The sequence below is a fragment of the Streptomyces sp. NPDC016309 genome, from assembly GCF_043077235.1.
In the GTDB taxonomy this organism is placed as follows: domain Bacteria; phylum Actinomycetota; class Actinomycetes; order Streptomycetales; family Streptomycetaceae; genus Streptomyces.
On record NZ_JBIBSG010000001.1, the window covers coordinates 900,358 to 957,209 of the forward strand.

General features: G+C 72.4%; 53 protein-coding genes (1 of these 53 running past the window's edge). 16 read left to right on the forward strand and 37 right to left on the reverse strand.

The window, feature by feature from the left end:
- The 5 genes from ACF068_RS04180 to rarD all read left to right on the forward strand — a co-directional run.
- Positions 1-7: the end of a sensor histidine kinase gene (locus ACF068_RS04180; RefSeq protein WP_392272565.1), read on the forward strand. It extends 1,307 nt beyond the left edge of the window; the window shows 7 of its 1,314 coding nt (coding positions 1,308-1,314); its start codon lies beyond the left edge, outside the window; it ends in the stop codon at positions 5-7.
- Between the two features lie 281 nt (positions 8-288).
- Positions 289-960, forward strand: a complete 672-nt coding sequence (locus ACF068_RS04185; protein ID WP_392272694.1) for a LuxR C-terminal-related transcriptional regulator — start codon at positions 289-291, stop codon at positions 958-960.
- Positions 961-1,247: 287 nt separating this feature from the next.
- Positions 1,248-3,221 carry a 2-oxoacid:acceptor oxidoreductase subunit alpha gene (locus ACF068_RS04190; protein WP_392272566.1) on the forward strand — a complete coding sequence of 658 codons (1,974 nt, stop codon included), beginning with the start codon at positions 1,248-1,250 and terminating at the stop codon, positions 3,219-3,221.
- Positions 3,214-4,263 (forward strand): 2-oxoacid:ferredoxin oxidoreductase subunit beta, encoded by a 1,050-nt coding sequence (locus ACF068_RS04195; RefSeq protein WP_392272567.1) that lies wholly within the window; start codon positions 3,214-3,216, stop codon positions 4,261-4,263. The genes ACF068_RS04190 and ACF068_RS04195 overlap by 8 nt, the downstream gene beginning before the upstream one ends.
- 319 nt (positions 4,264-4,582) lie before the next feature.
- On the forward strand, positions 4,583-5,638 hold the full coding sequence (gene rarD, locus ACF068_RS04200; RefSeq protein ID WP_392272695.1) for an EamA family transporter RarD: 1,056 nt from the start codon (positions 4,583-4,585) through the stop codon (positions 5,636-5,638).
- A gap of 79 nt (positions 5,639-5,717) precedes the next feature.
- Here rarD and ACF068_RS04205 read toward each other — a convergent pair whose 3' ends face one another.
- Positions 5,718-6,335, reverse strand: coding sequence for a CGNR zinc finger domain-containing protein (locus ACF068_RS04205; RefSeq protein WP_392272568.1), 618 nt, complete (start codon positions 6,333-6,335; stop codon positions 5,718-5,720).
- Between the two features lie 21 nt (positions 6,336-6,356).
- Here ACF068_RS04205 and ACF068_RS04210 point away from each other — a divergent pair, with 21 nt between their 5' ends.
- Together ACF068_RS04210 and ACF068_RS04215 are read left to right on the forward strand one after the other, a co-directional pair.
- Entirely contained in the window at positions 6,357-6,809 is a 453-nt protein-coding gene (locus tag ACF068_RS04210; RefSeq protein ID WP_392272569.1) for a VOC family protein, read from the forward strand.
- Between the two features lie 247 nt (positions 6,810-7,056).
- On the forward strand, positions 7,057-8,436 hold the full coding sequence (locus tag ACF068_RS04215) for a M28 family peptidase (RefSeq protein WP_392272570.1): 1,380 nt from the start codon (positions 7,057-7,059) through the stop codon (positions 8,434-8,436).
- 75 nt (positions 8,437-8,511) lie between these two features.
- Here the strand turns inward: ACF068_RS04215 and ACF068_RS04220 are convergent, their stop codons facing one another.
- Entirely contained in the window at positions 8,512-9,717 is a 1,206-nt protein-coding gene (locus ACF068_RS04220; RefSeq protein ID WP_392272571.1) for an outer membrane lipoprotein carrier protein LolA, read from the reverse strand.
- Between the two features lie 130 nt (positions 9,718-9,847).
- Positions 9,848-10,858: a polyprenyl synthetase family protein gene (locus ACF068_RS04225; RefSeq protein ID WP_392272572.1), complete on the reverse strand. Its 1,011-nt coding sequence runs from the start codon at positions 10,856-10,858 to the stop codon at positions 9,848-9,850.
- 249 nt (positions 10,859-11,107) lie between these two features.
- Here ACF068_RS04225 and ACF068_RS04230 point away from each other — a divergent pair, with 249 nt between their 5' ends.
- Both ACF068_RS04230 and fahA read left to right on the forward strand, forming a co-directional pair.
- A complete protein-coding gene (locus ACF068_RS04230) occupies positions 11,108-13,117 on the forward strand; it encodes a CocE/NonD family hydrolase (protein ID WP_392272573.1) in 2,010 nt (669 codons plus the stop codon).
- Positions 13,118-13,160: 43 nt separating this feature from the next.
- Positions 13,161-14,387, forward strand: coding sequence for a fumarylacetoacetase (fahA, locus tag ACF068_RS04235; RefSeq protein ID WP_392272574.1), 1,227 nt, complete (start codon positions 13,161-13,163; stop codon positions 14,385-14,387).
- Positions 14,388-14,562: 175 nt separating this feature from the next.
- Here the strand turns inward: fahA and ACF068_RS04240 are convergent, their stop codons facing one another.
- The 16 genes from ACF068_RS04240 to ACF068_RS04315 all read right to left on the reverse strand — a co-directional run bounded on the left by ACF068_RS04240 (position 14,563) and on the right by ACF068_RS04315 (position 32,503).
- Complete coding sequence (locus ACF068_RS04240) at positions 14,563-15,378, reverse strand: carbohydrate-binding protein (protein ID WP_392272575.1); 816 nt, start codon at positions 15,376-15,378, stop codon at positions 14,563-14,565.
- Positions 15,379-15,421: 43 nt separating this feature from the next.
- A complete protein-coding gene (locus ACF068_RS04245; protein WP_392272576.1) occupies positions 15,422-16,366 on the reverse strand; it encodes an AraC family transcriptional regulator in 945 nt (314 codons plus the stop codon).
- 119 nt (positions 16,367-16,485) lie between these two features.
- Positions 16,486-18,150 carry an NADH-quinone oxidoreductase subunit NuoN gene (gene nuoN, locus ACF068_RS04250; protein ID WP_392272577.1) on the reverse strand — a complete coding sequence of 555 codons (1,665 nt, stop codon included), beginning with the start codon at positions 18,148-18,150 and terminating at the stop codon, positions 16,486-16,488.
- A complete protein-coding gene (locus tag ACF068_RS04255) occupies positions 18,147-19,775 on the reverse strand; it encodes an NADH-quinone oxidoreductase subunit M (protein WP_392272578.1) in 1,629 nt (542 codons plus the stop codon). Before ACF068_RS04255 ends, nuoN begins: the two co-directional genes overlap by 4 nt.
- A gap of 4 nt (positions 19,776-19,779) precedes the next feature.
- A complete protein-coding gene (gene nuoL / locus ACF068_RS04260; RefSeq protein WP_392272579.1) occupies positions 19,780-21,720 on the reverse strand; it encodes an NADH-quinone oxidoreductase subunit L in 1,941 nt (646 codons plus the stop codon).
- A gap of 11 nt (positions 21,721-21,731) precedes the next feature.
- Positions 21,732-22,031, reverse strand: coding sequence for an NADH-quinone oxidoreductase subunit NuoK (gene nuoK / locus ACF068_RS04265; RefSeq protein ID WP_069927518.1), 300 nt, complete (start codon positions 22,029-22,031; stop codon positions 21,732-21,734).
- Positions 22,028-22,873, reverse strand: coding sequence for an NADH-quinone oxidoreductase subunit J (locus tag ACF068_RS04270; RefSeq protein WP_392272580.1), 846 nt, complete (start codon positions 22,871-22,873; stop codon positions 22,028-22,030). The genes nuoK and ACF068_RS04270 overlap by 4 nt, the downstream gene beginning before the upstream one ends.
- Entirely contained in the window at positions 22,870-23,505 is a 636-nt protein-coding gene (gene nuoI, locus ACF068_RS04275) for an NADH-quinone oxidoreductase subunit NuoI (RefSeq protein WP_392272581.1), read from the reverse strand. Before nuoI ends, ACF068_RS04270 begins: the two co-directional genes overlap by 4 nt.
- On the reverse strand, positions 23,498-24,856 hold the full coding sequence (gene nuoH / locus ACF068_RS04280; protein WP_392272582.1) for an NADH-quinone oxidoreductase subunit NuoH: 1,359 nt from the start codon (positions 24,854-24,856) through the stop codon (positions 23,498-23,500). The genes nuoI and nuoH overlap by 8 nt, the downstream gene beginning before the upstream one ends.
- Positions 24,853-27,351, reverse strand: coding sequence for an NADH-quinone oxidoreductase subunit G (locus ACF068_RS04285; RefSeq protein ID WP_392272583.1), 2,499 nt, complete (start codon positions 27,349-27,351; stop codon positions 24,853-24,855). The genes nuoH and ACF068_RS04285 overlap by 4 nt, the downstream gene beginning before the upstream one ends.
- Positions 27,348-28,691: an NADH-quinone oxidoreductase subunit NuoF gene (nuoF, locus tag ACF068_RS04290; protein WP_392272584.1), complete on the reverse strand. Its 1,344-nt coding sequence runs from the start codon at positions 28,689-28,691 to the stop codon at positions 27,348-27,350. The genes ACF068_RS04285 and nuoF overlap by 4 nt, the downstream gene beginning before the upstream one ends.
- On the reverse strand, positions 28,691-29,506 hold the full coding sequence (nuoE, locus tag ACF068_RS04295) for an NADH-quinone oxidoreductase subunit NuoE (RefSeq protein WP_392272696.1): 816 nt from the start codon (positions 29,504-29,506) through the stop codon (positions 28,691-28,693). The genes nuoF and nuoE overlap by 1 nt, the downstream gene beginning before the upstream one ends.
- Before the next feature lie 20 nt (positions 29,507-29,526).
- Complete coding sequence (locus tag ACF068_RS04300) at positions 29,527-30,849, reverse strand: NADH-quinone oxidoreductase subunit D (RefSeq protein WP_392272585.1); 1,323 nt, start codon at positions 30,847-30,849, stop codon at positions 29,527-29,529.
- Positions 30,846-31,574 (reverse strand): NADH-quinone oxidoreductase subunit C, encoded by a 729-nt coding sequence (locus ACF068_RS04305; protein WP_392272586.1) that lies wholly within the window; start codon positions 31,572-31,574, stop codon positions 30,846-30,848. Before ACF068_RS04305 ends, ACF068_RS04300 begins: the two co-directional genes overlap by 4 nt.
- Positions 31,571-32,125 (reverse strand): NADH-quinone oxidoreductase subunit B family protein, encoded by a 555-nt coding sequence (locus tag ACF068_RS04310; RefSeq protein WP_126885586.1) that lies wholly within the window; start codon positions 32,123-32,125, stop codon positions 31,571-31,573. The genes ACF068_RS04305 and ACF068_RS04310 overlap by 4 nt, the downstream gene beginning before the upstream one ends.
- An 18-nt stretch (positions 32,126-32,143) precedes the next feature.
- On the reverse strand, positions 32,144-32,503 hold the full coding sequence (locus ACF068_RS04315) for an NADH-quinone oxidoreductase subunit A (RefSeq protein WP_392272587.1): 360 nt from the start codon (positions 32,501-32,503) through the stop codon (positions 32,144-32,146).
- A gap of 692 nt (positions 32,504-33,195) precedes the next feature.
- Here ACF068_RS04315 and ACF068_RS04320 point away from each other — a divergent pair.
- Positions 33,196-34,032 (forward strand): C40 family peptidase, encoded by an 837-nt coding sequence (locus ACF068_RS04320; protein ID WP_392272588.1) that lies wholly within the window; start codon positions 33,196-33,198, stop codon positions 34,030-34,032.
- On the opposite strand, the gene ACF068_RS04325 is transcribed toward ACF068_RS04320, so the two are convergent.
- Both ACF068_RS04325 and ACF068_RS04330 read right to left on the reverse strand, forming a co-directional pair.
- Positions 33,996-35,282, reverse strand: a complete 1,287-nt coding sequence (locus tag ACF068_RS04325; RefSeq protein ID WP_392272589.1) for a benzoate/H(+) symporter BenE family transporter — start codon at positions 35,280-35,282, stop codon at positions 33,996-33,998. The genes ACF068_RS04320 and ACF068_RS04325 overlap by 37 nt on opposite strands.
- 22 nt (positions 35,283-35,304) lie before the next feature.
- Complete coding sequence (locus ACF068_RS04330) at positions 35,305-36,195, reverse strand: NAD(P)-dependent oxidoreductase (protein WP_392272590.1); 891 nt, start codon at positions 36,193-36,195, stop codon at positions 35,305-35,307.
- Between the two features lie 105 nt (positions 36,196-36,300).
- Here ACF068_RS04330 and ACF068_RS04335 point away from each other — a divergent pair, with 105 nt between their 5' ends.
- Entirely contained in the window at positions 36,301-37,302 is a 1,002-nt protein-coding gene (locus ACF068_RS04335) for a GlxA family transcriptional regulator (RefSeq protein ID WP_392272591.1), read from the forward strand.
- Here ACF068_RS04335 and ACF068_RS04340 read toward each other — a convergent pair.
- Positions 37,268-38,560, reverse strand: a complete 1,293-nt coding sequence (locus ACF068_RS04340) for a geranylgeranyl reductase family protein (RefSeq protein WP_392272592.1) — start codon at positions 38,558-38,560, stop codon at positions 37,268-37,270. The two genes, ACF068_RS04335 and ACF068_RS04340, sit on opposite strands and share 35 nt — an antisense overlap.
- A gap of 98 nt (positions 38,561-38,658) precedes the next feature.
- On the opposite strand from ACF068_RS04340, the gene ACF068_RS04345 reads away from it, so the two are divergent.
- The gene (locus ACF068_RS04345) at positions 38,659-39,213 is read left to right on the forward strand and encodes a GNAT family N-acetyltransferase (RefSeq protein WP_392272593.1); all 555 of its coding nucleotides are present in this window, start codon (positions 38,659-38,661) and stop codon (positions 39,211-39,213) included.
- A gap of 34 nt (positions 39,214-39,247) precedes the next feature.
- On the opposite strand, the gene ACF068_RS04350 is transcribed toward ACF068_RS04345, so the two are convergent.
- From ACF068_RS04350 to ACF068_RS04375, 6 genes are all read right to left on the reverse strand, one after another.
- The gene (locus ACF068_RS04350; RefSeq protein WP_392272594.1) at positions 39,248-40,222 is read right to left on the reverse strand and encodes a hypothetical protein; all 975 of its coding nucleotides are present in this window, start codon (positions 40,220-40,222) and stop codon (positions 39,248-39,250) included.
- Positions 40,223-40,297: 75 nt separating this feature from the next.
- Positions 40,298-40,993 (reverse strand): demethylmenaquinone methyltransferase, encoded by a 696-nt coding sequence (locus ACF068_RS04355; RefSeq protein ID WP_392272595.1) that lies wholly within the window; start codon positions 40,991-40,993, stop codon positions 40,298-40,300.
- Positions 40,994-41,024: 31 nt separating this feature from the next.
- Positions 41,025-41,624, reverse strand: a complete 600-nt coding sequence (locus ACF068_RS04360; protein ID WP_392272596.1) for a hypothetical protein — start codon at positions 41,622-41,624, stop codon at positions 41,025-41,027.
- Between the two features lie 7 nt (positions 41,625-41,631).
- Positions 41,632-42,843, reverse strand: coding sequence for a cyclic dehypoxanthinyl futalosine synthase (gene mqnC, locus ACF068_RS04365; protein WP_392272597.1), 1,212 nt, complete (start codon positions 42,841-42,843; stop codon positions 41,632-41,634).
- A 101-nt stretch (positions 42,844-42,944) separates the two neighbouring features.
- Positions 42,945-44,657, reverse strand: coding sequence for a serine/threonine-protein kinase (locus tag ACF068_RS04370; protein WP_392272598.1), 1,713 nt, complete (start codon positions 44,655-44,657; stop codon positions 42,945-42,947).
- Positions 44,658-44,772: 115 nt separating this feature from the next.
- A complete protein-coding gene (locus ACF068_RS04375; RefSeq protein ID WP_392272599.1) occupies positions 44,773-45,639 on the reverse strand; it encodes a menaquinone biosynthetic enzyme MqnA/MqnD family protein in 867 nt (288 codons plus the stop codon).
- A 261-nt stretch (positions 45,640-45,900) separates the two neighbouring features.
- On the opposite strand from ACF068_RS04375, the gene ACF068_RS04380 reads away from it, so the two are divergent.
- Both ACF068_RS04380 and ACF068_RS04385 read left to right on the forward strand, forming a co-directional pair.
- Positions 45,901-46,104, forward strand: coding sequence for a cold-shock protein (locus ACF068_RS04380; RefSeq protein WP_003967102.1), 204 nt, complete (start codon positions 45,901-45,903; stop codon positions 46,102-46,104).
- 145 nt (positions 46,105-46,249) lie between these two features.
- A complete protein-coding gene (locus ACF068_RS04385) occupies positions 46,250-46,663 on the forward strand; it encodes a DUF1992 domain-containing protein (RefSeq protein WP_392272600.1) in 414 nt (137 codons plus the stop codon).
- Positions 46,664-46,735: 72 nt separating this feature from the next.
- On the opposite strand, the gene ACF068_RS04390 is transcribed toward ACF068_RS04385, so the two are convergent.
- The gene (locus ACF068_RS04390) at positions 46,736-47,917 is read right to left on the reverse strand and encodes an MFS transporter (protein WP_392272601.1); all 1,182 of its coding nucleotides are present in this window, start codon (positions 47,915-47,917) and stop codon (positions 46,736-46,738) included.
- Positions 47,918-48,058: 141 nt separating this feature from the next.
- On the opposite strand from ACF068_RS04390, the gene ACF068_RS04395 reads away from it, so the two are divergent.
- On the forward strand, positions 48,059-48,865 hold the full coding sequence (locus tag ACF068_RS04395; protein WP_392272602.1) for a maleylpyruvate isomerase family mycothiol-dependent enzyme: 807 nt from the start codon (positions 48,059-48,061) through the stop codon (positions 48,863-48,865).
- Positions 48,866-48,970: 105 nt separating this feature from the next.
- Here ACF068_RS04395 and ACF068_RS04400 read toward each other — a convergent pair whose 3' ends face one another.
- Both ACF068_RS04400 and ACF068_RS04405 read right to left on the reverse strand, forming a co-directional pair.
- The gene (locus tag ACF068_RS04400) at positions 48,971-49,585 is read right to left on the reverse strand and encodes an antibiotic biosynthesis monooxygenase (RefSeq protein WP_392272603.1); all 615 of its coding nucleotides are present in this window, start codon (positions 49,583-49,585) and stop codon (positions 48,971-48,973) included.
- Positions 49,586-49,682: 97 nt separating this feature from the next.
- Positions 49,683-50,315 (reverse strand): TetR/AcrR family transcriptional regulator, encoded by a 633-nt coding sequence (locus ACF068_RS04405; protein ID WP_392272697.1) that lies wholly within the window; start codon positions 50,313-50,315, stop codon positions 49,683-49,685.
- Between the two features lie 233 nt (positions 50,316-50,548).
- Here ACF068_RS04405 and ACF068_RS04410 point away from each other — a divergent pair, with 233 nt between their 5' ends.
- Complete coding sequence (locus ACF068_RS04410; protein ID WP_392272604.1) at positions 50,549-51,766, forward strand: S8 family peptidase; 1,218 nt, start codon at positions 50,549-50,551, stop codon at positions 51,764-51,766.
- 62 nt (positions 51,767-51,828) lie between these two features.
- Here ACF068_RS04410 and ACF068_RS04415 read toward each other — a convergent pair whose 3' ends face one another.
- The 6 genes from ACF068_RS04415 to ACF068_RS04440 all read right to left on the reverse strand — a co-directional run bounded on the left by ACF068_RS04415 (position 51,829) and on the right by ACF068_RS04440 (position 56,849).
- Positions 51,829-53,184, reverse strand: a complete 1,356-nt coding sequence (locus ACF068_RS04415; protein ID WP_392272605.1) for a dicarboxylate/amino acid:cation symporter — start codon at positions 53,182-53,184, stop codon at positions 51,829-51,831.
- Between the two features lie 329 nt (positions 53,185-53,513).
- On the reverse strand, positions 53,514-53,810 hold the full coding sequence (locus tag ACF068_RS04420) for a DUF4229 domain-containing protein (protein WP_392272606.1): 297 nt from the start codon (positions 53,808-53,810) through the stop codon (positions 53,514-53,516).
- A 72-nt stretch (positions 53,811-53,882) separates the two neighbouring features.
- Positions 53,883-54,416 carry a GNAT family N-acetyltransferase gene (locus ACF068_RS04425; RefSeq protein WP_392272607.1) on the reverse strand — a complete coding sequence of 178 codons (534 nt, stop codon included), beginning with the start codon at positions 54,414-54,416 and terminating at the stop codon, positions 53,883-53,885.
- 19 nt (positions 54,417-54,435) lie between these two features.
- Positions 54,436-55,107, reverse strand: coding sequence for a UdgX family uracil-DNA binding protein (locus ACF068_RS04430; protein ID WP_392272608.1), 672 nt, complete (start codon positions 55,105-55,107; stop codon positions 54,436-54,438).
- Positions 55,108-55,159: 52 nt separating this feature from the next.
- Entirely contained in the window at positions 55,160-56,323 is a 1,164-nt protein-coding gene (gene mqnE / locus ACF068_RS04435) for an aminofutalosine synthase MqnE (RefSeq protein ID WP_392272609.1), read from the reverse strand.
- 70 nt (positions 56,324-56,393) lie between these two features.
- Positions 56,394-56,849 (reverse strand): Lrp/AsnC family transcriptional regulator, encoded by a 456-nt coding sequence (locus tag ACF068_RS04440; protein WP_030495192.1) that lies wholly within the window; start codon positions 56,847-56,849, stop codon positions 56,394-56,396.
- Between the last annotated feature and the right edge of the window lie 3 nt (positions 56,850-56,852).

A 56,852-nucleotide genomic window follows, 5' to 3' on the forward strand; every position in this document is an offset into this window, starting at 1 on the left:
GGGCTGACACCCCCGGCCGCTGCGCCGGTCCGGCTGCCGTGCCCCCGCCCTCCCGGGCGGGGGCGGCGACCGCGGCGTCCCCGCGGTGTCCGCCTCCCGGCGCGTCCCCTCCCCCGCCCCGGTGACCGCTTCCCGGCGCGTCCCCTCCCCCGTCCCGGTGGCCGCTTCCCCGCCGTCGGCCGGCCAGTTGTCCACAGGCCGGCCCGTCGGCGACCGGCGGCTGGGATGCTGGGTCCCAGACGCGGGAACCGCGTCGTGGACATCGATTCATGGGGGATGCGGCTCGTGGTGGAGGACAGGGTTCGGGTGGTCATCGCGGAGGATTCCGTACTGCTCCGGGAGGGACTGACCCGGCTGCTGACCGACCGGGGGCACGATGTCGTCGCCGGTGTCGGGGACGGCGAGGCGCTGGTCAAGACGGTGGACGCGCTGGCGGTCGAGGACGCGCTGCCGGACGTGGTGGTCGCCGACGTGCGGATGCCGCCGACCCACACCGACGAGGGGGTGCGGGCGGCGGTGCGGCTCCGGAAGGAGCACCCGGGCATCGGCGTGCTGGTGCTGTCGCAGTACGTGGAGGAGCGGTACGCCACGGAGCTGCTGGCCGGGAGCAGCCGGGGCGTGGGCTATCTGCTGAAGGACCGGGTCGCCGACGTCCGGGAGTTCGTGGACGCGGTGGTGCGGGTGGCCCGGGGCGGCACCGCGCTGGATCCGGAGGTGGTGGCCCAGTTGCTGGGCCGCAGCCGCAAGCAGGACGTGCTGGCGGCGCTGACGCCGCGCGAGCGGGAGGTCCTCGGTCTGATGGCGGAGGGCAGGACGAACTCCGCGATCGCCCGTGAGATGCGGGTGAGCGAGGGCGCGGTGGAGAAGCACGTGAGCAGCATCTTCCTGAAGCTCGGGCTGTCGCCGAGCGACGGTGACCACCGGCGGGTGCTCGCGGTGCTGACCTATCTGAACGGCTGACGTGCGGCGCCCGCGCAGCCGGCTCCACCGGCCACTGAGCCTGCCGCAGGGCCCGGTACCGAAGGATGAGTCGGGAGCGTCGTTACCGAACGGCGCGGGGGGAGACGAAGCATGATGATCCAGGGCGTAAGGATGTCTCAGAGAGACGTCCATCATGTGAGCGGTCCAGGGAAGGCGACCCTTACGGACGTAGGGTGGGCCTTGGGACGGCCGGTGGGCCGGCTGTCTCCCGAGCGTTCCCCCGCCGACGGCGGGGTGGCCCCTTGTCTCGAGGGAGGTCCAGTTCAGTGACCAGCCAGGTCAGTAGCCCAGCCGAGCAGGCCGACGGGTCCGGCGGAGCCGGCGAGGCGGCCGGCGAGGCCGTCGTCGGGGAACAGCGTGGCGGCCCCGGCCGCAACGGTGCGGAGAAGGAAGTACGCCGTCTGGACCGGGTGATCATCCGCTTCGCGGGTGACTCGGGCGACGGTATGCAGCTCACGGGTGACCGGTTCACGTCGGAGACGGCGTCGTTCGGCAACGACCTGTCGACCCTGCCGAACTTCCCGGCCGAGATCCGCGCCCCCGCCGGCACCCTGCCGGGCGTCTCGTCCTTCCAGCTGCACTTCGCCGACCACGACATCCTCACCCCGGGTGACGCGCCGAACGTCCTGGTCGCGATGAACCCCGCCGCGCTGAAGGCGAACATCGGCGACGTGCCGCGCGGCGGCGAGATCATCGTCAACACCGACGAGTTCGCCAAGCGCGCCATGGCGAAGGTCGGTTACGAGACCTCGCCCCTGGAGGACGGGTCCCTGGACGGGTACCGGGTCCACCCGGTACCGCTGACGACCCTGACGATCGAGGCGCTCAAGGAGTTCGGCCTGTCCCGCAAGGAGGCCGAGCGTTCCAAGAACATGTTCGCGCTCGGGCTGCTCAGCTGGATGTACCACCGGCCGACCGAGGGCACCGAGAAGTTCCTGCGGCAGAAGTTCGCCAGGAAGCCGGAGATCGCCGAGGCCAATGTGGCCGCGTTCCGGGCGGGCTGGAACTTCGGCGAGACGACCGAGGACTTCGCCGTCTCCTACGAGGTGGGCCCGGCCACCAAGGCGTTCCCCACCGGCACCTACCGCAACATCTCCGGGAACCTGGCGCTGTCCTACGGCCTGATCGCCGCGTCCCGGCAGGCCGACCTGCCGCTGTACCTGGGGTCGTACCCGATCACCCCGGCCTCGGACATCCTGCACGAGCTGTCCAAGCACAAGAACTTCGGCGTCCGCACCTTCCAGGCGGAGGACGAGATCGCCGGCATCGGTGCCGCCCTGGGCGCGGCCTTCGGCGGGTCGCTGGCGGTCACCACCACGTCGGGCCCCGGTGTGGCGCTGAAGTCGGAGACCATCGGGCTCGCGGTCTCGCTGGAGCTGCCGCTGCTGATCGTGGACATCCAGCGCGGCGGCCCGTCCACCGGTCTGCCGACCAAGACCGAGCAGGCCGACCTGCTCCAGGCGATGTACGGGCGCAACGGCGAGGCCCCGGTACCGGTCGTGGCACCGAGGACCCCGGCGGACTGCTTCGACGCGGCCCTGGAGGCGGCGCGTATCGCGCTGACCTACCGGACCCCGGTGTTCCTGCTCTCCGACGGTTACCTGGCCAACGGCTCGGAGCCGTGGCGCATCCCGGACCTGGAGGAGCTGCCCGACCTGGGCGTCCGGTTCGCCACCGGGCCCAACCACACCCTGCCCGACGGCACCGAGGTCTTCTGGCCGTACAAGCGCGACCCCGAGACGCTGGCCCGCCCGTGGGCGCTGCCCGGCACGCCCGGGCTGGAGCACCGCATCGGCGGCATCGAGAAGCAGGACGGCACGGGCAACATCTCCTACGACCCGGCCAACCACGACTTCATGGTCCGCACCCGGCAGGCCAAGATCGACGGCATCGACGTGCCGGAGCTGGAGGTCGACGACCCGGGTTCCGCCGCCCGCACCCTGGTGCTGGGCTGGGGCTCGACGTACGGGCCGATCACGGCGGCGGTGCGGCGGCTGCGGTCGGCCGGCGAGTCCATCGCCCAGGCCCACCTGCGCCACCTCAACCCCTTCCCGAAGAACCTCGGGGTCGTGCTCCGGCGGTACGACAAGGTCGTCGTGCCGGAGATGAACCTGGGCCAGCTCGCCACTCTCATCAGGGCGAAATATCTGGTCGACGCACACAGCTACAACCAGGTGAACGGCATGCCGTTCAAGGCCGAGCAGCTCGCCACGGCTCTCAAGGAGGCCATCCATGACTGAGGCGCTGAAGCTGGTGCCCAAGGCCGAGGCCAAGCAGTCCATGAAGGACTTCAAGTCCGACCAGGAAGTGCGCTGGTGCCCCGGTTGCGGTGACTACGCGATCCTCGCCGCCGTGCAGGGCTTCATGCCCGAGCTCGGCCTGGCGAAGGAGAACATCGTCTTCGTCTCCGGGATCGGCTGCTCCTCCCGTTTCCCGTACTACATGAACACCTACGGGATGCACTCGATCCACGGCCGTGCGCCCGCGATCGCGACCGGTCTGGCCTCCTCCCGCACCGATCTGTCCGTATGGGTCGTCACGGGCGACGGCGACGCGCTGTCCATCGGCGGCAACCACCTGATCCACGCCCTGCGGCGCAACGTCAACCTCAAGATCCTGCTGTTCAACAACCGGATCTACGGGCTCACCAAGGGGCAGTACTCCCCGACGTCCGAGGTCGGCAAGGTCACCAAGTCGACGCCGATGGGCTCGCTCGACGCGCCGTTCAACCCGGTGTCGCTGGCGATCGGCGCGGAGGCGTCGTTCGTGGCGCGGACCGTCGACTCGGACCGCAAGCACCTCACCGAGGTGCTGCGGCAGGCCGCCGACCACCCCGGCACGGCGCTGGTGGAGATCTACCAGAACTGCAACATCTTCAACGACGGCGCCTTCGAGGCACTGAAGGACAAGGAGCAGGCGGAGGAGGCGGTGATCCGCCTGGAGCACGGGCAGCCGATCCGCTTCGGCCCGGACGGCGCCAAGGGTGTCGTGCGGGACCCGGCCACCGGTGATCTGAAGGTCGTCGTGGTGACTCCGGAGAACGAGGACCGGATCCTGATCCACGACGCCCACAGCGCGAGCCCCACCACGGCGTTCGCGCTGTCCCGGCTCGCGGACCCGGACACTCTGCACCACACGCCCGTCGGGGTGTTCCGGTCCGTCGAACGTCCCGTGTACGACACGCAGATGGCCGACCAGCTCGACGCGGCCGTCGAGCTGAACGGCAAGGGCGACCTCGCCGCGCTGCTCGCGGGCAAGGACACCTGGACGGTCGTCGGCTGACGTTCCGCGGCGGGCGTCGCCGCCACCGCTCGAAGGCCCGGGTCCTCCTCAGGAGGCCCGGGCCTCGTCGTCGGCACCGTACGCCCGCCGGACGCCGCCGGGTGCCGGCCGGCGGTCCCCTCCGCCGGCCGTGACGCGCACTGTGACGGAGCTGTCATGACCGTATGCCGGTACGGGCATGACAGCCGCCCTCGCCCGGCGCTACCGTCGACGGCAGGGCGTAGCGCGGGGCACGGCGGGAAGGACGGGGCGGCCAGTGGTGGCGAAGAACGGCGGCGAGCAGCGGGCAGGACTCCTCTACGGCATCAGCGCCTACGGCATGTGGGGGCTCGTGCCGCTCTTCTGGCCGCTGCTGAAGCCTGCCGGGGCCATCGAGATCCTGGCCCACCGCATGGTCTGGTCCCTGGCCGTCGTCGGCGTGGCCCTCCTTGCCCTGCGCCGCTGGGGCTGGGTGCGCGAGCTGCTGCGCCGGCCCCGCAAGCTCGGACTCATCGCGATAGCCGCCTCGGTGATCACCGTCAACTGGGGCCTGTACATCTGGGCCGTGAACGCCGGGCAGGTCGTCGAGGCCTCGCTCGGCTACTTCATCAACCCGCTGGTCACCATCGCGATGGGCGTCCTGCTGCTCAAGGAGCGGCTCCGACCGGCGCAGTGGGCGGCGGTCGGCACGGGCTTCGCGGCGGTGGTGGTGCTGGCGGTGGGTTACGGGCGGCCGCCGTGGATCTCCCTCATCCTGGCGTTCTCCTTCGCCATCTACGGGCTGGTGAAGAAGAAGGTCAACATCGGGGGCCTGGAGTCACTGGCGGCGGAGACCGCGATCCAGTTCCTGCCCGCGCTGGCCTTCCTGCTGTGGCTGGGCTCCCGGGGCTCGGCGCACTTCGGCACCGAGGGCGCCGGCCACGCGGCCCTGCTCGCCGCGACCGGCGTGGTCACCGCCGTGCCGCTGGTCTGTTTCGGCGCGGCGGCGATCCGGGTGCCGCTGTCCACGCTGGGGCTCCTGCAGTACCTGGCGCCGGTGTTCCAGTTCCTGCTCGGCGTCGTGTACTTCCACGAGGAGATGCCGCCGGAGCGGTGGGCGGGCTTCTCGCTGGTCTGGCTGGCCCTGACGATCCTGACCTGGGACGCGCTGCGGACCTCGCGGCGTACGAGGGCGGAGGCGGCGGCCCTGCGGCGCGCGGCAGCGGCGGCGGCCGGGGCCGAGGCGGACGGGGAGGCGGCCCGTCCGGCGGACCGGCCGGTGACCGTTCCCGCCGCCCGCCCGGACGACAGCGAGCCGGGCCGCCGGGCGGACCGGCTCGCCGAGGACGCCCCGGCGACCCGGGGCCGCGCCGGCGCCTCCCGGCCGGGGGCCGCGTCCGCGGAGCGCACGCCCTAAGGAGCACGGCCTTGCCTGGCCCGGCCCGCGGAGAACACGCCGATCTCCCAGCCCGCGTCGCGGGTCGGTCCGGTGGGCATCACGCTTCTCCTTCCGGATGGCCGCGGGCCCGGTGGGCCCGCACCTTCTGGCGGTTGCCGCACCGCTCCATCGCGCACCAGCGGCGGCGGCCGGGCCGGGAGGTGTCGACGAAGAGCAGCGAGCAGTCGTGGGCGCCGCACTCGCGGATCCGGCCCGCCGCCGCCCAGGCTCCGGTGAACAGGTCGATCGCGTCCCGGGCGACCATCGACAGCAGCCCGGCCACGCCCGCGCCGGGCACCCACTCCCGCCGGCCGTCCGCCGTCATCCGCACGGCCGGCGGCGGGGCGGCGGCCGCGCCGTTCACCACCGCCAGCGCGGCGGCGTCGAGCGGGCGGCCGTGCGCCCGGGCGGCGGTGAGCACGTGCAGCGCGTCGCGCAGCTCCCGGACCGCCGCCAGGTCCGGTTCCCCGACGGGCGGCAGGGGCAGGCCCGGCGGGTCGAGGCGGCTCGCCGCCACCCACTCCGCCAGCCCGGCCGGCGTGTCGAGGACCTCGTACCGGGCGAGGGGCCCGGGGCCGCCCGTGGGCAGCAGCTCCAGGCACAGGGCACCCGGGTCGAAGCGGAAGGGGCGGCCCTCCGGCGTGTACAGGGTCAGACCCGTTGCGGACTCACTCACGTAACCACTATAAGTAGTTACATGACACCGCTCCACTGGAAGCTCGTGATCGATGCCACCGACCCGCACGCGCAGACCGCCTTCTGGGCCGGGGCCCTCGGGTACCTGGCCGAGGACAACAGCGCCCACATCGACCGGCTGATGGGGCTGGGGTACGTGACGGAGACGGACACCGTCCTCGTCGGCGACCGCCGGGCGTTCCGGGATCTGGCCGCCGTCCGGCATCCGGACGATCCGTACGACGAGACGACCGGCACCGGACTGGGCAGGCGGCTGCTCTTCCAGCGCGTACCGGAACCGAAGACCGGGAAGAACCGCCTGCACCTCGATGTGCACGCCGCTCCTGGCCGGCGGGACGCGGAGGTGTCCCGGCTGGAGGCGCTGGGCGCGTCCGTGCTGCGCCACGTCAAGGAGCCGGGCGGCGAGTGGACCGTGATGGCGGACCCGGAGGGCAACGAGTTCTGCGTCCAGTAGCCGCCGGCGCGGGGGGCCTGTGGTGGTGTGCGTTCCGCGACCGTTCGGGAGCAAGAACGGTCCGATATGCGAACGCCCGTGACCGGATTACGCCCTTGACGGTAGGTCAAACTCTCGCTGAACATTCAGCACGCACATCGCACCAGTAGCTCCATCAGCTTCACCAGCTCCAACGCCCCGCGCCGATCCCGGCCCGGGGCGTCTCGCACGTTCCGTCCCATCCCCGTACGGAATCCGGAGCCCCCACATGAGCCTCTCCGCCCACCACCACATACCCAGACGCACCGCCGCCATCGCCGCGCTCGCGGTCGCCGGCCTCCTGTCCACCGCCGCACCGGCGGCCACGGCGGCCACCTCGGCACGCACCACCGCGCCCTCGGCCCCGGCGGCCACCACGGCCGCCGCCACCGCCACCGCCGCGGTGGCCGCGCCCGACATCCCCGTCGCCAACGTCAAGGCGCACCTCGCCCAGCTCCAGTCCATAGCCGGCGCCAACGGCGGCAACCGCGCCCACGGCCGCACCGGCTACAAGGCCTCGATCGACTACGTGAAGGGCAAGCTGGACGCCGCCGGATTCACCACCACCGTCCAGCAGTTCACGTACAACGGCACCACCGGCTACAACCTCATCGCCGACTGGCCCGGCGGCGACGCCAACCAGGTCGTCATGGCCGGCGCCCACCTCGACTCGGTCTCCTCCGGAGCCGGCATCAACGACAACGGCTCCGGTTCCGCCGCCGTGCTGGAGACCGCGCTCGCCGTCTCCCGCGCCCAGCTCCAGCCCGCCAAGCACCTCCGCTTCGGCTGGTGGGGCGCCGAGGAGCTCGGCCTGGTCGGCTCGAAGCACTACGTCAACAACCTGCCCGCCACCGAGCGCGCCAAGGTCTCCGGCTACCTCAACTTCGACATGATCGGGTCGCCCAACCCCGGCTACTTCGTCTACGACGACGACCCCACCATCGAGAAGACCTTCAAGGACTACTTCGCCGGCCTCGGCGTCCCGACCGAGATCGAGACCGAGGGCGACGGCCGCTCCGACCACGCCTCGTTCAAGAACGTGGGCATCCCGGTCGGCGGCCTGTTCACCGGCGCGAGCCGTACGAAGACCAGCGCCCAGGCGCAGAAGTGGGGCGGCACGGCCGGGCAGGCCTTCGACCGCTGCTACCACTCCTCGTGCGACAGCACGTCCAACATCAACGACACCGCGCTCGACCGGAACAGCGACGCGGTCGCCCACGCCATCTGGACCCTGTCGGCCGGGACGACCGAACCGCCGACGGGCGACACCTACGAGAACACCGCCGACGTCGCCATCCCGGACAACGGCACGGCCGTGACCTCGACGGTCACCGTCTCGGGCCGGACCGGCAACGCCCCGGCGGCGCTCAAGGCGGGCGTCGACATCGTCCACACGTGGCGCGGCGACCTGGTCGTCGACCTGCTGGCGCCCGACGGGACGGCGTACCGCCTGAAGAACTCCAGCAGCAGCGACTCGGCCGACAACGTCCAGACCACCTACACGGTCGACGCGTCGGGCGAGGCGGCCAACGGGGCGTGGAAGCTGCGCGTCCAGGACGTGGCCGCGCAGGACACCGGCTACATCAACGCCTTCCGCCTCACGTTCTGAACCCAGCCGTTCCGGACCTGAAGCGGCAGTGCCCCGCCCGGGAGTCCACCCGGGCGGGGCACCACCACGACACCGCTACTTCGTGGCGTCGCCGTTCGCCGCGGCGACCAGCGTCCCGGGGCTCACCGCGCCCACGTAGACCCTGCCGTCGTCGGTCATCAGGGCGTTGACCAGACGGGTCTTGAAGACCGTGCCGGAGCCGAACTTGCCGGTCACCTTGTCCCCCAGCGCGTCCAGGAACCCCTGCGCCTCCGCCGGCACGTCCGACGGGGCGTCCGACGGGGCACCGGCGGGAAGGCCGCCGCCCGGGCCGGCGAGCCGGGCGACCGACGTCCAGCCCCGGCCGATGACGTCGAAGCCCTCCCCGCCCGCGAACTCCTCCGGGACGGCCGGCAGCCCCTTGCCGTCCCCGGGCTCCTTGCCGCCCTCGGGGCCCTTGCCGGGGGCCGGCGCGGGGCCCTCGGGCTCCTCCGTCACCTTCGTGCCCTTCGGAGGCGTGAAGGTGAACGCCGAGGCGTCCGGGCGGGCGAAGTCCACCGTGGTGAAGCCCGCGTCGATCGCGGCCTTGCCGCCCCCGCTCGGGGTGAGCGTGAACTTCAGCGGTACGCCGTTGGCCGCGTCGACCGCGACCTTGATCGACCCGATCGTCGAGCCGCTCTGCTTGGGCTTGATCACCAGCTGGTACGCGTCCCGCCCGGCGATCCGCGCCGTGCCGTCCACCGTCACCGACGTCGTGGCGTCGACGGCCTTCAGCGCCTCGTTCACCAAGTCCTTGGGGGTGGCCGGGAGCCGCGGCTCACGGTCCTCCGCGCCGCCCGCCGGACCGGCGTCGGACGAGTGCACGGCCTCCTTCGACGCGCCGTCGTAGATCCAGGCGTCCTTCCCGTCGTGCACCAGGCTGTACTGGGCGGACGCTCCGTCCACGAAGTCCAGCCGCTGCTTGTCGGGGCCGTCCGCCGCCACCCGCAGGGTGTGCGTGCCGGACGCCAGCTCCATCAGCTTGCCCGTCTCGGCGCCGCCCGGGCCTCCCGCGCCGCCCAGCCCGGCCAGCGACGGGAGCCCCAGGTCGGTCGTCACCTTCACCGTGCCGGACAACTGCTGCACGTCCGACGCGGCGATTTTCTCCACCAGTTGCTGTGCCGTGATCCCCGGCAGATCGGGGTCGCCGGACGCCGCGAGCGCCGGGACCAGCCCGATCGTCGCCGCCGCCACCCCCGCCACCGCGACCGGGACCGCGTACCGTGCCGTCCTCCGGCGTCCGGCGCTGTCGTTCGGTGCCATGTGTGCCTACCTCCACAGGTCAGCGATCCATCCTGGATCCATCTGACCAAGCGGGCACCCCCCGGGGCGTCAGACCCCGGGCTGGACTTCCGTACTGCTCAGGGATGACAACGACCCCGAGGAAACCGGGTTAGCCCGCGCGGTGCACCACCAGGTCGCACAGCTCCTCCAGCGCGGACTTCGCGTAGCAGTCCGGCAGCGGGGCCAGCGTCGCCCGCGCCTCCTGGGCGTACCGGACGGTGTCCCGCCGCGCCTGCTCCAGCGCCGGGTGGACGCGCAGCCGGCGCAGCGCCTCCGCGTGCCGGGCGTCGTCCGTGAGGTCGCCGTCCAGCAGCGCGACCAGCTCCCGGTCCTCCGCCGCGCCACCCGCGGCCGCACGGGCGCGCAGGAGCAGCACGGGCAGGGTGGGGATGCCCTCCCGCAGGTCGGTGCCCGGGGTCTTGCCCGACTCGTGGGAGTCGGAGGCGATGTCCAGGACGTCGTCGGCGAGCTGGAAGGCGACGCCGAGCCGCTCGCCGTACTGCGTGAGGATGTCCACGACCCGCTCGTCCGCGCCCGACATCATCGCGCCGAAACGGCCCGAGACGGCGATCAGCGAGCCGGTCTTGCCGGCGATCACGTCGAGGTAGTGGTCGACCGGGTCGCGTCCGTCGCGCGGACCGGCCGTCTCCAGGATCTGCCCGGTGACCAGGCGTTCGAACGCCTCGGCCTGGACGCGTACCGCCTCCGGGCCGAGGTCCGCCAGGATGTGCGAGGCGCGCGCGAAGAGAAAGTCACCCGTCAGGACGGCCACCGAGTTGCCCCAGCGGGCGTTGGCGCTGTCCACCCCACGGCGTACGTCGGCCTCGTCCATGACGTCGTCGTGGTACAGGGTCGCCAGGTGGGTGAGCTCGACGACGACGGCGGAGGGCACGACGCCCGGCGCGTGCGGATCGCCGAACTGGGCGGAGAGCATCACCAGCAGCGGACGGAAGCGCTTGCCGCCCGCCCGTACCAGGTGCTGTGCCGCCTCCGTGATGAACGGCACCTCGCTCTTGGTGGCATCGAGGAGCCCTGCCTCGACGGCCGCCAATCCGGTCTGGACATCGGCCTCAAGAGCCTGGTCCCGCACGCTCAGCCCGAACGGCCCGACTGCGGTCACGAGGGGGTCTCCTGTCTGCTGACGATCACACGGATTGTCGATGTGTCGCTGGATTCACTCAAGTCAGCGTATCCGGTCCCCTTCTGATCACCGTGGGCGCCTTCCACCCTCCCCCGGTATGTTCAAGAACAGCTCATATGATCAAAAGAGACCGCTTTGTCCCGTACCGCCGAGGCCACCGGGAGGAGGCCGCCGAGGCACCGGCGGGGCAGCCGCCAGGAACACCGACGAGACGGGTCCCGAGGCCCCATGAAGATCCGCACCACCTTCCCGTACGAAACGTTCCACGAGGACGTCCGCGTGCCGCTCGCGGACGGCACCCTGCTGTACGCCCGGGTCTGGCGCCCGCTCACCGACGAGCCCGTCCCGGCCCTCCTCGAGTACCAGCCGGACCGGCTGACCGACTGGACCGCGCCCCGCGACGCGCAGCGCCATCCCTGGTACGCGGGCCACGGCTACGCCTCGGTACGGGTCGACGCGCGCGGGCACGGCAACAGCGAGGGCCTGCCGCACGACCCGTGGTCCGGGGCCGCGCTCGCCGACGGCGCGGAGGTGGTCGCCTGGCTGGCCGCCCGGCCGTGGTGCGCGGGCCGGGTGGGGATGTTCGGCATCGGCCGGGGCGGCTCCCTCGCGCTGCGGCTGGCCGCCGGGGCCCCGGGGCCGCTCCGGGCGGTCGTCGCGGTTTGCTGCCCCGACGGGCGGGAGGAGGGCTCCGGGGACCGCCACCTGGGCGGCGCGGCCGTCGCCGACGGGTCACCCGCACGGGCGGCCACGCTGCTCGCCTACGCCGCCCGTCCGCCTGACCCGCGGTACGTGGGGGACGCCTGGCGCGACATGTGGCTGACGCGCCTGGAAGCGCTGGAGCCACCCGTCCCCGCCCGGCCGGCGGAGCCGGAGGCCCCGGACGAGCCCGCCCCGGCCCCCGCCGAACCCGGCCCCGGGGGCGTGGATGCCGGCCCCGCCCCGGCCCCCGCCGAACCCGGCCCCGGGGGCGTGGCCGTCCTGGCCGTGGGCGGGTGGAGCGACCCGTACCGCGACACCGTCCTCCGGCTCGTCGAGCGGCTGCCGGCCGGGCGGGTGCGGGGGATCATCGGGCCCTGGGGGCACCGGTACCCGGACCGGGAGGGGGAGCCCGGGCCGGCGATCGGCTTCCTCCAGGAGACGCTCCGCTGGTGGGACCACCACCTGAAGGACCGGCCCACCGGCGTCATGGCCGAGCCCCTCCTCCGCTCCTGGATCTCCGGGGCCGGGCGGCCCGGCCGCTGGGTGGCCGACGGCGCCTGGCCCTCGCCGGACGTCACGCCGGTCACGTACGCCCTCCTGGGACCGCCCGTGCTGGTGCGCTCCCCGCAGCAGACGGGCCTGGACGCCGGCCGCCCCGTCCCGTCCGGCGACGACTCCGGCCCACCGCCCGACCAGCGGGCCGAGGACGCCCACTCGGCGTGCTTCGACTTCCCCGTCCCGCCGGGCGGGGCGCCCGTCGAGATCCTCGGCCGCCCCCGCGTCACCCTGGCGCTGCGCACCGACGCCCCCACCGGGCAGGTCACCGTGCGCCTCTGCGACGTCGCGCCCGACGGCTCGTCCACCCTCGTCACCCGGGGCTCCCTGGGCTTCTCCGGCCGGCCCGCCGGCCCGGTGGAGGTGGTCGTCGACCTGGACGGCACGGGGTACGCCTTCGCGCCCGGCCACCGTGTCCGGCTCGCGGTCTCCTCCGCGTACTGGCCCTGCCTCTGGCCCGGCCCGCACACCGCCGGTTTCACCGTCGACCCCGGCGCCGGCGCCCTCCGGCTGCCGGTCCGCGCCCCCGGCGCCGACGGCCCGGCAGCCGCCCCCGCCTTCGGCGGACCCGAACAGGCCCCGCCCCTCGGCGTCACCGTCCCGGCCACCCTCGACGAGACGCGGACCCGGCCGCCCGCGCGCCGGATCGTCCGGGACGTCGACGAGGGCCTGTGGCGTCTGGAGGACGCGCCCCGCCCCGGCGGAACCCGCGCCTACCCCGACGGGCTGGAGATCACCGAGAGCGCCCTGGAGACGTGGACGATCACCGAGCGGGACCCCCTGTCCGCGCGGACCCGCTCGGAGTGGAAGATCCGTCTGCATCGCCCCGACCTGCCCTGGAACGTCACCGTCGACACCCGCTCCGAGGTGCGCTGCGACGCCACCCATTTCCTCACCTCCGACGAGGTGATCTGCACGGAAGGCTCCGAGGTGGTGTTCCACCACACCTGGGAGAAGCGCGTTGCCCGTACGCCCGGCTGATCTAACGTGTCCCCCACACACGTGGAAAGCGAGGCAAGCACCGATGCCCGAGCAGAGCCCGCTCGACCTGACCGAAGGCGACCCCTTCGGCCCGCACAACCTTCCGTACGGCGTCTTCACCACCGCCGACGAGCCCGGCCGCCGCCGGCTCGGCGTCCGCATCGGCGACCACGTCCTGGACGCGGGGGCGGCCGCGCACGCGCTGGGCTCGCCGTACGCGGCCCTGCTGGCCCAGCCGAGTCTCAACCCGCTGCTCGCCGCCGGCCGTACGGCCTGGCGCGACGTCCGCCGCGCGCTCACCGCCTGGCTGACGGTCCCGGCGCACCGCCCCGACATAGAGCCGCTGCTGCACCCCCTCGCCGGCGTGACGCTCCACCTGCCGTACGAGGTCGCCGACTACGTCGACTTCTACGCCTCCGAGCACCACGCCACCAACGTCGGCAGGATCTTCCGCCCGGACGGGGAGCCCCTCACCCCGAACTGGAAGCACCTGCCGATCGGCTACCACGGCCGGTCCGGCACGGTCGTCGTCTCCGGTACGGACATCGTCCGCCCTGCCGGGCAGCGCAAGGCGCCCGCGGACCCGGCGCCGGTCTTCGGCCCGTCCGTCAAGCTGGACATCGAGGCGGAGGTCGGCTTCCTGGTCGGCACCCCCTCCGAGCTCGGCCGGCCCGTGCCCCTCGCGTCCTTCCGGGACCACGTCTTCGGCCTGACGCTCCTCAACGACTGGTCGGCCCGCGACATCCAGGCGTGGGAGTACGTCCCCCTCGGCCCCTTCCTGGGCAAGTCCTTCGCGACCTCCGTGTCCGCCTGGGTGACCCCCCTGGAGGCGCTGGACGCCGCCCGGGTGGCGCCGCCCGCCCGGGACTTCCCGCTGCTCCCCTACCTGGACGACGCCACCGACGACGAGCCGGGCGGCTTCGACCTGCACATCACCGTGCGTATCAACGGCGAGACGGTCTCCGAGCCGCCCTTCTCGACCATGTACTGGACGGCCGCGCAGCAGCTCGCGCACATGACGGTCAACGGCGCCTCGCTCCGTACCGGCGACCTGTTCGGCTCCGGCACGGTCAGCGGCCCGGAGGTGCACCAGCGCGGCTCGCTCCTGGAGCTGACCTGGAACGGCCAGGAGCCGGTCGAACTGTCCACCGGCAAGCGGACGTTCCTGGAGGACGGCGACGAGGTCGTGCTGACCGCCTGGGCCCCGGGCCCGGACGGCACGAAGGTGGGTCTCGGCGAGGTCGCCGGCCGGATCACCGCCGCGCGCTGACCCGCACCGGCCACCCGCCGCCGGGCGCCGGCCGGACGGCCCGCCCGGCGGCGCCGCCGGAGGACGGCGGTGCGGGCCGGCGGGCGGGCCGTGGGGGGAGCCCGCCGCGGCCCGCACCACCGGAGCGGCGGCACGGGTCCCCCGCCCGTTCCCCCGCCCGCTCGTGGCCGGCCGGTCAGCCGGCCCGCCACAGGGCCGGCGCCTTCGGCGGCTCCCAGCCCGGCTGCGCGGTGTGGCCCTGGAGGCACCCGTAGGCCAGGCCCCCGTACGTGACGCGGTCACCCGGCCGGTACGTGGTGCCCGCCGCCCAGGTGGAGCCACCGGGCGGCGGGGTCGGGCCCGGGCCGGGCCCGGGGGTCTGCGGCACCTCCAGGACGAAGTCGAACGCCGCTTCCCGGCCGCCCCCCGCGTCCCGCACGGTCATCAGCAGCCGGGGGTCGAACAGCGCGTCGGTGTTGTTGCGGGGCTCCCCGGGGAAGTAAAGCTGGGTCGTCAGCACCGGGCGGCCGGGCGCCTGGAGCTTGACGTGCAGGTGCCTGGTCCGGCCCGGGTACAGCCCCGGCACGATGGTGGTCAGGGTGAACGCCCCGCCCTCGCCGGTGAACTGGTGGCCACGGAAGCGGAAGCCCGTGTTGTCGTACGCCCCGTTGGCGTCGGCCTGCCAGAAGTCCAGCAGCACCCCGCTCAGCGGGCGGCAGGCGAGTCCGAAGACGTAGCCGCTGACGGTGAGGCGGGTGCCCGGTGCGCCGGGCTCCAGCAGGGAGGTCCGCCGGGGCGAGTGGGGCTTGAAGTAGGGGCCTTCCATCTGCGGCGGGGTGGGGTCGTCGCCGTCGTCGCAGGCCGGGGTGGGCGCGGGCGCGGTGCCGGTCGCGGTGGTGCCGGCCAGGGCCGTACGGGCCAGCGCCGGTACGCCCATCAGCGCGGCGGGCGCGGTGACTCCGGCGGCGAGCGCGGCGCGCAGCACGGTCTTGCGGCTGGGGTGTCCGTCCATGCCAGCTCCTCGTGAAGGGGGGCGTCGGGGATCGGCACCGAACCTACGCAGCCGGTCCCGGGCGGGCGATGGACTCGATCCGGTGGTCGTGGTGAATATCGCCGCCGCGCCGGAACGCGCCGGGGCTCAGGCCGGTCTCGCGCCGGAAGAAGCGGCAGAAGTACGCCGGATCGGCGAAGCCGACGCGGGCCGCGACCTGCCGCACCGTCAGCCCGGTGTGCGCCAGCAGTCGTTTGGCCTCGTGGGTGCGGGCCTCCCGGACCAGTTGCCCGGGGGTCCGGCCGGTGGCGGCCTTGACCGTCTCGGTGAGGTAGCCGGTCGTGACGCCGATGCGGTCGGCGCAGGCGCGTACCGACCACAGCCCGGGATCGGTGCGGGCGAGGAGCCGGGCGAAGGCGTCGGCGACCGCCCCGGGGCGGGTGGTGCCGGGGGCGGTGCCGACGGCGGGGCCGGGCAGCCGGGCGGCCCGGACGACCAGGACGTGCAGCAGGGCCCGCAGGACGCTGGGGAACCCCTCGGCCCCGCGCCGGTACTCGTCGTGGAGGTCGGCCGTCAGACGGGCGATCCGGTCGTGCTCGTGGTCGTCGAGCGTCAGCCAGGGGCGTTCGGCGAAGCCCCGCAGCACGTCCCGGTCGCCGGGGTGATCGAGCAGGAAGTCCTCGGTGAAGAGCACCACGGTTCCGTCGAGCCCCCTCGCGTCCTCCCAGTGGTGGACCTGCCCCGGTGCGATCACGCACAGGTGGGGCGGGTCCAGTTCGAACCGGGCGAGGTCCAGCACGTGCGCGCCGGTTCCGGCGGTGATGTGGACGATCTCGTAGAAGGTGTGCCGGTGCGGGAAGTCGGCCCTCGACATCGGCCCGATGGTGTCGAAGGTGCCGATCGCGAACGGCAGGGCGTTGGGCATGGGCACTTCGAGGCGGTGCATGGGCAGGACGCCCTCCTCGGGTGCGGTGCAGGGCGTGCCGGGTAACACGGTGGTGCCGCGCATCGTTCGCTCCCCTTCACATGGTCCAGACCAATCCGGTGGTGTCACGATGGCACGCGTACGCAGGGCCCGGCACCCCCACTCGGGTACCGGGCCCTGCGCGACGGCCTGCCGGCCGGACCTCAGCGGACGAAGACGCCCGCCTGGCCGGCCAGATCGAGGAAGTACTGCGGTGCGACGCCCAGCACCAGCGTGACGGCGACGCCGACGGCGATGGTCGTCATGGTCAGCGGCGACGGCACGGCGACCGTCGGCCCCTCCGGCTTGGGCTCACTGAAGAACATCAGCACGATGACCCTGATGTAGAAGAACGCGGCGATCGCCGACGAGATGACGCCGACCACCACCAGCGTCCCCGCGCCGCCCTCGGCCGCCGCCTTGAAGACGGCGAACTTGCCGGAGAACCCGGAGGTGAGCGGGATGCCGGCGAAGGCGAGCAGGAACACCGCGAACACGGCCGCGACGAGTGGCGAACGCCGCCCGAGCCCGGCCCACTTGGACAGGTGTGTGGCCTCGCCGCCCGCGTCCCGCACCAGGGTGACGACGGCGAAGGCGCCGACCGTCACGAAGGAGTAGGCGCCCAGGTAGAACAGCACGGACGACACCCCGTCGGGCGTGGCCGCGATGACACCGGCGAGGATGAACCCGGCGTGGGCGATGGACGAGTAGGCGAGCAGCCGCTTGATGTCGGTCTGGGTGATGGCGACGACCGCGCCGCCCAGCATGGTGACGATGGCGACGCCCCACATGACGGGCCGCCAGTCCCAGCGGAGCCCGGGGAGGACCACGTACAGCAGGCGCAGCATCGCGCCGAACGCGGCGACCTTCGTCGCGGCCGCCATGAAGCCGGTGACCGGTGTGGGGGCGCCCTGGTAGACGTCCGGGGTCCACATGTGGAACGGCACCGCGCCGACCTTGAACAGCAGCCCCATCAGCACCATGGCGAAGCCGATGAGCAGCAGGACGTCATTGCCCATGGTCTGGGCGAGCGCCGGGGTGATGTCGCCGACCGAGCCGTCCACCACATCGGCGATGCGGGCGTACGACACGGAGCCCGCGTAGCCGTACAGCAGGGCGATGCCGAACAGCAGGAAGGCCGAGGAGAAGGCGCCCAGCAGGAAGTACTTGACCGCGGCCTCCTGCGACATCAGCCGCTTGCGGCGGGCGACGGCGCACAGCAGGTACAGCGGCAGGGAGAAGACCTCCAGCGCGATGAACAGCGTCAGCAGGTCGTTGGCCGCCGGGAAGACGAGCATCCCGCCCACGGCGAACAGCACCAGCGGGAAGACCTCGCTGGTGGTGAACCCGGCCTTGACGGCGGCCTTCTCGTGGTCGCTGCCGGGCACGGCGGCCGCCTCGGCGGCGAACGAGTCGACCCGGTGCCCGTGGTGGGCGGGGTCGAGCCGCCGCTCGGCGAAGGTGAAGACGGCGACCAGCGAGGCCAGCAGGATGGTGCCCTGGAGGAACAGCGCGGGCCCGTCGACCGCGATGGCGCCCATCGCGACGATGCCGGCCTTGGTGGTGGCGTGCCCGCCGGCCGCCAGGGCGACGACCGCCGCGAAGGAGGCGGCGAGCGCCACGACGGTGAGGAACACCTGGGCGTGGTAGCGGACCCGGCGCGGCACGAAGGCCTCCAGCAGCACGCCCACCACGGCGGCGCCCACCACGATCAGCGTGGGTGCGAGCTGGGCGTACTCGATGGCCGGTGCGCCGATCTTGTCGGCGGCGGCCGGTTCGGCCGCCGCTGTCCACAGGCTGTGGACAGCGGCTGCGGCTGTTGCGCTCACTTGGCCGCCTCCACATCTTCAGCAGGTACGGTCGGTTCCGGGTCCTTCTGGTGCACGTCGGACATGGTGTGCCGGACGGCCGGGTCGACGATCTCGGTCAGCGGCTTCGGGTACACGCCCAGGAGCAGCAGCAGGGCGATCAGCGGGGCGACCACCACCAGTTCCCGCACCTTGAGGTCGGGCATCGCCCGCACCTCCTCCTTCACCGGGCCCGTCATCGTGCGCTGGTAGAGCACCAGCGTGTAGAGCGCGGCGAGCACGATGCCGGTGGTGGCGATGACGCCCGCCACCGGGTACCGGGCGAACGTGCCGACCAGCACCAGGAATTCGGAGACAAAGGGGGCGAGGCCGGGGAGCGAGAGCGTGGCCAGGCCGCCGATGAGGAACGTCCCGGCCAGGACCGGCGCCACCTTCTGCACCCCGCCGTAGTCCGCGATGAGCCGCGACCCGCGCCGGGTGATCAGGAAGCCGGCCACCAGCATCAGCGCGGCCGTCGAGATCCCGTGGTTGACCATGTACAGCGTCGCCCCGGACTGGCCCTGGCTGGTCATCGCGAAGATGCCCATGATGATGAAGCCGAAGTGGGAGATCGACGCGTAGGCGACCAGCCGCTTGATGTCCCGCTGGCCGACCGCGAGCAGCGCCCCGTAGACGATGCTGATCAGCGCCAGCACGATGATCGCCGGGGTGGCCCACTTCGACGCCTCGGGGAAGAGCTGGAGGCAGAAGCGGAGCATCGCGAAGGTGCCGACCTTGTCGACGACGGCGGTGATGAGCACCGCCACCGGCGCGGTCGCCTCGCCCATCGCGTTGGGCAGCCAGGTGTGCAGCGGCCACAGCGGGGCCTTCACCGCGAAGGCGAAGAAGAACCCGAGGAAGAGCAGCCGCTCGGTGGTGGTGGCCATCTCCAGCGACCCGCTCGCCCGGGCCTCGGCGATCTCCGTGAGGGAGAAGCTCCCGGCGACCACGTACAGCCCGATGACGGCGGCCAGCATGATCAGTCCGCCGACCAGGTTGTAGAGCAGGAACTTGACGGCGGCGTAGGACCGCTGGGCCGCCGCGTTCTCGTCCGTGCCCGTGTGGGCGCGGTCCCCGAAGCCGCCGATGAGGAAGTACATCGGGATGAGCATGGCTTCGAAGAGGATGTAGAAGAGGAAGACGTCGGTGGCCTCGAAGGAGAGGATCACCATCGCCTCGACCATGAGGATCAGGGCGAAGAAGCCCTGGGTCGGACGCCAGTGAAGAGGGGACCGGGTCTCCTCGGGGCCTCCCCCGCTCGAGCGGAGCCGAGAGCTCGGGGAAGGGTCGGCGTCGTGCCAGCCCGCCAGGATGATGAACGGGATCAGCAGCGCGGTGAGCGCGATCAGCGCCACCCCGATGCCGTCCACACCCAGTTCGTACCGGACGCCGAAGTCCGCGATCCAGGAGTGGGACTCGGTGAGCTGGTAGCGCGCGCCGCCCGGTTCGAACCGGACGGCCACGGCCGCGGCCAGGCCCAGCGTGGCCAGCGAGACCAGCAGGGCCAGCCACTTGGCGGCCGTGCGGCGCTCGGCCGGGACGGCGGCGGTGAGGATCGCGCCGGCGGCCGGGACGGCCGCCGTCAGCGTCAGGAGCGGGAACGACATGGCGTCACACCCCCCTCATCAGCAGGGTCGCGGCGATCAGCACCGCCGTACCTCCGAACATCGAGACCGCGTAGGAGCGGGCGAAGCCGTTCTGCATCCTGCGCAGCCGGCCGGACAGTCCGCCGACCGACGCGGCGGTGCCGTTGACCACCCCGTCGACCACGGTGTGGTCCAGGTAGACCAGCGAGCGGGTGAGGTGCTCGCCGCCGCGCACCAGGACGATGTGGTTGAAGTCGTCCTGGAGCAGGTCGCGCCGGGCGGCGCGGGTGAGCAGCGAGCCGCGCGGGGCGACGACCGGGACGGGCCGGCGGCCGTACTGCGCGTACGCGATGCCGACGCCGATCAGCAGGACGACGACCGTGGAGGCGGTCACCGCGCCCGCGCCGATCGGCGGGTGTCCGTGCTCGAACTCGGTCACCGGCTTCAGCCAGTCGACGAAGGCGCTGTTGAGGGAGAAGAGACCGCCCGCGAAGACCGAACCGAAGGCCAGCACGATCATCGGGACGGTCATGGACTTCGGGGACTCGTGCGGGTGCGGCATCCGGCCGGCGTGGCCCTCGGCGGCCGGTTCGGCGCTGGGCACCGCGTCGGCGTCGGGGGCGGGCTGCCAGCGCTTCTCGCCGAAGAAGGTCATGAGCATCACCCGGGTCATGTAGTACGCGGTGATGCCGGCGCCCAGCAGGGTGACCGCGCCGAGGATCCAGCCCTCGGTGCCCCCCTTGGCGAAGGCCGCCTCGATGATCTTGTCCTTGGACCAGAAGCCGGACAGCCCCGGGAAGCCGATGATCGCCAGGTAGCCGAGTCCGAAAGTGACGAAGGTGACCGGCATGTACTTCCTGAGGCCGCCGTACTTCCGCATGTCGACCTCGTCGTTCATGCCGTGCATGACCGAACCGGCGCCGAGGAACAGCCCGGCCTTGAAGAAGCCGTGCGTCACCAGGTGCATGATCGCGAAGGCGTACCCGATCGGGCCGAGTCCGGCCGCCAGGATCATGTAGCCGATCTGCGACATCGTCGAACCGGCGAGCGCCTTCTTGATGTCGTCCTTGGCACAACCGACGATCGCACCGAAGAGAAGCGTGACCGCGCCGACCACCACGACCGCCGCTTGCGCGTCCGGGGCGGCGTTGAAGATGGCGCCCGACCTGGTGATCAGGTAGACGCCGGCGGTCACCATCGTGGCCGCGTGGATGAGGGCCGAGACGGGGGTCGGGCCCTCCATCGCGTCCCCGAGCCAGGACTGGAGCGGCACCTGCGCGGACTTGCCGCACGCGGCGAGCAGCAGCATCAGCCCGATGGCCGTCAGCACGCCCTCGCCCGCCCCGTCCGCCGCCGACAGCACCGGGCCGAAGGCGAACGTCCCGAAGGTGGTGAACATCAGCATGATGGCGATGGACAGCCCGATGTCGCCGACCCGGTTGACCAGGAAGGCCTTCTTCGCGGCGGTGGCCGCGCTGGGCTTGTGCTGCCAGAAGCCGATCAGGAGGTACGAGGCGAGGCCGACGCCCTCCCAGCCGAAGTACAGCAGCAGGTAGTTGTCGGCGAGGACCAGCAGCAGCATCGCCGCCAGGAACAGGTTCAGGTAGCCGAAGAAGCGGCGCCGGCGCTCGTCATGGGCCATGTACCCGATCGAGTACACATGGATGAGCGTGCCGACGCCGGTGATGAGCAGGACGAACGTCATCGACAACTGGTCGAGCTGGAAGGCGATGTCCGCGCGGAAGCTCTCCACCGGCACCCAGCTGAACAGGTACTGGTGCAGTGCCCGGTCCTCGGCGCCCCTGCCCAGCATGTCGAAGAAGAGCACCGCCCCGATGACGAAGGAGGCGGCGGCGAGCAGGGTGCCGAGCCAGTGCCCGGCCCGGTCGAGCCGGCGGCCGCCGCACAACAGGACGGCCGCTCCCAGCAGGGGCGCCGCGACGAGCAGCGCGATCAGATTCTCCACGATTCAGCCCCTCACAGCTTCATCAGGCTGGCGTCGTCGACCGAGGCCGAGTGGCGGGAACGGAACAGCGACACGATGATCGCGAGGCCGACCACGACCTCCGCGGCGGCGACGACCATCGTGAAGAAGGCGATGATCTGGCCGTCGAGATTGCCGTGCATACGGGAGAAGGCGACGAACGCCAGGTTGCAGGCGTTGAGCATCAGCTCCACGCACATGAACACGACGATCGCGTTCCGCCGGATCAGCACCCCGGCCGCGCCGATGGTGAACAACAGGGCGGCCAGGTACAGGTAGTTGACCGGATTCACTGCGCGTTCTCCTCCTTACGGTCCTGCGGCCTCGACGCCTGGGGCTCCGACGGGCCGCGGCCCAGGCGCTCCTCCGCGCGCTGCTCCAGCGCCTTGAGGTCCTCCAGCGCCTGCCGGGAGACGTCGCGGATCTGGCCGCGATCCCGCAGCGTCCTGCTGACGGTGAGGTCGGACGGGGTGCCGTCGGGGAGCAGGCCGGCGATGTCCACGGCGTTGTGCCGGGCGTAGACCCCGGGCGCCGGGAGCGGCGGCAGGTGCTTGCCCTCCCGCACCCGCTGCTCGGAGAGCTCCCGCTGGGTGCGGGCCGGCTCCGTGCGCTCCCGGTGCGTCAGCAGCATCGCGCCGACGGTGGCGGTGATCAGGAGCGCGCCGGTGATCTCGAAGGCGAAGACGTACGTGGTGAAGATCAGGGCGGCGAGGCCCTCGACGTTGCCGCCGGCGTTCGCCGTGCCGAGGCCCTCGAAGGTGTCCAGCGAGGCCCGGCCGATGCCGGTGACCAGCAGGATGCCGAAGCCGAGTCCGCAGCCGGCGGCCAGCCAGCGCTGGCCCTTGAGGGTCTCCTTCAGCGAGTCGGCGGCGGTGACGCCGACGAGCATGACGACGAAGAGGAACAGCATCATGATCGCGCCGGTGTAGACGATGATCTGCACGACGCCCAGGAAGTACGCCCCGTTGGCGAGGTAGAAGACCGCCAGGATGATCATGGTGGCGGCCAGGCTCAGCGCGCTGTGGACGGCCTTCTTCATCAGGATCGTGCCCAGCGCGCCGACGACGGCGACGGTGCCGAGCACCCAGAACTGCACGGCCTCACCGGTGGAGGCCGCGGCGGCGAGCGCGCTCATGCGCCGATCACCTTCTTCGACGCGGGCTCGTCGTCACCGAAGTCCGACGCGCCCTCCTGCGGCTTCCCGTCCCCGCCCTCGCCCTTGCTCACGGCCGCCTGCGGAACCGTGCCGGGGGCGGCCTCGGTGACCAGGCCCCGGTAGTAGTCCTGTTCGGTCATGCCGGGGAAGATCGCGTGCGGCGCGTCGACCATGCCCTCCTCCAGACCCGCGAGGAGCTGCTCCTTGGTGTAGATCAGGTTCTCGCGGGAGCTGTCGGCCAGTTCGAACTCGTTCGTCATCGTCAGCGCCCGGGTGGGGCAGGCCTCGATGCACAGTCCGCACAGGATGCAGCGGGCGTAGTTGATCTGGTAGACGCGGCCGTACCGCTCGCCCGGCGAGTACCGCTCCTCGTCGGTGTTGTCCGCGCCCTCCACGTAGATGGCGTCGGCCGGGCAGGCCCACGCGCACAGTTCGCAGCCGACGCACTTCTCCAGGCCGTCCGGGTGCCGGTTGAGCTGGTGCCGGCCGTGGAAGCGGGGTGCCGTGGTCTTCGGCTGCTCCGGGTACTGCTCGGTCAGCCGCTTCTTGAACATGGCCTTGAAGGTCACGCCGAAGCCGGCGACCGGATTCTGGAAGTTGCCCTCAGACACCGTCGGCCTCCTTTCCGTCACGTTCGGTTTCGGCGCCGCCACTGACGATCAGCTCGCGCTGGGAACGCGGCCGCCTGCGGGGCACCGGCGGCAGGGTCTGGCCGGGCAGCGGGGGCACGGGGAACCCGCCGGCCATCGGGTCGAACTCGGCGGGCGGCGCGCCCGTCCCCGTCTCGTCACCGGCCTTCCTGCCGCGGAAGACGTCGGCCACGAAGGAGAGCAGCAGGACCGCGATGACCCCGCCCGCCACGTACAGCACGATCTCCTGGAAGTCGTAGTTCTCGTTGCGCAGCGCCCGCACCGTCGCCACGAGCATCAGCCAGACGACCGAGACGGGGATGAGGACCTTCCAGCCGAGCTTCATGAGCTGGTCGTAGCGGACGCGGGGCAGGGTGCCGCGCAGCCAGATGAAGAAGAACAGCAGTAGCTGCACCTTGATGACGAACCAGAGCATCGGCCACCAGCCGTGGTTCGCGCCCTCCCAGAAGGTGGAGACCGGGTACGGGGCCCGCCAGCCGCCCAGGAAGAGCGTCACCGACACCGCCGATACGGTCACCATGTTCACGTACTCGGCGAGCATGAACATCGCGAACTTGATGGAGCTGTACTCGGTGTTGAAGCCGCCGACCAGGTCGCCCTCGGACTCGGGCATGTCGAACGGGGCGCGGTTGGTCTCGCCGACCATCGTGACGATGTAGATGATGAAGGAGACCGGCAGCAGGATGATGTACCAGCGGTCCGCCTGCGCCTCGACGATCGCCGACGTCGACATCGACCCGGAGTAGAGGAAGACGGAGGCGAACGCGGCACCCATCGCGATCTCGTAGGAGATCATCTGCGCGCACGAGCGCAGACCGCCCAGCAGCGGGTACGTGGAGCCGGAGGACCAGCCGGCCAGCACGATGCCGTAGATGCCGACCGAGGCGACCGCGAGGACGTAGAGCATCGCGATCGGCAGGTCGGTGAGCTGCATCGTGGTGCGCTGGCCGAAGATCGAGACCTCGTTGCCGGCCGGGCCGAAGGGGATCACCGCGATCGCCATGAAGGCGGGGATGGCGGCGATCACCGGGGCGAGGACGTAGACGACCTTGTCGGCCCGCTTGACGATCACGTCCTCCTTCAGCATCAGCTTGACGCCGTCCGCGAGGGACTGGAGGAGGCCCCAGGGGCCGTGCCGGTTGGGGCCGATGCGCAACTGCATCCAGGCGACGACCTTGCGCTCCCACACGATGGAGAAGAGCACGGTGATCATCAGGAAGGCGAAGCAGAAGACCGCCTTGACCGCCACGAGCCACCAGGGGTCGCGGCCGAACAGGGACAGGTCCTCCGCCGCCAGGGTGTAGGGGATCATGCCTCCACCTCCGTGCGGGCCGCGGAGCGCGGGGTCGTCGGGGCGAGGCGGACCAGCCGGCCGGGCACGGTACCCAGGGCGGACAGGGCGCCGCCGGGGGTCGAGTGCAGCGGCAGCCAGACCACCCGGTCGGGCATCACGGTCACTTCCAGGGGCAGTTCGACGGACCCGGCCGGGCCCGTCACCGTCAGCGGGTCGCCGTCCTTGACGCCCGTCTCCGCCGCCGTGGCCGCCGACAGCCGGGCCACCGAGGCGTGCCGGGTGCCGGCCAGGGCCTCGTCGCCCTCCTGGAGGAGGCCCAGGTCCAGCAGCATCCGGTGGCCGGCCAGCACCGCCTCGCCCTCGCCCGCGCGGGGCAGCGGCGCGGCGGACTCCACGGGGTCGCCCGCCCGGGTGCCGTCCCAGGCGCCGAGCCGGTCCAGCTCGCGCCGCACGGCGTTGACGTCCGGCAGGGCGAAGTGCGTGTCCATGGTGTCGGCCAGCATGTGCAGCACCCGCGCGTCCGTCGGGGCGAGCGTCCGGGTCATGTGCTCCGGCTTCAGCGCGGCCTCGAACATCCGGGCCCTGCCCTCCCAATCGAGGAAGGTGCCGGACTTCTCGGCGACAGCGGCCACCGGGAGGACCACGTCAGCCCGCTCGGTGACCTCGCCCGGCCGTAGCTCCAGCGACACCACGAACGCCGCGTCCAGCGCTTCCCGCGCCCGCGCCGCGTCCGGCAGGTCGGCGACCTCGACACCGGCGACCAGCAGGGCGCCCAGCTCGCCGGTGGCCGCGGCCTCCAGGATCTGGCCGGTGTCCCGCCCGTACCGGTGCGGCAGCTCGCGCACGCCCCACGCGGCGGCGACCTCGTCCCGCGCGCGCGGATCGGTCGCGGGCCGTCCGCCCGGCAGCAGCGACGGGATCGCGCCCGCCCACACCGCGCCCCGCTCACCGGCCCGGCGCGGGATCCACACCAGCTCCGCCCCGGTCGCCGCCGCGGCGCGCACGGCCGCGGTCAGCGCGCCCGGCACTCCCGCCAGCCGCTCACCGGCCAGGATGACCGCGCCGGGCTCCCGCAGCGCCCGGGAGGCGGCGGAGCCGTCCGCGTCCAGGCCCGTCCCGGAGGTCAGCGCGTCCAGCCACTCGGGCTCCGTGCCGGGCGCGGCCGGCAGCAGGGTGCCGCCCGCCTTCTCCAGGCCCCGGGTCGCGTACGGCGCCAGCGCGTAGGTCCGCTGCCCCTTCTTGCGCCACGCCTTGCGCAGCCGCAGGAAGACGCCCGGCGCCTCCTCCTCCGCCTCCAGGCCGACCAGCAGCACGGCCGGCGCCTGCTCCAGGGAGGTGTACGTGACCCCCTGTCCGTCCAGGTCCTTGCCGCGGCCGGCGACCCGGGCGGCCAGGAAGTCGGCCTCCTCCCCGCTGTGCACGCGCGCCCGGAAGTCGATGTCGTTGGTGTCGAGGGCGACCCGGGCGAACTTGGCGTACGCGTAGGCGTCCTCCACCGTCAGCCGCCCGCCGGTGAGGACACCGGTGCGGCCCCGCACCAGGCCGCGGGCCGCCGCCTCCAGGGCCTCCGGCCAGGACGCGGGCTCCAGCTCACCGGTCGCGGCGTTCCGCACCAGCGGCGTGGTGAGCCGGTCGCGCGCTTGCGCGTACCGGAACGCGAAGCGTCCCTTGTCGCACAGCCACTCCTCGTTGACCTCCGGGTCGTTGGCGGCGAGCCGGCGCATGACCTTGCCGCGCCGGTGGTCGGTGCGGGTGGCGCAGCCGCCCGCGCAGTGCTCGCAGACCGACGGGCTGGAGACCAGGTCGAAGGGGCGGGAGCGAAACCGGTACGCCGCCGAGGTCAGCGCGCCGACCGGGCAGATCTGGATGGTGTTGCCGGAGAAGTACGACGCGAACGGGTCGCCCTCGCCGGTGCCGACCTGCTGGAGGGCGCCGCGCTCGATCAGCTCGATCATCGGGTCGCCCGCGACCTGGTTGGAGAAGCGGGTGCAGCGGGCGCACAGCACGCACCGCTCGCGGTCCAGGAGCACCTGGGTGGAGATCGGCACGGGCTTCTCGTAGGTCCGCTTGCGCCCGTCGAAGCGGGACTCGGCCTGCCCGTGGGACACGGCCTGGTTCTGGAGCGGGCACTCCCCGCCCTTGTCGCAGACCGGGCAGTCCAGCGGGTGGTTGATGAGCAGCAGCTCCATCACCCCCACCTGGGCCTTCTCGGCGACGGGCGAGGTGAGCTGCGACTTGACGACCATGCCGTCGGTGCAGGTGATGGTGCAGGACGCCATCGGCTTGCGCTGGCCCTCGACCTCGACGATGCACTGCCGGCAGGCGCCGGCCGGGTCGAGGAGGGGGTGGTCGCAGAACCGGGGGATCTCGATGCCGAGCTGTTCGGCGGCGCGGATCACCAGCGTCCCCTTGGGGACGGAGATCTCGATCCCGTCGATGGTCAGGGTGACCAGGTCTTCGGGTGGGACGGCCGCGCCGCCGCCCTGGGCGGGGCCGGATGCCATGACGGTCACGCCGTCACCTCCACGTGGTTGTCCGCCCAGGCGGTCGACCTGGCCGGGTCGAAGGGGCAGCCCTTGCCCGTGATGTGCTGCTCGTACTCGCCGCGGAAGTACTTCAGCGACGAGAAGATCGGCGAGGCGGCGCCGTCGCCGAGGGCGCAGAACGACTTGCCGTTGATGTTGTCGGCGATGTCGTTCAGCTTGTCGAGGTCGCCGAGGGTGCCGGACCCGCTCTCGATGTCGCGCAGTAGCTGGACGAGCCAGTAGGTGCCCTCCCGGCAGGGCGTGCACTTGCCGCAGGACTCGTGGGCGTAGAACTCGGTCCACCGGGTGACCGCCCGCACCACGCACGTCGTCTCGTCGAAGCACTGGAGGGCCTTGGTGCCGAGCATCGAGCCGGCCGCGCCGACGCCCTCGTAGTCGAGGGGGACGTCGAGGTGCTCGTCGGTGAACATCGGGGTGGACGAGCCGCCGGGGGTCCAGAACTTCAGCCGGTGGCCGGGCCGCATCCCGCCGCTCATGTCGAGGAGCTGGCGCAGCGTGATGCCGAGCGGCGCCTCGTACTGGCCGGGGGAGGCGACGTGGCCGCTGAGCGAGTAGAGCGTGAAGCCGGGGGACTTCTCGCTGCCCATCGACCGGAACCAGTCCTTGCCCCGGTGCAGGATCGCGGGAACCGAGGCGATCGACTCGACGTTGTTCACCACGGTGGGGCACGCGTACAGACCGGCGACCGCGGGGAAGGGGGGACGCAGCCGGGGCTGGCCGCGGCGGCCTTCGAGGGAGTCGAGCAGCGCGGTCTCCTCACCGCAGATGTACGCGCCGGCGCCGGCGTGCACGGTGAGTTCGAGGTCGAGTCCGCTGCCGAGGATGTCCTTGCCGAGGTAGCCCGCCGCGTAGGCCTCGCGGACGGCCTCGTGGAGCCTGCGCAGCACGGGCACGACCTCGCCGCGCAGGTAGATGAAGGCGTGGCTGGACCGGATCGCGTAGCAGGCGATCACGATCCCCTCGATGAGGGAGTGCGGGTTGGCGAACAGGAGCGGGATGTCCTTGCAGGTGCCGGGTTCCGATTCGTCGGCGTTGACGACGAGGTAGTGCGGCTTGCCGTCGCCCTGGGGGATGAACTGCCACTTCATCCCGGTGGGGAAGCCGGCGCCGCCGCGGCCGCGCAGGCCGGAGTCCTTGACGTAGGCGATGAGGTCGTCGGGCGTCATGGCGAGGGCCTTCTTGAGCCCCTCGTACCCGTCGTGCCGCTTGTAGGTGTCCAGCGTCCAGGAGTCCGGCTGGTCCCAGAACGCGGACAGGACCGGCGAGAGCAGCTTCTCGGGGCTGGTGGTCTCGGGTGCCAACGTCATCACTCCCCCTCCTCGGCAACCGGGCCGGACGGGTGGTCGGGGTCCGAGGCCGACGTCGGCTGCGGGGCGTCGTGCGAGCTGAGGTGCCCGGAGCCGGGCGTGGGCTCGTCCCGCTTCGCCTCGCCGCGCGGGTGGACCACGCGGGCGCCGGGCGCGGCCTCGCCCTTGGCGAGCTTCAGGCCGATCAGGGAGGCGGGTCCGGCGCCGCCGGTCGCCTCGACCGCGCCGGGGCGCTCGTCGGGAAAGCCGGCCAGGATGCGGGCGGTCTCCTTGTACGTGCACAGGGGCGCGCCGCGGGTGGGTGCGACGGGGCGCCCGGCGCGGAGGTCGTCGACGAGCCGCTTGGCGGAGTCGGGCGTCTGGTTGTCGAAGAACTCCCAGTTGACCATCACCACGGGGGCGAAGTCGCAGGCGGCGTTGCACTCGATGTGTTCGAGGGTGACCTTGCCGTCGGGCGTGGTCCCGTTGTTGCCGACGCCGAGGTGCTCCTGGAGCTCCTCGAAAATCGCGTCGCCGCCCATCACCGCGCACAGGGTGTTGGTGCACACCCCGACCTGGTAGTCGCCGGACGGCTCGCGCCGGTACATGGTGTAGAAGGTCGCGACGGCGGTGACCTCGGCGGTGGTCAGGCCGAGCATCTCGGCGCAGAACCGCATGCCGGTGCGGGTCACGTACCCCTCCTCCGACTGCACCAGGTGCAGCAGCGGGAGCAGCGCGGACCGGCTGTCCGGGTAGCGGGCGACGACCTGTCGGGCGTCCGCTTCGAGCCGGGCGCGTACATCGGCCGGATAGTCGGGGGCGGGGAGCTGCGGCATCCCCAAGCTGACGTCTGTCATTACCGGTCGACGCCTCCCATCACGGGGTCGATGGACGCGACGGCGACGATGACGTCGGCGACCTGGCCGCCCTCGCACATCGCCGCCATGGCCTGAAGGTTGGTGAACGAGGGGTCGCGGAAGTGGACCCGGTAGGGGCGGGTGCCGCCGTCGCTGACGACGTGGACGCCCAGTTCGCCCTTGGGCGACTCGACCGCCGTGTAGGTCTGGCCGGGCGGGACCCGGAAGCCCTCGGTGACCAGCTTGAAGTGGTGGATCAGGGCCTCCATGGAGGTGCCCATGATCTTCTTGATGTGGTCCAGGGAGTTGCCGAGCCCGTCCGGGCCGAGGGCGAGCTGCGCGGGCCAGGCGATCTTCTTGTCGGCGACCATGACCGGGCCGGGTTCCAGCCGCTCCAGGCACTGCTCGATGATCCGCAGCGACTGGCGCATCTCCTCCAGGCGGATGAGGAAGCGGCCGTAGGCGTCGCAGGTGTCGGCGGTGGGGACGTCGAAGTCGTACGTCTCGTAGCCGCAGTACGGGTCGGTCTTGCGCAGGTCGTGCGGCAGGCCGGCGGAGCGGAGGATCGGGCCGGTGGCGCCGAGGGCCATGCAGCCGGACAGGTCCAGGTAGCCGATGTCCTGCATGCGGGCCTTGAAGATGGGGTTGCCGGTGGCTAGCTTGTCGTACTCCGGCATGTTCTTCTTCATCGTCTTCACGAACTCGCGGAGCTGGTCGACGGCGCCGGGCGGCAGGTCCTGGGCGAGGCCGCCGGGGCGGATGAACGCGTGGTTCATCCGGAGTCCGGTGATCAGTTCGTACAGGTCCAGGATCATCTCGCGGTCCCGGAACCCGTAGATCATGATCGTGGTGGCGCCCAGCTCCATCCCGCCGGTGGCGATGCACACCAGGTGGGAGGAGAGCCGGTTGAGCTCCATGAGCAGGACACGGATGATCGTCGCCCGGTCGGGGATCTGTTCCTCGATGCCGAGGAGCTTCTCCACCCCCAGGCAGTACGCCGCCTCGTTGAAGAACGGCGTCAGGTAGTCCATGCGCGTGACGAAGGTGGTGCCCTGCGTCCAGGTGCGGTACTCGAGGTTCTTCTCGATGCCGGTGTGGAGGTAGCCGATGCCGCAGCGGGCCTCGGTGACCGTCTCGCCGTCGATCTCCAGGATGAGCCGGAGCACTCCATGGGTGGACGGGTGCTGCGGCCCCATGTTGACGACGATCCGCTCGTCGTCGGCCTTGGCCGCGGACCGGGCGACCTCGTCCCAGTCGCCGCCGGTGACCGTGTAGACGGTGCCCTCGGTGGTCTCGCGGGGGCTGGCAGGTGGAGTGGTCACGAGTACGACCTCCGCTGGTCCGGAGCCGGGATCTGGGCGCCCTTGTACTCGACGGGGATGCCGCCGAGGGGGTAGTCCTTGCGCTGCGGGAAGCCCTGCCAGTCGTCCGGCATCATGATCCGGGTGAGGGCGGGGTGGCCGTCGAAGACCAGGCCGAAGAAGTCGTACGTCTCGCGCTCGTGCCAGTCGTTGGTGGGGTAGACCGCGACGAGCGAGGGGACGTGCGGATCGGTGTCCGGGGCGGAGACCTCCAGCCGGATCAGCCGGCCGTGGGTGAGCGAGCGCAGGTGGTACACGGCGTGCAGCTCGCGGCCCTTGTCCCCGAGGTAGTGGACGCCGCTGACCCCCGTGCAGAGCTCGAAGCGCAGGGCGGGGTCGTCGCGCAGGGTGCGGGCGACGCGCACCAGGTGCTCGCGGGCGATGTGGAAGGTCAGCTCGCCGCGGTCCACGACCGTCTTCTCGATGGCGCTCGAAGGCAGGAGGCCCTGCTCCTCCAGGGCGCCCTCCAGCTCGTCCGCCACCTCGTCGAACCATCCGCCGTAGGGGCGGGTGGCCGGGCCGGGGAGGCGTACGGAGCGGACGAGGCCGCCGTAGCCGGAGGTGTCGCCGCCGTTGTTCGCGCCGAACATGCCGCGCTGGACGCGGACCTCCTCGCCGCTGTCCCCGCGCTGCCCGGGCAGGTTCTGCGCGCCGGGGTCCTGGTCGGGGTTCGGCCGGTCGGTCATCGCAGCAGCCCCTTCATCTCGATCGTGGGCAGCGCCTTGAGCGCGGCCTCCTCCGCCTCGCGGGCCGCTTCCCGGGCGTTGACGCCGAGCTTGGAGCTCTGGATCTTCTGGTGGAGCTTGAGGATCGCGTCCATGAGCATCTCCGGACGCGGCGGGCAGCCCGGCAGGTAGATGTCGACGGGGACGATGTGGTCCACGCCCTGGACGATCGCGTAATTGTTGAACATTCCGCCCGACGAGGCACAAACCCCCATGGAGATGACCCACTTGGGGTTCGGCATCTGGTCGTAGACCTGGCGCAGGACGGGTGCCATCTTCTGGCTCACCCGGCCGGCCACGATCATCAGGTCGGCCTGGCGCGGCGAGCCGCGGAAGACCTCCATGCCGAAGCGGGCCAGGTCGTACCGCCCGGCCCCGGTCGTCATCATCTCGATGGCGCAGCAGGCGAGGCCGAAGGTCGCGGGGAAGACGGACGCCTTGCGCACCCAGCCCGCGGCCTGTTCGACGGTCGTCAGCAGAAAACCGCTCGGCAGCTTCTCTTCGAGTCCCATGTGGTGCCCCTCAGCCCCTCAGTCCCATTCCAGGCCGCCGCGCCGCCACACGTACGCGTAGGCGACGAAGACGGTGAGCACGAAGAGCAACATCTCCACGAGCCCGAAAAGCCCCAGGGCGTCGAAGGTGACGGCCCAGGGGTAGAGGAAGACGATCTCGATGTCGAAGACGATGAAGAGCATCGCCGTCAGGTAGTACTTGATGGGGAAGCGGCCCCCTCCGGCCGGAGTGGGGGTCGGCTCGATGCCGCACTCGTATGCCTGAAGCTTCGCCCGGTTGTACCTCTTTGGGCCGATAAGCGTGGCCATGACCACGGAAAAGATCGCAAACCCTGCCCCGAGGGCGCCGAGCACGAGGATGGGCGCGTAGGCATTCACGCTCCTCGCTCCTTCCAGTCGTCCTTGACCGATGGACCGCACCGGGCACCGCCTCGCCGCCTCGCGAAGATCGTGCATATGTGAGGCAGTTCACAAGCCCGACTGCTTCGCATCCTATGCCCGTCGATCTGTGATCTGCGACACGGGGTACAGCAACGCCTTTGTGATCTCCACCACCCGACGAAGGATCATGAATCACCGGCAGAGGTGATCTTCATACCGCCCGTGTCCAGACACTCACAAGACGTGACATTTCCTGCGGTCGGAGCTGGTCAAGAGGGGTGCGCCCTATCAAGCGACGGCCGCTGCGGGCAAATTCGCCCTGGACTCGCACGAGTGATAAAGGACCTCGCTTCACTCACGCGAGGGGCCCGGAGGTACGGAAGTGGACACGTGCGCGCTTTCACGATCTTCCGGGCATCCCCGTCGGCGACCTCTTCGTGACGTGCGTCACTCCGGGAGGGGACCGGGAAAAGCGGGCTTGGCCACCGGCGTGAAGGAGTGGTAAGCGCACGGCAATTCGGACGTTTCACGGAAAACCCATGATCACGGCCGTGATCACCCGAGTCCGCATTGTCCGTTACGGCGTCAATAAGGAGCACACGGAAGCGGATTCAACCGATCCGCGCGCAACTGTGGCGCAACACACGTTTCTTGAAGGGAACCGTGTGGCCCTGATAGCGGTTGTACTCATGTCCCACACCGCTCACATACCCAGCCACCGGAAGCCCCGCCGGAGCGCCTCGAAGCTCGCGCTGCGGGCCGGAGTTGCCGGTGGCGTCCTCAGCACCATCGCGGTGGCCGGTGCTGCCGGGCCGGCGAACGCCGAGCCGGTGACCGAGACCATCGAGATGCCCACCCTCAACGCGGACCTCTCCGCGGACCTGTCGAGCGCCGTCGCGGCCTCCGCCGAGACGACCCAGCGGATCGCGCTCGACCAGGAACTCCAGGCCCAGGAGGACGCGGCGGCCCTCAAGGCCTCCAAGGACGCCAAGAAGGCCAAGGCCGAGGCGGAGCGCAAGGCCGAGGCCGAGGAGGCCCAGCGCAAGGCCGAGGCGAAGGCCCAGGCCGAGGCCGCCGAGCGCGCCTCCCGCTCCTCCGAGCGCACCACGCTCTCCGCGTCCGCCGACTCCTCCGACGACGGCGGCTCCTCCGTCGACGCCGGCCAGGCGACCGGTTCCGCCGCCGCGGTCGTGGCCTTCGCCCGTGCCCAGGTCGGTGACGCGTACGTCATGGGCAGCACCGGCCCCAACTCCTGGGACTGCTCCGGACTGGTCCAGGCCGCCTACCGCCAGGCCGGCATCGATCTGCCGCGCGTCTCCGGCGACCAGTCGAGCCGCGGCACCTCCGTCTCGCTGGACAACCTCCAGCCGGGCGACATCCTCTACTGGGGCAGCAGGAGCAACTCGTACCACGTCGCGATCTACGTGGGCGGTGGCATGTTCGTCGGCGCGCAGAACCCCGGCACCGGTGTCGTCGAGCGGTCGCTCGACTACGACCCGCCGTCCGGCGCGGTCCGCGTGCTCTGAGGCGTCCGCACGACGCCCGTGGGGCCGTCGCTCCCCCGCTCGGGGTGGGAGCGACGGCCCTTCGGCGTGCCCCCGCCCAGCAGGACGTGGGCGGCCACACCGGCGATCAGGCCCCAGAACGGTGAGCCGATCCCGGCGATCGTGACGCCCGACGCGGTCGCCAGGAACGTGATGACGGAGGCCTCCCGGTCGCGTTCGTCGGCGACGGTACGGGCCAGGCTGCCCGCGATCGAGCCGAGCAGCGCCACCCCGGCCAGCGTGGCGACCAGTGCCTTCGGCAGCCCGGTGAACAGGGCGACCAGCGTGGAGCCGAAGCACCCGACCACCAGGTACCCCACCCCGCACGTCACCCCGGCGATCCAGCGCTTGGCCGGGTCCCGGTGCGCGTCGGGCCCGGTGCAGATCGCCGCCGTGATGGCCGCCGGGTTGACGGCGTGCGACCCGAAGGGCGCCAGCAGCACCGACACCAGGCCCGTCGTCCCGCACACCACCCGGCTGTCCGGCCGGTACCCGGCCGCGTTCAGCACCGCCATGCCGGGCGCGTACTGCCCCGCCAGCGTCGCCACCAGCAGCGGCACACCGATCCCGACGAGCGCCCCCACCGAGAAGCGCGGCACCGTCAGGTGCGGGACGGCCAGGCCCAGCCCCGGCAGGTCCACCGCCAGGCCGCCGGTCGCCCCCGCCACCGCCAGCCCGGCCGCCAGCGCGCACACCACGGCGTACGTCGGCACCAGGCGCCGCGCCACGAGGTACCCCAGCAGCATGGCGCCGGCGAGCAGCGGGGCGGACCGCACCGAGGTGAAGACGGCCGTACCGAAGGAGAACAGCGTCCCGGCGAGCATCGCCGCGACCACGCCCGCCGGGATGCGGGCCATCACCCGCGCGAAGACCCCGGTCGCCGTCAGCGCCGTGGCCGCCACGCCCGCCGCGAGGAACGCGCCGACGGCCTCGGCGTAACCGTGCTGGGGCAGGGCGGTGACCAGGATCGCCGCACCGGGCGTGGAGAACGCGGTGATGACCGGGGCCCGGCTCCACCAGCTCAGCCCGACGCAGGTGACGCCCGCGCCGACGGAGACGGCCCACACCCACGACGACGCCTCCGCCTCCGACAGCCCGGCCGCCGAGGCGGCGGCCAGGACGAGGGCGAGCGGCCCGGCGTAGGAGACGACCATGGCGACCGTCCCGGCGGTCACCGCGGTCAGGGGCAACGCCCCGCCGGTGCGTATCGGTCCACGCGATCCATCGGTCATGCGCTCATCGTGCCGTACCGGTTCAGGGCCGGCGGAAGGCGTCCACCAGGCGGGCGTAGCTGTCGCCGCCGTGGCCCTCGGCGACGGCCTTCGCCATCAGCTCGCGGTGCAGTTCGGGCAGCCGGCCGTCGATGCCGCGCTCCCGGCCGGCGTGCAGCAGGTGCTCGACGGCGGCCAGTTGGACGTCGATGGTGGCGTCGTCGCCCGGGTAGTGGCCGGCGTCGATCTGGCCGGCGTACCGGTCCATGAAGACGCCCACCGTGGTCAGCCAGCGGATCGCGACCGGGGTGAAGGCGCCCGCCGCCACCCCGTCCGCGCCGACCAGCGCGGTGGCGTGCAGCCAGCCGCCGAACACCGACCACATCAGCCCCAGCAGCCCCGCGTCGTACAGCGAGGCCAGCCCGGCGTCGGCGCCCAGGTCGATCGGGTCGCCGAGGACGGCGAGGGTGTCGCGGTGGGCGGCGAACACCTCGGGCGCACCGCTGTAGAGGATCATGCTGGTCCGGTGGCCCACGCCCTCCGGCGTCGTCATGATCCCGCCGTCCAGGTAGCCGGCGCCGTGGCCGGCGGCCCAGGCGGCCATCTCACGGGCCTGCTCGGGGGATCCGGAGGTCAGGTTGACCAGGGTGCGCCCGGCGAGCGACCCGGCGACCGGCTCCAGCAGGGCGGTCACGGACGCGTAGTCCAGGACGCAGACCACGACGAGGCCGCTCGCGGTGACGGCGTCGGCGACGGTGTCCGCGCGGACCGCGCCCTCCGCGACGAGGGCGTCGGCCTTGGCGGGGGTGCGGTTCCAGACAGTGGTGGGGTGGCCCGCGGCGAGGAAGGCGGCGGCCAGGGCCGAGCCCATCCGGCCCAGGCCCAGGACGGTGACGTGCGGTGCTTCGGTGTGGGTGACAAATGCGTTGCTCATGATCGTCAATCTCGCAGGGCGCCGGCGCCGCCGACAGCGGCAGGGCTGCCGGGCTCCGCAAAATTCCTGCCGCGCGCCCGGCGGGGCGCGGTTACGCTCGGTCCCATGAGCCCCGGGACCGTCGCCATCGCCGTCGTACCGGACACGCGACTGGGCATCTCACCCTGGGAGATGTACGAACTGTCGATCGCCCTGGCGGTCTTCGGGATCCCGCACGACGACCTGGCCGCCCCCTGGTACGAGCTGCGCCTGTGCGGCACCGGCGACACCACGGCGGGCCCCTGGGCGCTGCGCACCGACCACGGCCTCGACGCCCTCGCCGGCGCGGACACCGTCATCGTGCCGTCCGTCCCCGAACGGGTCGTGGACGACGGCGAGGACGTTCCCGCCGACCTGGTGGAGGCGCTGCGGGCGGCGGGCGCAGCCGGGGCGCGCATGGTGTCGCTGTGCACCGGCTCCTTCGCCCTCGCCGCGGCCGGGCTGCTCGACGGCCGCCGCGCCACCGCGCACTGGCAGCACACCGCCGCGCTGGCCAAGCGCCACCCGGCCGTCATCGTCGACGACTCCGTCCTCTACACCGACGAGGGCACCGTCCTGACCAGCGCGGGCGCCACGGCGGCCCTCGACCTGTGCCTGCACCTGGTCCGGCGCGACCTCGGCGCGCGGGTGGCGAACCAGCTCGCCCGCCGTCTGGTGGTGCACGCCCACCGGGCGGGCGGCCAGGCCCAGTTCATCGACGCGCCGGTGCCGCCCGCCGACGGCGGCGACGGCCTCGGGCCGGTGCTCCAGTGGGCCGTCGAGCACCTCGCCGACCCGCTGACCGTCGACGACCTGGCGCGCCGCGCCCGGATGAGCCCGCGCAGCTTTCACCGGCGCCTGCTGGAGGCCACCGGGACCACGCCCTTGAAGTGGCTGCTCCAGCAGCGCATCGCGCACGCCCAGCTCCTGCTGGAGACCACCGGCCTGTCCGTCGAGCGGATCGGCGAGAGCAGCGGGCTCGGCACGGCGGCGAACCTGCGCCGCCACTTCACCCGGACGGTCGGCGTCCCGCCGACCGCCTACCGGAAGGCGTTCAGGCCTTCGGGGCCACCTTCGACAGGCCGTTGATGATGCGGTCCATCGCGTCCCCGCCCGTGGGGTCGGTCAGGTTGGCCAGCATCTTCAGCGTGAACTTCATCAGCAGCGGGTGGGTCAGACCGCGCTGGGTCGCGATCTTCATGACCTTCGGGTTGCCGATCAGTTTCACGAAGGCGCGGCCCAGCGTGTAGTAGCCGCCGTAGGTGTCCTTGAGGACCTTCGGGTAGTTGTGCAGGGCCAGTTCCCGCTGTGCGGGGGTCGCGCGGGCGTGCGCCTGGACGATGACGTCGGCGGCGAGCTGCCCGGACTCCATGGCGTACGCGATGCCCTCGCCGTTGAACGGGTTGACCAGGCCGCCCGCGTCGCCGACCAGCAGCAGCCCGCGCGTGTAGTGCGGCTGGCGGTTGAACGCCATGGGCAGGGCGGCGCCGCGGATCGGGCCGGTCATGTTCTCGGGGACGTACCCCCAGTCCTCCGGCATCGAGGCGCACCAGGCCTTGAGCACCTCGCGCCAGTCCAGCTCCTTGAAGGAGCCGGAGGTGTTGAGGACGCCGAGACCGACGTTGGACGTGCCGTCGCCCATGCCGAAGATCCAGCCGTAGCCGGGCAGCAGCCGGTCCTCGCCCGGCCCGCGCCGGTCCCACAGCTCCAGCCAGGACTCCAGGTAGTCGTCGTCGTGCCGGGGGCTGGTGAAGTACGTCCGCACGGCCACGCCCATCGGCCGGTCCTCGCGCCGGTGCAGGCCCATCGCGAGGGACAGGCGCGTGGAGTTGCCGTCGGCGGCGACGACGAGCGGGGCGCGGAAGGTGACGGGCGTCTTGTCCTCGCCCAGCCTGGCGTGCACGCCGGTGATGCGGCCGGTGCGGTCGTCGACGACCGGGGCGCCCACGTTGCACCGCTCGTACAGCCGCGCCCCGGCCTTCTGGGCCTGCCGGGCGAGCTGCTCGTCGAAGTCGTCGCGCTTGCGCACCAGACCGTAGTCCGGGTAGCTGGCCAGGTCCGGCCAGTCGAGCTGGAGGCGCACCCCGCCGCCGATGATGCGCAGCCCCTTGTTGCGCAGCCAGCCCGCCTCCTCGGAGACGTCGATACCCATCGCCACGAGCTGCTTGGTGGCGCGCGGGGTCAGACCGTCGCCGCAGACCTTCTCGCGCGGGAACGCGGTCTTCTCCAGGAGCAGGACGTCCAGGCCGGCCTTGGCGAGGTAGTACGCGGTCGTCGAACCGGCCGGACCGGCCCCGACGACGATCACATCCGCGGTGTGTTCGGAGAGGGGCTGCTGCTCGGTCACGGCGGGGTCTCCCGAATACTCGAAACTGCGTACCGGACGGCACAGGACGTGTGCAGTCTATGGGGACGTACCGATCACCGACCGGAAGGGCCACCCCGATGACCGAGCTGCTCCCCGCCGCCGTCCAGCCCGTCGTCGGGCCCGTCGTCCAGCCCGTCGTCCGGCTGCGTGTCCCGACGCACGAGGACGCGTACGCCTGGCACCGGGTCTTCGCCGACCCGGAGGTCATGGAGTTCTTCCAGGGCGGCCCGGCCGAACTGTCCGTCTACCACGAGTTCACCGCCCGTCAGCGCCGGCACGACGCCGAGCTGGGCTTCTGTCTGTGGACACTGCTGGACGAGGACGGCGAGGTCATCGGCTTCACGGGCGCGCAGCCGTGGCCGCACGCCTGGGGGCCGGCCGGCGAGGTGGAGATCGGCTGGCGGCTGGCCCGGTCCGCGTGGGGCAAGGGGTACGCCACGGCCGCCGCCCGGGTCACGCTGGAGCGGCTGCGGGCGGCGGGGGTGGAGCGGGTGGTCGCCATGGTGAACACCCGCAACGAGCGGTCGGTGGCGGTGACGCGGCGGCTCGGGATGACCCGGGCGGAGACGTACGCCATCCCCGGCAGCGGCGGGCAGGAAGGGCACTGCTTCCGCCTGGACCTGACGCCCTGATCCGCCCGGCCGGATCCGCCCGGCCTCCTGCGTCCTAGCCGGCGTCGTGCGGCCTCCACGTGGACAGGGCCACGTCGAAGGTCTCGCGGGCGACGTCCCAGCTGTCGTCCTGCACGGTGAAGTAGACGGCGTACTCGGTGCCGTCCCGGGCGACGTACGACTGGTCGATCGCGTGGATCAGCCGGCCCGCCCGGTCGGTGTAGGTGTACTCCCAGACGGCTCCGGGCCGGCCCTGGAAGGTGTTGGCCTCCAGCCGGACGCGCCGGTAGTCCGGGTTCTTCTCGCGGGAGTTGGCCTCCAGGGCGGTGAGGTTGCCCAGGGAGGTGTACGGGGCGTCGTGGACGACGCCGACGAGCAGGTGGGACATGCCGGTGGACCCGGCGTAGGTGATCTGTCCCGCCGGTTCCTCCCCGACCCGCCGCCAGACCGACGGGACGGCGAAGGAGAACCCGGCCGGGTCGGCGACCATCCGGTACCCCTCGGGCACGGCCGGTTCCGCCGGGGCGGACGCGCCCGGGCCGGCGTCCGGCGCGGCGCTCGGCCCCGGGGTGGCGTCCGCGGCCGGCCCGGTGGACGGCGGTTTGCGGGCGGAGCCGGTGGACGGCGACGGGGCGGCGCCGCCGGAGGGGGTGCTCGGCGCGACGACGACGGCCGGCCTGCCGCCGGCGGACGGGGCGGGCGCCTCGTCGCGGTCCGTGAGCAGGAGCACCCCGGCGGTTCCGCCGCCCCCGAGGACGGCGGCGGCCACCATGACGAGTCCCCAGAAGAGTGCGCCCCGCGTCCCCTGCCGGGCGTCGGCGGCGTCGGCGGGCGACTCGGGTCCCGCGGGCGGCGGGGGCCCGAGCACGTACGGCGCCGGGGGCGGGGGCGGGGAGGGGACGGCGGGCGCCGGGGGCGCGGGAGTGGCCCAGGCGGGCGGTGCCACCGGGTCGATCTCCCGCCCGCACGTCATGCAGAAGCGCGCTCCCTCGGGGGCCGAGGTCGCGCAGTGCGGGCAGTTCGACGCCATGGATGCTCCGGATGACGGGAAGTGAGGGACGGTCACATCCTGCCGGGTGGTCGTTCCCCGTCAACCCGAATGGCGTTATGCCGCTTTCGTCCCCCGGTGCAGGGCCACCACGCCGCCGGTCAGGTTCCGCCACGCCACCGCGGACCAGCCGGCCTTCTGGAGCAGCCCGGCGAGCGCCGGCTGGTCGGGCCAGCTCTGGATCGACTCGGCGAGGTACACGTACGCGTCGGGGTTGGACGACACGGCGCGCGCGACCGGCGGCAGCGCGCGCATCAGGTACTCCTCGTACACGGTGCGGAACGGCGCCCAGGTGGGGTGCGAGAACTCGCAGATCACGACGCGTCCACCGGGCCGGGTCACCCGGTACAGCTCGCGCAGCGCGGCGTCCGTGTCGTGGACGTTGCGCAGTCCGAAGGAGATCGTCACCGCGTCGAAGGCCCCGTCCCGGAAGGGCAGCCGGGTCGCGTCGCCCGCCGTCAGCGGCAGCCAGGGGTGACGCTTCTTGCCCTCGCGGAGCATGCCGAGCGAGAAGTCGCACGGCACGACGTACGCCCCGGCCCGCGCGAACGGCAGCGACGAGGTGCCGGTACCGGCGGCCAGGTCGAGGACCTTCTCCCCCGGCCGCGCGCCGACCGCCCGGGCGACCTCCTTGCGCCACCGCCGGTCCTGGCCGAGCGAGAGCACGTCGTTGGTGAGGTCGTAGTTCGCGGCGACGTCGTCGAACATCGAGGCGACTTCATGCGGCTGCTTGTCCAGGTTTGCTCGCGTCACGCGCCCATTGTGGCAGGCGGACCCCGGCCGCCTACGCCCGCCTGTGCACCAGGCGTCCGCCCAGCACGGTGGCCACGCACGTCGACGCGCCGAGCCGCACGAGGGCCGCCCGGTCGGGCACGTCGAACACCGCGAACCGGGCCGGCCCGCCGACCGTGAGGCCCGGCAGCAGGACGAGCGGCCGCGGGGAGAACGACGCCGGTCCCGGCAGGTTCGGCGGGCGCTGCCCGACGGCGAGCCCGGCCCGGCGGACCGCGTCCAGGGCGGCCCGGCCGCGCAGTTCACCGGCGACGGCGACCGTGCCGTGCGCCAGCATGCGCTGCACACCGCGCCGGGCACTCGCGCCCTGCCGCGCGGGGTCGGCGCGGAAGAGGGCCCGCGCCCGCTCCCCGGTGATCGGCTCGGTGCCGAACCGGTCGGCCTCGCGCGGATCGGGGTGGTAGGCCTGCTCCAGCAGCTCGGGTCCGTACGGGTTGAGCAGCCCGGGGGTGAGGATGCCGGGCCACCGGCGCACCCGGGCGGTGGGGTGCGCGGCGGCCAGGTCGTCGTACGGGCCGATCGCGGCGAGCGAGGCGCCGTCGACGAGGACCGCGGCCTCGGGCGAGGCCTCGGCGGTGTGGATCGTCAGCACGGCCGGCTCAGGTGGTGGGGAGCAGCTTGAGTTCGGGGTGGGCGGTGCCGCCCTCGATGGCCGTGGAGGAGATGTGGGAGGCGACGCGCTCGTCGACCGGGTCGTTCGCCGGGTCGTCGTGGACGACGATGTGCTCGTAGGTCGTGGTGCGCTGCGCCGGGACGCGGTCGGCGGTGCGGATCATGTCGATCATCTCGCGCAGGTTGGAGCGGTGCTTCGCGCCCGCCGAGGAGACGACGTTCTCCTCCAGCATGATCGAGCCGAGGTCGTCGGCGCCGTAGTGCAGGGTGAGCTGCCCGATCTCCTTGCCCGTGGTGAGCCAGGAGCCCTGGATGTGGGCGATGTTGTCGAAGAACAGCCGCGCGACGGCGATCACGCGCAGATACTCGAAGATGGTGGCCTGGGTGCGGCCCTTCAGATGGTTGTTCTCCGGCTGGTACGTGTACGGGATGAAGGCGCGGAAGCCGCCCGTGCGGTCCTGGACGTCACGGATCATGCGCATGTGCTCGATGCGCTCGGCGTTGGTCTCGCCGGTGCCCATCAGCATGGTGGACGTCGACTCGACGCCCATCCGGTGCGCGGTCTCCATGATCTCCAGCCAGCGCTCGCCGGACTCCTTGAGCGGGGCGATGGCCTTGCGCGGCCGCTCGGGGAGCAGCTCGGCACCGGCGCCCGCGAAGGAGTCCAGACCGGCGGCGTGGATGCGGGAGATCGCCTCCTCGACGGAGACGCCCGAGATGCGGGCCATGTGCTCGACCTCGGAGGCGCCGAGGGAGTGGATGACGAGCTGGGGGAACTCCTTCTTGATGGCGGCGAAGTGCTTCTCGTAGTACTCCACGCCGAAGTCCGGGTGGTGGCCGCCCTGGAACATGATCTGCGTGCCGCCCAGCTCGACGGTCTCGGCGCAGCGGCGCAGGATGTCGTCCAGGTCCCGGGTCCAGCCCTTGGCGGTGTCCTTGGGCGGGGCGTAGAAGGCGCAGAACTTGCAGGCCGTGACGCAGACGTTGGTGTAGTTGATGTTGCGCTCGATGATGTACGTCGCGATGTGCTCGGTACCGGCGTAACGCCGTCGGCGCGCCGCGTCCGCCGCCGCGCCCAGCGCGTGCAGGGGGGCCGACCGGTACAGGGTCAGCGCCTCCTCGGGGCTGATCCGCCCACCCTCGGCTGCGCGGTCGAGCACGGCTGTGACATCAGGAACGAGGTCGGCCTTCTCGGTCACCGGGTGTCCCTTTCGGCAGGGTTGTGGACGGACCGAACCAGCCTACGCCAGCGTTCCGGCCGCCCTCGGGCGCACCCTCCGCACCGGCCGCCGCACCCGGCTCACCCGGTCCTCCGCAGCGTTCCGCTCGGGGTGCCCGCCGCGGCCTCCCGGGACTCGTAGCGCAGGGTGCCGTCCCCGGCCAGGGTGAACGTGAGGGCGGCGGACCCGCCGGTGCACAGGCCGGGCGAGCCGGGTTTGGTGGGGTCGGTGCGGTCGGTGACCCGCAGCACGCGCGGCCCGGCCCCGGTGAGCCTGCCGACGCTGTGGCACTCGACGGTGGTGCCGAGCGCGGAGAGGGTCGTCGTCATCCTGACCACGTCCTGGCCCGTCGTGCCCCGGGTGAAGACGGCCGTCAGGTCGCCGTGCGGCAGGCCGCTCGCCTCCTGGACCGGGCCTCGCCAGGTGCCGAGGAACTCCTTCGGTACGGAGGTGACGGGCGCCCCGGCGTCCGGGCCGCCCGTGCCCGGCGCCGCCGGGCTTGGGGAGCTGCTGCCGGTCCCCGTCGGCGGCCGGTGTCCGGCCGTGTCGTCGTGGCCTCCGCGGTCGAACAGGCCGAGCAGGGGCCCGCCGCCCACGGTCACCGCGGCCAGGGCGCCCGCCACGGCGAGGGCGACGGTGCAGCTCAGGCGGCGGCCCCGGGCGCCGCTGGGCTCGGCGGACGTGGTGAGGGACAGCGACAGGGGCGTCCGCGGCGGGCTAGCGGCGGCGCCGCCCGGCCCGGTCCCGGCGGTTCCGACGGGCGGCCCGTCGCTCCCGCCCGGCTCGACGGGCGGCCCGAACACCCCCGGCGCCCCGAAGCCCCCGGGCGGGGCGGGCGGGACGACCGCGGGGGTGGTGAACGGGACCGGGCCGCTGGTGGGCGGGGTCGCCGACGCCGGCTCCAGGTCCAGGAGCCGGACCGCCTCCCGGCCGACCCGCTGCACCAGGGGGCCCGGCAGCCAGCCGCCCGACACCAGCGCGGCCGTGCCGTCCGGGGCCAGCCGCCCGGCCACCCCGGCGGGTTCGGGGCGGGCGGCCGGGTCCTTGGCCAGGCACGCGGCGACCAGGTCCCGCAGCTCGCCGGTCAGGGCACCGCCCAGCTCCGGCTCCTCGTGGACCACCTTGTATAGGAGCGCCGCCGAGGAGTCACCGGGGAAGGGCGCCGCGCCGGTCGCCGCGTACACGAGGACGGCGCCCAGCGAGAAGACGTCGGCGGCGCCGGTCACGCCCGTGCCGAGGATCTGCTCGGGCGCCATGTAGCCGGGCGAACCGACCGACACACCGGTGGACGTCAGCGAGGCGGTGCCGTCCGTGGCGCGGGCGATCCCGAAGTCGATGAGCCGGGGCCCGTCCAGGGCCAGCAGGACGTTCGACGGCTTGACGTCCCGGTGGACGAGTCCGAGCCCGTGGACGGCGGCCAGCGACTCGGCCAGTCCGGCGCCCAGCGCCCGTACCGTGTGCTCCGGCAGCGGACCGTGCTCGGTGACGGCGGCGGCGAGCGGCGGCCCCGTGACGTATCCGGTCGCGACCCATGGGACCGGTGCGCCCGGGTCGGCGTCGAGCACCGGGGCCGTCCACCGCCCGCCGACCCGCCGCGCCGACTCGACCTCCCGCCGGAACCGGGCCCGGAACTCCTCGTCCCGCGCGAAGTGCGGGTGCACCACCTTCACCGCGACGGTCCGGCCGCCCTCGCTGCGGGCGAGGTAGACCCGGCCCATGCCGCCCGCCCCGAGCCGGCCGAGCAACCGGTACGGCCCGACGGCCCGCGGATCGTCACCCTCCAGCGGCTGCATGCGCCTTCCCCCCTAGGTCGTGTCCGCAGCGTAGAAGACCCGCGAGCGCCACGCGCTCCGCCGGACGGAGACCGGACCGGTGTCCCGGAGGGCGGCGGCCGGACGCCGGCGGGCGTCAGGCGAGCAGTTCGACCGTCACGTCCTCCGGGAAGCCGGTCGTCGGCCCGGTGCGCCGGGCGAACTCGCGTACCCCGGCGAGCTGGTCCGCGCCGAAGCGGAAGTCCAGCGTGGTGAAGTACTTCTCCAGGACCACCGCGTCGAACGCCTCCCAGCGCGCCGCCTGCTCGGCGACCTTGGCGACCTCCTCCAGCGACACGTCGCGGGAGGCCAGGAACGCCTCGTGCACCTGGCGCACGACACGCGGCTCGCGCGCCAGGTAGTCCTTGCGGACCGCCCACACCGCGAAGACGAACGGCAGCCCGGTCCACTCCTTCCACATCTGGCCCAGGTCGTGGACCTCCAGGCCCAGCCGGGGCGCGTCGTGCAGCGAGGCGCGCAGCGCGGCGTCGCCGATCAGGACCGCCGCCTGGGCCTCCTGCATCATCACGCCGAGGTCGGGCGGGCAGGTGTAGTAGTCGGGAGCCACCCCGTACCGCTCGGCGAGCAGGAGCTGCGCCAGGCGCACGGAGGTGCGGGAGGTGGAGCCGAGGGCGACGCGCTGCCCGTCCAGCCGCTCCAGCGGCTGCTGGGAGACGATCACGCAGGACATGACGGGGCCGTCGCAGCCGACCGCGAGGTCGGGGAAGGCGACGAGCCGGTCGGCGTTGCGGAGGTACTCGACGAGGGTGACGGGAGCGATGTCGAGATCACCGCGGACGAGCTGCTCACTGAGCTTGTCGGGGGTGTCCTTGGTGAGCTCGAGGTCGAGGAGCGTGCCGGTGCGGGCGAGGCCCCAGTAAAGGGGGAGGCAGTTCAGGAACTGGATGTGTCCGACGCGGGGCCGGCTCCGCAGCGGGTGGGGGTCGTCGGTTGAATTGTCCACATCGCGAGGCTAGCCCCGTCCTGGAAGGCGGGCATCGCCGGGTCCGCCGTCAGCGCGGATGAACTCCGTCAAACATCCGGGTGACGTGATCTTTCCCTCTACCCATGCGCACACACAGCGTGCTAGGCTCAACGCAAGTTGCAGTTTGGTTTCCCTTGCAGTACAGAGCCTGCGGAGCATGTGACCCGCAGGCTTTTGTAGTTTTCAGACTTGTTTGGCAGGTTCTGGAGCAGGGCAACCCTTTGGCCCATAGGAGGGCTTATGGCTACCGGAACCGTCAAGTGGTTCAACGCTGAAAAGGGCTTCGGCTTCATCGCCCAGGACGGCGGCGGCCCGGATGTCTTCGTCCACTACTCCGCGATCAACGCGTCTGGTTTCCGCTCCCTCGAGGAGAACCAGGTCGTGAACTTCGACGTCACCCAGGGCCCGAAGGGCCCGCAGGCGGAGAACGTCACCCCGGCCTAGTTGCCCGGGTCGGCGATCGCGCACGACTTTCAGTACCCGATTGAGCAGTACCCAAGGAGCCTTTTCCGTCCGGTCGCACGGCCGTACGGAAAGGGCTCCTGCCTTTTCCCTTCACCGAAGGGCGGCCGGCCGTACGCTCGAAGGCATGACCGAACGCAAACCGCCCGGCGTGGACTTCGAATCGTTCGTCGACAAGCAGATCCGCGAGGCGACGGAACGCGGTGACTTCCGGGACCTGCCGGGGTTCGGCAAGCCGCTGGCGGACGACTCGGCCCCGTACGACGAAACGTGGTGGGTCAAGGGCAAGATGCACCGCGAGGGCATCGCCCCCGTCCTGCCTCCGGCGCTCGCCCTCCGCAAGGAGGCGGAGGACGCGCTCGAGGCGGTGGAGCGGGCGGCGAGCGAGGCGGAGGTCCGCCGGATCGTCGCCGCGGTCAACGAGAAGATCACCGAAGCGCTGCGCCGTCCGCCGGCCGGCCCGCCGCTGCGCCTCGCGCCGCTGGACGCGGACGAGCTGGTGCGGCGGTGGCGGTCGCGGCGCGGCGTGGACGGCGGCTGAGCGACGGCGAGCGGCCCGGCGGCCCGGCCACCGCGTGGTGCGCCGCGCTGTGCGCCTACTCGGCCCGGCCCCTCAGACCCCGCGCGGGCGTGCCGCGTGGCGGGTCAGGGCCAGGGCGGCGAGGGCGGCGATCAGCCCGCACACGCCCGGCCAGCCGAAGCGGCCGTACGCGGCCGTGGCGGCCCACGACCCGATGCCTCCGCCGATGAACGCACAGGTCATGTACGCGGTGTTGAGGCGGCTTCGCGCGTCGGCGGACAGCGCCCAGATCCGTACCTGGTTGGCGATCATGCCGGTCTGCATCGCGACGTCGAGCAGCAGCGTGCCCAGCACCAGGGCGGTCAGGCCCGCCACGCCGCCGCTGCCGCCGAGCGCGAGGACCATGGCCGAGGCGATGACCACGAGAAAACAGACGAGGTTGACCGCGTCCGGGCCCCGGCGGTCGACGAGCCGGCCGGCGGCCGGGGTGGCGAGCATGGTGCCGGCGTTCACCAGCGCCAGCGCCCCCACCGCCTGGGCACCGAGCCCGTACGCCGGACCGGTCAGCAGGAGGGCGGCGCCGGTCCACACGGCGGTGAAGGCGCCGAACACCGTCGCCTGGTAGAAGCACGAGCGGCGCAGTTCGGGCTCGGTGCGCAGCAACCGCAGCGGGGCGGCGAGCAGCGCCCGGTACGGCTGGGCCGCCGGCGGGGTGGTCTCCGGCAGCGTCCGGGCCAGTACGGCCGCCGTCAGCAGGGAGGCCGACGCCGCCAGCAGGTACGGCGCCCGCCAGCCGAGCCACTCGCCGAGCGTGCCGCCGGCGGCCCGGGACAGCAGCATGCCGCCGAGGGACCCGGCCAGCAGGGTGCCGGTGACGGCCCCGCGCCGGTCGTCGGCCACCAGACCGGCCGCCATGGGGGCCACCAGGGGGGCGATCACCGTGGTCAGGCCGGTCAGCGCGCCGGCCGCGACGAGCGGCGGCAGACCGGGCGCGGCGCTCGCCGCGACCAGGACGGCGCCGGTGACGGACAGCAGGGTGACGATGAGCGGGCGGTGCGCGAAGCGGTCCCCGAGCGGTACGAGGAGGAAGACCCCGGCCGCGTACCCGAACTGAGCGGCGGTGACGATCAGGGCGGCCGCGTCGGGGGAGACGCGCAGACCGGTGGCGACGAGCGGGCTGACGGCCTGGGGGAAGTAGATGTTGCCGACCGCCACGCCGCAGGCGACGGCCAGGAGCAGCACCATCGGGCGGCTGAGCTCGGTTCGGGTCGGCACCGCCCCATGATCACGGCCCACCCCTCCTTCGCACAAACGTTTTGGCGCCGGGGTGGGGGCACGCGGCGGCGGGAAAATCCGTCGCGACCGGCGTAGCGTGAATCGTGTCTCGGGGAGTACGTCCTCGCCCAGGGAGACGCCATGGTCACCACCACCCCGCCCTCCGCCGGCGACATCCCCCGTACGCACCCGCTCCGGGCCCGGGCGGTGAACGCCGCCGAGGTGCGGGCGATGCTCGCCCTGCTGCACGGGCTGGCGCCCGGCGACTGGTCGCGCGGCACGGCGTGCGAGAGCTGGACCGTGCGGGACATGACGGCCCATGTGGTGGCGCAGTACGAGGAGCTCGCCCGGCCCTGGCTGCTGGTCGGCCGGGCGGTGCTGGGCCGCCGGCGCCACCCGGGACTGTCGCCGCTGCACGCGCACAACCAGTGCCAGGTCGAGGCCCGGCGTTCCGCGCCGCCCCAGGAGCTGATCGGGCTGCTGACCCGGCTCGGCCCGCGCGGGGTGCGGGCGGTGGAGCGGGTGCCGGCCGGGATGCGGCGCAGGATCCCGCTGAGCCCGCTGTTCCCGGAGTCCAGGGAGCTGGCCGAGGACTCCATGGACTTCCTGGCCAGGGTGCTGGTCTCCCGTGACACCTGGATGCACCGGGTGGACATCTGCGACGCCGCCGAGCGCGACCTCGTCCTGCGCGAGCACGACAAGGAGGTCGTCGGACAGGTGCTGCTGGACCTCGCGCTGGGCTGGAGCGGACCGCCGGTGTTCCTGGACCTGTCGGGACCGGCCGGGGGCCGCTGGACGCTGGGGCGCGGCGCACCGGCCGTGGTGGTGCAGACGGACGCCGTGACGCTGATGCGGCACCTGTCGGGCCGCCCGCCGGTCGGCAGCATCGAGTGCGAGGGGGACCCCGCCGCCACCGCGGCCGTGGACGCGGCCCGGGTGCCGTTCTGACCCCCGCGCGCCCGCGTCACACCGCGCCGGGGTCAGGACCGGCGCCGGGTCAGGACGGGTGAGGGACAGGGGCCGGGTCAGGACGAGGGCAGGACCGGCGCCGGGTCAGGACGGGGGCCGGGCCTCCACCATGACGACCTCGAACTCCTCCAGCGACCGCACGGTCGTCCGCGCCCGGGCCGTCGCTTCGCCGCGCACGGCGGCGACCGGGCCGCGGGACGCCGCCAGGCTCTCCTGGTCCGCGTAGAGCGCGCCGACCGTGGCCCGCCCGCCGACGCGGTCGAGCAGCAGCGATCCGCCGAGGAAGCCCGGCATCGCCCGGAGCCTGGGCAGGGCGCCGTGCTCGTAGGAGTCGACCAGGGAGTCGGCGTCGGACGGGGCCACCTCCATCCGGACCATCCGGAACCGGGCGCCCTCACCGGCCGACTCCGGCCGGGTGACCACCGCCGCCTCCCAGGAGTCGACCGTCACCGTGGCCGCGAACCCCGCCAGCATCCGGGCGCGCACCTCGCTCATGCGGTCGGCGCTGGCCCGCAGGGCCTCCTCGTCCTCCCACCAGGTGCCGATCACCAGCTTGCCGACCTCGCGGTCCACGAACACGCCCACACCGCGATACCCCGGCTCCTGTGCGAGCTGCTGCCTGCCCTCGGTGGTGAGGGCGCCCACGGCCCCGTCGAGCTTCGCGGGTTCACCCGTGGCATAGGTCGTACGTACGAACATGGCTACCTCTCGCGCCGGACCGGATGTCCCTGTCCATACGACGCGCCCCGCCACCCGGCGGCAAGGCGGCCCCGGCGTTCGGGTGAGCGGGCGGGGCTCACCGGGAGGGCGACCAGCGCCGGCCGTCCATGAGGCCGCCCAGGCCCGTCCAGGCGAAGTTCATCAGGGTCGCGGCCGCCTCCTTGGCGGACACCCCCGGCGTCTCGTTGGCCCACTGCGCCAGTGACTCGGCCGCGCCCACCAGGGCCCGGGCGAGCCCGGACACGTCCCGGTCGGCGAACGCGGGGTCCTGGTGCGCGTCCCGGGCCGCCGCGCCTATCAGGACGGTCACGAAGGCCGCCATCTCGTCGCGCATGGCCGCCACTTCGGCGGCGAACGGCTCGCCGTGCGTACGGGCCTGCTGGTGCAGCACCGCCCATCCGTCCGGGTGCTCGGCGGTGTGCGCGAAGAACGCGGTGAGGCCCGCCCAGAGCTGCCGGTCGGCCGGCGGCCCGGGCTCGGTGGCGTCCCGCTCCACCGCGCCGCGGACGGCGGCGATCAGCGCGGCGGCCTCGCGCCGGATGCAGGCGGTGAACAGCTCTTCCTTGGAGTTGAGGTACAGGTACACCAACGGCTTGGACACACCGGCCAGTTCGGCGATCTCGTCCATCGACGCGGCCCGGTAGCCCCGCTGTCCGAAGGTGTGCACGGCCGCGTCCAGCATCTGCTGTTCGCGCACGGCCCGGGGCATGCGCTTGGCCTTCGCGCCCGTGCTCTTCACGTCAACCGTCCTCCTACTCCTGGGTAGTCGGTAAGCCTACGACCCGTCGGCAGGGCGCGTGCCGCGCACATAGCCCGTTGTCATGTGCGCCGTTCGCCACGCAAAGTATCCGCATCACTCCAGTGAGTGATGCCACCTGGAGCCCGGCGACTGCTTCCCTACAGACGTCGCCCTTTCTCGGACACTCCCGATCGGAGTTCTGCATGAGGCTGTTCGCCCGCCGTTCGCGTATCGCGATGCTCCTCCTGCTCCCCCTCGCCGCGACCCCGGCCACCGCCGCCACCGCCACCGCCGCACCCGTCGCCGCCACCGTCACCGCGGTGGCCGCCGAGACCCCCGCACCGCTGCGGACCACGGCCGATCCGGTGCCCGGCCGGTACATCGTCACCCTGAAGCCCGGCACGGCGTCCGCCGTCCGGATCACCCAGCAGCTCGGCGTCACCCCGCTGTACGAGTACACGCACGTGCTGCGCGGCTTCACGGCCGGACTGAGCGCCTCGCAACTCACGACCGTGCGCGGCCTGCCGGACGTGGCGGCCGTCGAGCAGGACGCGGTGGTCACCGCCGACCCCGTGCCCGCCGGACCGAACCCGCTCGCGTACGCCGCCAGTTGGGGCCTGGACCGCATCGACCAGCCCTACCTCCCGCTCAACCAGCAGTTCAACGTCAACAGCTCCGGGGCCGGCGCGACGGCCTACGTCCTGGACACCGGCATCGACTACCACCACCCGGAGTTCGGCGGCCGTGCCGTGCCGGGCTTCGACGCCATGGGCGACGGCCGCAACGGCCAGGACTGCAACGGCCACGGCACGCACGTCGCGGGGACCGTCGGCGGGGCGACCTTCGGTGTCGCCCGGCAGGCGACCCTGGTGAGCGTGCGGGTCCTCGGCTGCGACGGCAGGGGCTCGTACGCCGGGATGATCGCCGGCATGGACTGGGTGGCGAGGAACGCCAAGCAGCCCGCGGTGCTCAACGGCTCGCTCGGCGGCCCGCGGAGCGACGCCCTCAACCAGGCCGCCACCGCGCTGTCCGACAAGGGCGTCCTGCCGGTGGTCGCCGCCGGGAACGACTCGGTCGACGCCTGCACCGTCTCGCCGGCGAGCGCGGCGCGGGTCCTGACCGTCGGGGCCACCGATTACCTGGACCGGGAGACCGACTTCTCCAACTTCGGCACGTGCCTGGACCTCTACGCCCCCGGGGCGGCCATCCTCTCCGCCCGGCTCGGCGGCGGGAGCGTGGCGCTGAACGGCACCTCCATGGCCGGCCCGCACGTCGCGGGTGTGGCCGCCCTGCTCAAGGCGCGCTACCCCGCGGCGACACCCGCACAGGTGTACACCTGGCTCGTCGAGCAGTCGGTGAAGGACATCCTCACGGTGACGAAGTCCTCGCCCAACCGGCTGCTCCAGACCGCCGGACTCTGACCGCCCGCGCGAAGGCGCCCCCGCCGGCCGTCGGCCGGTGGGGGCGCGTTCGTGCGGGGGTGTCAGGCGGTGGCCGGGACGGTCACCTTCCGCTCGGCCTCGCGCACGCCGTACGCGTCGCCGTCGCCGTCGATCGGGGACGCCGAGGCGGCGTTGTACGCGTCGTGGTCCAGGATCTTCTCGCGGGCGGCGACGACGACCGGGACCAGCGCCTGGCCGGCGACGTTGGTCGCCGTGCGCATCATGTCCAGGATCGGGTCGATGGCCATCAGCAGGCCGACGCCCTCCAGCGGCAGGCCCAGCGTGGAAAGGGTCAGCGTCAGCATGACCGTCGCGCCGGTCAGGCCGGCCGTGGCGGCGGAGCCGATCACCGAGACGAAGGCGATCAGCAGGTAGTCGCCGATACCCAACTGGACGTCGAAGATCTGGGCGATGAAGATCGCGGCGAGCGCCGGGTAGATCGCGGCGCAGCCGTCCATCTTGGTGGTCGCGCCGAACGGGACGGCGAAGGAGGTGTACTCCTTCGGCACGCCGAGGCGCTCGGTGACCTTGACGGTGACCGGCATGGTGCCGACGGAGGAGCGGGAGACGAAGGCAAGCTGGATGGCGGGCCAGGCACCCTTGAAGAACTGGACCGGGTTGACCTTGGCGACGACCGCCAGCAGCAGCGGGTACACGCCGAACAGGACCAGCGCGCAGCCGATGTAGACGTCGGCGGTGAAGGTGGCGTACTTGCCGATGAGGTCCCAGCCGTAGTCGGCGATGGCGTAGCCGATGAGGCCGACGGTGCCGAGCGGGGCCAGGCGGATGACCCACCACAGCGCCTTCTGGAGCAGTTCCAGCACCGACTCGCTGAGGGTGAGGATCGGCTGGGCCTTCTCGCCGAGCTTCAGCGCGGCGATGCCGGCGACGGCGGCCATGAAGACGATCTGGAGGACGTTCAGCTCGGTGAACGGCGTGATGACGTCCGTGGGGACGATGCCGGTGAGGAAGTCCAGCCAGCTACCGGCGTTCTCGGGCTTCTCGCCGTCCTTGGGCGTGAGGCCGGTGCCGGCGCCCGGGTTGGTGACCAGGCCGATCGCGAGGCCGATGGCGACGGCGATCAGCGACGTGATCATGAACCAGAGCAGGGTGCGGGTGGCCAGCCGGGCGGCGTTGTTGACCTTGCGCAGGTTGGTGATGGACACCAGGATCGCGAAGAAGACGAGCGGCGCGACGGCCAGCTTCAGCAGTTGGACGAAGATGTGGCCGACCTTGTCCAGGGTGGTGTGCAGCCACTGCACGTCATAGGTGCGGGTGACCCAGCCGAGGACCACGCCGAGGACGAGACCGGCGACGATCTGGGCCCAGAAGGGCACCTTCGGTATGCGGCGGACGGGCGGGGTATCGGGGTTCGCGGTGCTCGCGGACGCGGACACGGACACACTCCAGTGAGGCGTATCGGGGAATACGGGACGAGGGGTGCGGCGCACGCGCCTTACGGCGGCGCCGCTGCATGATGCCGGGTCAGACTTCGCGGCAACAGACCGCGGACATACAGCGGCAGAGGTCGACGTGCAGGCGCGCCACGAGCGGGATGCTCATGGCGTCGGCTTCGGGGCGCACTGCTGTCGTCACGTCGAACACGTTAACACTTGAACTTTGAGGACCTCAAAGCACTTCTTTGGGTCCGCCGGGCCAAGAACGCCAACACCCCCGTGCGAAGCGCTGCTTCGGCACGGGGGTGCGCGGGGGTACGTGACTCAGCTCACCGGGCGGCCCGGTCCTCCCGGGACCGGTTGGCCTCAAGGCGGGCCTTGGCGGTGTCGACCTTCTCGACGATCTGCGCGGACATCGCGTCGCGCTGCTTGCGCAGCAGGACGAAGCTCAGGGGCGCCGAGATCACGATGGACAGGAGGAGCACCCACAGCAGGTTGGAGTCCCCGAGGCCGCGCGGCAGCGCGCCGACGTACACCAGCCCCCACAGGGCGAGGAAGCAGCCGGCGAAGACGCCCAGGCGCATGAGGGAGTACCGGATCGTGGCGCTCGTGCGGGCAGCGGACACGGCGGGGCCTTCTTCCTTCGTATTCCTTGGTACGGCGTTCCTGCCCGTCCAGTGAAGCACGTGCCGATTCGATCAGTTCAGGGGGTGGAGCGGCAGATGCATGATGATGTCGTCCCGGTCGTCGCCGTCGGCCACCCGGATGGCGTCCGGGACCCGGCCGACCTCCTTGTAGCCGCACGAGGCGTAGAACCGGTCGACGCCGGTGCCGCCGCGGCAGGTGAGCCGGACGGCCTCGATGCCGTCGAGGCCGCGCACCGCCCGCTCCGTGGCGGCCATCAGGTCGCGCCCGTACCCCTTGCCCTGGTGACGGGGGTGGACCATCACGGTGTAGAGCCACACCCAGTGCCGCATCAGGCGGTGGGTGTTGTGCGTGATGAAGGCGGTGGCGGCGACGGCGCCGTCCTCGTCGTGGCCGACCAGCAGCCGGGTGCGGCCCTCGGTCATGGCGGCGAGGTGCTTGACCCACTCGGGGCGGATGTCGTCGGGGGTGACGGGCGGGACGAAGCCGACGGAGCCGCCCGCGTTGGAGACGTCCGCCCACAGGGTGAGGACGCCGTCGCGCAGAGCGGGACCGACCGGCGGGTCCAGTGCGAAGGTCAACGGCATGCGAGCGACGATAAACGGCTCAGCCGAGGGCCCGCGCCGCCATCCGCAGGTCGGACACCAGGCCCGCGTAGAGGGCCTCGCGGTCGCGGGAGCGCAGCACGGCGGAGGGGTGGACGGTCGCGACCAGGCACGCGCCGAGTTCCTCGTGGCCGGGCAGCGGCAGCAGGGTGCCCCGCTGCTCGGTGACCCGGAACGACGGACCGAGCAGGGCCTTCCCGGCGGTGGCACCCAGGGCGACGACCACCTCGGGGGCGACCAGCCGCAGTTCCGCCTCCAGCCACGGCCGGCAGGCGGCCGCCTCGCGGAGGCTCGGCGACTTGTGGATGCGGCGCTTGCCCCGCTCGGGCACGACCGTGAACTTGAAGTGCTTGACGGCGTTGGTGACGTACGTGTCGTCCGGCTCGATCCCGGCCTCGTCCAGCGCCCGGGTGAGCACCTGGCCGGCCGGCCCGACGAACGGCGCGCCCTGCCGGTCCTCCTGGTCGCCGGGCTGCTCGCCCACCAGCAGGACCCGCCCGTGGGCGTTCCCGGCGCCGAAGACGGTCCGTGTGGCGTCCCGGTGCAGCGGGCAGCCCCGGCACCCGGCGGCCGCCTCGCGCAGCGCCTCGATGCCGGCGCCCTCCGGTACGAAGGGCGCGGCGTCGTAGGCGTCCTCGGGGGCGGCGCCCCGGGCGGCGGCGTGGCCGGTCACGCGCCCCGGGTACCCGGCGGGGGCGGGGCCGAACGCGCCCGGGCCCGGCGGGTCAGACCCGCATGGGCTGGGGCGATTCGCGGCGGTCCGCGTCGGGGCCCGGGTACTCGCGGATGATCTCGTACCGCGTGTTGCGCTCCACGGGGCGGAAGCCGGCGTCCCGGATCAGCTCCAGCAGGTCCTCGCGGCCCAGCTTGCTGGGCGTGCCGTAGTTGTCCGCGTCGTGCGTGATCTTGTACTCGACGACCGAGCCGTCCATGTCGTCCGCGCCGTGCTGGAGGGCGAGCTGGGCGGTCTGGACGCCGTGCATGACCCAGAAGACCTTGACGTGCTGGATGTTGTCGAAGAGCAGCCGGGAGACCGCGAAGGTCTTCAGGGCCTCGGCGCCGGTGGCCATCGTGGTGCGCGCCTGGAGCCGGTTGCGGACCTTGCCGTCCCGCATGTCCACGAAGTCGTGCTGGTAGCGCAGCGGGATGAAGACCTGGAAGCCGCCGGTCTCGTCCTGGAGCTCACGCAGCCGCAGCACGTGGTCGACGCGGTGGCGGGGCTCCTCGATGTGCCCGTACAGCATCGTGCACGGGGTCCGCAGACCCTTCTCGTGCGCGAGGCGGTGGATGCGGGACCAGTCCTCCCAGTGGGTGCGGTGGTCCACGATGTGCTGCCGGACCTCCCAGTCGAAGATCTCCGCGCCGCCACCGGTGAGCGACTCCAGACCGGCCTCGATCAGCTCGTCGAGGATCTCGGAGGCGGACAGTCCGGAGATCGTCTCGAAGTGGTGGATCTCCGTGGCCGTGAAGGCCTTCAGGGAGACGTGCGGCAGCGCCTTCTTCAGCTCGCTCAGCGAGCGGGGGTAGTAGCGCCACGGCAGGTTGGGGTGGAGCCCGTTGACGATGTGCAGCTCGGTGAGGTTGTCGTTCTCCATCGCCTTGGCGAGGCGGACGGCCTCCTCGATGCGCATGGTGTACGCGTCCTTCTCGCCCGGCTTGCGCTGGAACGAGCAGTAGGCGCACGACGCGGTGCACACGTTCGTCATGTTCAGGTGCCGGTTGACGTTGAAGTGGACGACGTCACCGTTCTTGCGCGTGCGCACCTCGTGGGCGAGACCGCCGAGCCAGGCCAGGTCGTCCGACTCGTAGAGGGCGATGCCGTCCTCGCGGGTCAGCCGCTCCCCGGAACGGACCTTCTCCTCGAGCTCGCGCTTGAGCCCCGCGTCCATAGCAGGCCGCCTCCCATACGTGCGTCAATCGGGCTCCACCACCGTACTCCCCCGGAAACACGCGGTGTCGTCAGCCCTCCTCCGGCAGGTCGCCGACCCGGTTCTCCCACTTCGTCGACAGCACGATGGTGGTGCGGGTGCGGGAGACGCCCTTGGTCCCGGACAGCCGGCGGATCGTCTTCTCCAGGCCGTCGACGTCGCTGGCGCGCACCTTGAGCATGAAGGAGTCGTCACCGGCGATGAACCAGCAGTCCTCGATCTCGGCCAGGTCCTTCAGCCGGCGCGCCACGTCCTCGTGGTCGGCGGCGTCGGAGAGGGAGATGCCGATCAGCGCCGTGACGCCGAGGCCGAGGGAGGCGGCGTCCACCGTGGCGCGGTAGCCGGTGATGACGCCCGCCGCTTCCAGCCGGTTGATGCGGTCGGTCACGGAGGGCCCGGAGAGCCCGACGAGCCGGCCGAGCTCGGCGTACGAGGCCCTGCCGTTCTCGCGAAGGGCCTGGATGAGCTGCCTATCCACGGCGTCCATATA

Coding starts and splice junctions, on each gene's coding strand:
- ACF068_RS04240 (WP_392272575.1), bottom strand. CDS start 15,378: ATGGACGGACACCCCAGCCGCAAGACCGTGCTGCGCGCCGCGCTCGCC.
- ACF068_RS04350 (WP_392272594.1), bottom strand. CDS start 40,222: ATGGCGTCGAACTGCCCGCACTGCGCGACCTCGGCCCCCGAGGGAGCG.
- fahA (WP_392272574.1), top strand. CDS start 13,161: ATGCCCGAGCAGAGCCCGCTCGACCTGACCGAAGGCGACCCCTTCGGC.
- ACF068_RS04440 (WP_030495192.1), bottom strand. CDS start 56,849: ATGGACGCCGTGGATAGGCAGCTCATCCAGGCCCTTCGCGAGAACGGC.
- rarD (WP_392272695.1), top strand. CDS start 4,583: ATGTGGGGGCTCGTGCCGCTCTTCTGGCCGCTGCTGAAGCCTGCCGGG.
- ACF068_RS04395 (WP_392272602.1), top strand. CDS start 48,059: ATGGTCACCACCACCCCGCCCTCCGCCGGCGACATCCCCCGTACGCAC.
- ACF068_RS04345 (WP_392272593.1), top strand. CDS start 38,659: ATGACCGAGCTGCTCCCCGCCGCCGTCCAGCCCGTCGTCGGGCCCGTC.
- ACF068_RS04380 (WP_003967102.1), top strand. CDS start 45,901: ATGGCTACCGGAACCGTCAAGTGGTTCAACGCTGAAAAGGGCTTCGGC.
- ACF068_RS04210 (WP_392272569.1), top strand. CDS start 6,357: ATGACACCGCTCCACTGGAAGCTCGTGATCGATGCCACCGACCCGCAC.
- nuoF (WP_392272584.1), bottom strand. CDS start 28,691: ATGACGTTGGCACCCGAGACCACCAGCCCCGAGAAGCTGCTCTCGCCG.
- ACF068_RS04230 (WP_392272573.1), top strand. CDS start 11,108: ATGAAGATCCGCACCACCTTCCCGTACGAAACGTTCCACGAGGACGTC.
- nuoH (WP_392272582.1), bottom strand. CDS start 24,856: ATGATCCCCTACACCCTGGCGGCGGAGGACCTGTCCCTGTTCGGCCGC.
- ACF068_RS04195 (WP_392272567.1), top strand. CDS start 3,214: ATGACTGAGGCGCTGAAGCTGGTGCCCAAGGCCGAGGCCAAGCAGTCC.
- ACF068_RS04220 (WP_392272571.1), bottom strand. CDS start 9,717: ATGGCACCGAACGACAGCGCCGGACGCCGGAGGACGGCACGGTACGCG.
- ACF068_RS04385 (WP_392272600.1), top strand. CDS start 46,250: ATGACCGAACGCAAACCGCCCGGCGTGGACTTCGAATCGTTCGTCGAC.
- ACF068_RS04400 (WP_392272603.1), bottom strand. CDS start 49,585: ATGTTCGTACGTACGACCTATGCCACGGGTGAACCCGCGAAGCTCGAC.
- ACF068_RS04425 (WP_392272607.1), bottom strand. CDS start 54,416: ATGCCGTTGACCTTCGCACTGGACCCGCCGGTCGGTCCCGCTCTGCGC.
- ACF068_RS04215 (WP_392272570.1), top strand. CDS start 7,057: ATGAGCCTCTCCGCCCACCACCACATACCCAGACGCACCGCCGCCATC.
- ACF068_RS04320 (WP_392272588.1), top strand. CDS start 33,196: ATGTCCCACACCGCTCACATACCCAGCCACCGGAAGCCCCGCCGGAGC.
- mqnE (WP_392272609.1), bottom strand. CDS start 56,323: ATGGACGCGGGGCTCAAGCGCGAGCTCGAGGAGAAGGTCCGTTCCGGG.
- ACF068_RS04325 (WP_392272589.1), bottom strand. CDS start 35,282: ATGACCGATGGATCGCGTGGACCGATACGCACCGGCGGGGCGTTGCCC.
- ACF068_RS04255 (WP_392272578.1), bottom strand. CDS start 19,775: ATGTCGTTCCCGCTCCTGACGCTGACGGCGGCCGTCCCGGCCGCCGGC.
- ACF068_RS04270 (WP_392272580.1), bottom strand. CDS start 22,873: ATGAGCGCGCTCGCCGCCGCGGCCTCCACCGGTGAGGCCGTGCAGTTC.
- ACF068_RS04410 (WP_392272604.1), top strand. CDS start 50,549: ATGAGGCTGTTCGCCCGCCGTTCGCGTATCGCGATGCTCCTCCTGCTC.
- ACF068_RS04310 (WP_126885586.1), bottom strand. CDS start 32,125: ATGGGACTCGAAGAGAAGCTGCCGAGCGGTTTTCTGCTGACGACCGTC.
- ACF068_RS04405 (WP_392272697.1), bottom strand. CDS start 50,315: ATGCCCCGGGCCGTGCGCGAACAGCAGATGCTGGACGCGGCCGTGCAC.
- ACF068_RS04370 (WP_392272598.1), bottom strand. CDS start 44,657: ATGCAGCCGCTGGAGGGTGACGATCCGCGGGCCGTCGGGCCGTACCGG.
- ACF068_RS04330 (WP_392272590.1), bottom strand. CDS start 36,195: ATGAGCAACGCATTTGTCACCCACACCGAAGCACCGCACGTCACCGTC.
- ACF068_RS04305 (WP_392272586.1), bottom strand. CDS start 31,574: ATGACCGACCGGCCGAACCCCGACCAGGACCCCGGCGCGCAGAACCTG.
- ACF068_RS04335 (WP_392272591.1), top strand. CDS start 36,301: ATGAGCCCCGGGACCGTCGCCATCGCCGTCGTACCGGACACGCGACTG.
- ACF068_RS04245 (WP_392272576.1), bottom strand. CDS start 16,366: ATGCGCGGCACCACCGTGTTACCCGGCACGCCCTGCACCGCACCCGAG.
- nuoE (WP_392272696.1), bottom strand. CDS start 29,506: ATGCCGCAGCTCCCCGCCCCCGACTATCCGGCCGATGTACGCGCCCGG.